The sequence below is a fragment of the Paenibacillus vietnamensis genome, from assembly GCF_020169515.1.
In the GTDB taxonomy this organism is placed as follows: domain Bacteria; phylum Bacillota; class Bacilli; order Paenibacillales; family Paenibacillaceae; genus Pristimantibacillus; species Pristimantibacillus vietnamensis.
This window is the reverse complement of record NZ_JAHMHW010000009.1, coordinates 57672-115342: the sequence shown is the minus strand read 5'-3', so window position 1 is coordinate 115342 and position 57671 is coordinate 57672. Positions and strand designations below refer to the sequence as shown.

General features: G+C 53.0%; 51 protein-coding genes (1 of these 51 only partly in view). 39 read left to right on the top strand and 12 right to left on the bottom strand.

The window, feature by feature from the left end:
• The first annotated feature begins 44 nt into the window (after window positions 1-44).
• The 6 genes from KP806_RS17765 (at window position 45) to KP806_RS17740 (ending at window position 8811) form a co-directional block, all read left to right on the top strand.
• Window positions 45-1211: a glycerate kinase family protein gene (locus tag KP806_RS17765; protein WP_224725064.1), complete on the top strand. Its 1167-nt coding sequence runs from the start codon at window positions 45-47 to the stop codon at window positions 1209-1211.
• 31 nt (window positions 1212-1242) lie between these two features.
• Window positions 1243-2781: a galactarate dehydratase gene (gene garD / locus KP806_RS17760; RefSeq protein ID WP_224725063.1), complete on the top strand. Its 1539-nt coding sequence runs from the start codon at window positions 1243-1245 to the stop codon at window positions 2779-2781.
• Between the two features lie 175 nt (window positions 2782-2956).
• Window positions 2957-3709 (top strand): YheC/YheD family protein, encoded by a 753-nt coding sequence (locus KP806_RS17755; RefSeq protein WP_224725062.1) that lies wholly within the window; start codon window positions 2957-2959, stop codon window positions 3707-3709.
• Window positions 3710-4424: 715 nt separating this feature from the next.
• Window positions 4425-5126, top strand: a complete 702-nt coding sequence (locus KP806_RS17750) for a copper homeostasis protein CutC (RefSeq protein WP_224725061.1) — start codon at window positions 4425-4427, stop codon at window positions 5124-5126.
• Between the two features lie 522 nt (window positions 5127-5648).
• Complete coding sequence (locus KP806_RS17745; RefSeq protein WP_224725060.1) at window positions 5649-6908, top strand: acyltransferase; 1260 nt, start codon at window positions 5649-5651, stop codon at window positions 6906-6908.
• 262 nt (window positions 6909-7170) lie between these two features.
• Window positions 7171-8811, top strand: a complete 1641-nt coding sequence (locus tag KP806_RS17740) for a carboxypeptidase regulatory-like domain-containing protein (protein ID WP_224725059.1) — start codon at window positions 7171-7173, stop codon at window positions 8809-8811.
• A gap of 102 nt (window positions 8812-8913) precedes the next feature.
• On the opposite strand, the gene KP806_RS17735 is transcribed toward KP806_RS17740, so the two are convergent.
• A complete protein-coding gene (locus KP806_RS17735) occupies window positions 8914-10722 on the bottom strand; it encodes a family 43 glycosylhydrolase (protein ID WP_224725058.1) in 1809 nt (602 codons plus the stop codon).
• Between the two features lie 221 nt (window positions 10723-10943).
• On the opposite strand from KP806_RS17735, the gene KP806_RS17730 reads away from it, so the two are divergent.
• Window positions 10944-11582, top strand: a complete 639-nt coding sequence (locus KP806_RS17730) for a hypothetical protein (protein WP_224725057.1) — start codon at window positions 10944-10946, stop codon at window positions 11580-11582.
• Window positions 11473-12138, top strand: coding sequence for a PspA/IM30 family protein (locus tag KP806_RS17725; protein ID WP_224725056.1), 666 nt, complete (start codon window positions 11473-11475; stop codon window positions 12136-12138). Before KP806_RS17730 ends, KP806_RS17725 begins: the two co-directional genes overlap by 110 nt.
• Window positions 12139-12594: 456 nt before the next feature.
• Here KP806_RS17725 and KP806_RS17720 read toward each other — a convergent pair whose 3' ends face one another.
• From KP806_RS17720 to KP806_RS17710, 3 genes are all read right to left on the bottom strand, one after another.
• Window positions 12595-12834: a translation initiation factor 2 gene (locus KP806_RS17720; RefSeq protein WP_224725055.1), complete on the bottom strand. Its 240-nt coding sequence runs from the start codon at window positions 12832-12834 to the stop codon at window positions 12595-12597.
• Between the two features lie 225 nt (window positions 12835-13059).
• Window positions 13060-13572 carry an ATP-binding protein gene (locus KP806_RS17715; RefSeq protein ID WP_224725054.1) on the bottom strand — a complete coding sequence of 171 codons (513 nt, stop codon included), beginning with the start codon at window positions 13570-13572 and terminating at the stop codon, window positions 13060-13062.
• 314 nt (window positions 13573-13886) lie between these two features.
• Entirely contained in the window at window positions 13887-15119 is a 1233-nt protein-coding gene (locus tag KP806_RS17710) for a hypothetical protein (RefSeq protein ID WP_224725053.1), read from the bottom strand.
• A 264-nt stretch (window positions 15120-15383) separates the two neighbouring features.
• Here KP806_RS17710 and KP806_RS17705 point away from each other — a divergent pair, with 264 nt between their 5' ends.
• Window positions 15384-15770 (top strand): MmcQ/YjbR family DNA-binding protein, encoded by a 387-nt coding sequence (locus tag KP806_RS17705; protein ID WP_224725052.1) that lies wholly within the window; start codon window positions 15384-15386, stop codon window positions 15768-15770.
• A 200-nt stretch (window positions 15771-15970) separates the two neighbouring features.
• Here the strand turns inward: KP806_RS17705 and KP806_RS17700 are convergent, their stop codons facing one another.
• Window positions 15971-16249, bottom strand: coding sequence for an alpha/beta-type small acid-soluble spore protein (locus KP806_RS17700; RefSeq protein WP_224725051.1), 279 nt, complete (start codon window positions 16247-16249; stop codon window positions 15971-15973).
• 179 nt (window positions 16250-16428) lie between these two features.
• On the opposite strand from KP806_RS17700, the gene chvE reads away from it, so the two are divergent.
• The 6 genes from chvE (at window position 16429) to KP806_RS17670 (ending at window position 24527) form a co-directional block, all read left to right on the top strand.
• Window positions 16429-17538 (top strand): multiple monosaccharide ABC transporter substrate-binding protein, encoded by a 1110-nt coding sequence (gene chvE / locus KP806_RS17695; RefSeq protein WP_318153679.1) that lies wholly within the window; start codon window positions 16429-16431, stop codon window positions 17536-17538.
• A 91-nt stretch (window positions 17539-17629) separates the two neighbouring features.
• Window positions 17630-19159 carry a multiple monosaccharide ABC transporter ATP-binding protein gene (mmsA, locus tag KP806_RS17690; protein ID WP_224725128.1) on the top strand — a complete coding sequence of 510 codons (1530 nt, stop codon included), beginning with the start codon at window positions 17630-17632 and terminating at the stop codon, window positions 19157-19159.
• Window positions 19160-19166: 7 nt separating this feature from the next.
• The gene (gene mmsB, locus KP806_RS17685; protein WP_318153677.1) at window positions 19167-20330 is read left to right on the top strand and encodes a multiple monosaccharide ABC transporter permease; all 1164 of its coding nucleotides are present in this window, start codon (window positions 19167-19169) and stop codon (window positions 20328-20330) included.
• 127 nt (window positions 20331-20457) lie between these two features.
• Window positions 20458-21471: a substrate-binding domain-containing protein gene (locus tag KP806_RS17680; RefSeq protein ID WP_224725050.1), complete on the top strand. Its 1014-nt coding sequence runs from the start codon at window positions 20458-20460 to the stop codon at window positions 21469-21471.
• Between the two features lie 37 nt (window positions 21472-21508).
• On the top strand, window positions 21509-23368 hold the full coding sequence (locus KP806_RS17675; protein ID WP_224725049.1) for a cache domain-containing sensor histidine kinase: 1860 nt from the start codon (window positions 21509-21511) through the stop codon (window positions 23366-23368).
• Complete coding sequence (locus tag KP806_RS17670; RefSeq protein WP_224725048.1) at window positions 23331-24527, top strand: response regulator; 1197 nt, start codon at window positions 23331-23333, stop codon at window positions 24525-24527. The genes KP806_RS17675 and KP806_RS17670 overlap by 38 nt, the downstream gene beginning before the upstream one ends.
• Before the next feature lie 75 nt (window positions 24528-24602).
• Here KP806_RS17670 and KP806_RS17665 read toward each other — a convergent pair whose 3' ends face one another.
• Window positions 24603-25688, bottom strand: a complete 1086-nt coding sequence (locus KP806_RS17665) for a CapA family protein (RefSeq protein WP_224725047.1) — start codon at window positions 25686-25688, stop codon at window positions 24603-24605.
• 162 nt (window positions 25689-25850) lie between these two features.
• On the opposite strand from KP806_RS17665, the gene KP806_RS17660 reads away from it, so the two are divergent.
• Entirely contained in the window at window positions 25851-26690 is an 840-nt protein-coding gene (locus KP806_RS17660) for an ankyrin repeat domain-containing protein (RefSeq protein ID WP_224725046.1), read from the top strand.
• A gap of 52 nt (window positions 26691-26742) precedes the next feature.
• On the opposite strand, the gene KP806_RS17655 is transcribed toward KP806_RS17660, so the two are convergent.
• The gene (locus KP806_RS17655; protein WP_224725045.1) at window positions 26743-27627 is read right to left on the bottom strand and encodes a pentapeptide repeat-containing protein; all 885 of its coding nucleotides are present in this window, start codon (window positions 27625-27627) and stop codon (window positions 26743-26745) included.
• Between the two features lie 377 nt (window positions 27628-28004).
• On the opposite strand from KP806_RS17655, the gene KP806_RS17650 reads away from it, so the two are divergent.
• The 6 genes from KP806_RS17650 to KP806_RS17625 all read left to right on the top strand — a co-directional run bounded on the left by KP806_RS17650 (window position 28005) and on the right by KP806_RS17625 (window position 31765).
• Window positions 28005-28742 (top strand): RNA polymerase sigma factor, encoded by a 738-nt coding sequence (locus tag KP806_RS17650; protein WP_224725044.1) that lies wholly within the window; start codon window positions 28005-28007, stop codon window positions 28740-28742.
• A 6-nt stretch (window positions 28743-28748) separates the two neighbouring features.
• A complete protein-coding gene (locus KP806_RS17645) occupies window positions 28749-29222 on the top strand; it encodes a VOC family protein (protein ID WP_224725043.1) in 474 nt (157 codons plus the stop codon).
• Window positions 29223-29384: 162 nt separating this feature from the next.
• The gene (locus tag KP806_RS17640) at window positions 29385-29819 is read left to right on the top strand and encodes a hypothetical protein (RefSeq protein WP_224725042.1); all 435 of its coding nucleotides are present in this window, start codon (window positions 29385-29387) and stop codon (window positions 29817-29819) included.
• A 291-nt stretch (window positions 29820-30110) separates the two neighbouring features.
• Window positions 30111-30428, top strand: coding sequence for an ArsR/SmtB family transcription factor (locus KP806_RS17635; protein ID WP_263575759.1), 318 nt, complete (start codon window positions 30111-30113; stop codon window positions 30426-30428).
• A 54-nt stretch (window positions 30429-30482) separates the two neighbouring features.
• Window positions 30483-31016, top strand: a complete 534-nt coding sequence (locus tag KP806_RS17630) for an SRPBCC domain-containing protein (RefSeq protein WP_224725040.1) — start codon at window positions 30483-30485, stop codon at window positions 31014-31016.
• Window positions 31017-31147: 131 nt separating this feature from the next.
• Complete coding sequence (locus KP806_RS17625; protein ID WP_224725039.1) at window positions 31148-31765, top strand: hypothetical protein; 618 nt, start codon at window positions 31148-31150, stop codon at window positions 31763-31765.
• 269 nt (window positions 31766-32034) lie between these two features.
• On the opposite strand, the gene KP806_RS17620 is transcribed toward KP806_RS17625, so the two are convergent.
• Window positions 32035-33561 (bottom strand): MDR family MFS transporter, encoded by a 1527-nt coding sequence (locus KP806_RS17620; protein WP_224725038.1) that lies wholly within the window; start codon window positions 33559-33561, stop codon window positions 32035-32037.
• Between the two features lie 308 nt (window positions 33562-33869).
• Here KP806_RS17620 and KP806_RS17615 point away from each other — a divergent pair, with 308 nt between their 5' ends.
• The gene (locus tag KP806_RS17615; RefSeq protein ID WP_224725037.1) at window positions 33870-34232 is read left to right on the top strand and encodes a DUF3221 domain-containing protein; all 363 of its coding nucleotides are present in this window, start codon (window positions 33870-33872) and stop codon (window positions 34230-34232) included.
• A 114-nt stretch (window positions 34233-34346) separates the two neighbouring features.
• On the opposite strand, the gene KP806_RS17610 is transcribed toward KP806_RS17615, so the two are convergent.
• Window positions 34347-35249, bottom strand: a complete 903-nt coding sequence (locus tag KP806_RS17610; protein ID WP_224725036.1) for a TetR/AcrR family transcriptional regulator — start codon at window positions 35247-35249, stop codon at window positions 34347-34349.
• 216 nt (window positions 35250-35465) lie between these two features.
• Between KP806_RS17610 and KP806_RS17605 the strand changes: the two genes are divergently transcribed.
• Together KP806_RS17605 and KP806_RS17600 are read left to right on the top strand one after the other, a co-directional pair.
• Window positions 35466-37019, top strand: coding sequence for an MDR family MFS transporter (locus KP806_RS17605; protein WP_263575766.1), 1554 nt, complete (start codon window positions 35466-35468; stop codon window positions 37017-37019).
• A 127-nt stretch (window positions 37020-37146) separates the two neighbouring features.
• Window positions 37147-37659 carry a GNAT family N-acetyltransferase gene (locus KP806_RS17600; protein ID WP_224725034.1) on the top strand — a complete coding sequence of 171 codons (513 nt, stop codon included), beginning with the start codon at window positions 37147-37149 and terminating at the stop codon, window positions 37657-37659.
• Window positions 37660-37726: 67 nt separating this feature from the next.
• On the opposite strand, the gene KP806_RS17595 is transcribed toward KP806_RS17600, so the two are convergent.
• Window positions 37727-37912, bottom strand: coding sequence for a hypothetical protein (locus KP806_RS17595; protein WP_224725033.1), 186 nt, complete (start codon window positions 37910-37912; stop codon window positions 37727-37729).
• Here KP806_RS17595 and KP806_RS17590 point away from each other — a divergent pair.
• From KP806_RS17590 to KP806_RS17545, 10 genes are all read left to right on the top strand, one after another.
• Window positions 37839-38546, top strand: coding sequence for an RNA polymerase sigma factor (locus KP806_RS17590; RefSeq protein ID WP_224725126.1), 708 nt, complete (start codon window positions 37839-37841; stop codon window positions 38544-38546). The two genes, KP806_RS17595 and KP806_RS17590, sit on opposite strands and share 74 nt — an antisense overlap.
• Window positions 38547-38627: 81 nt before the next feature.
• Window positions 38628-39023 (top strand): VOC family protein, encoded by a 396-nt coding sequence (locus KP806_RS17585; protein WP_224725032.1) that lies wholly within the window; start codon window positions 38628-38630, stop codon window positions 39021-39023.
• Window positions 39016-39813, top strand: a complete 798-nt coding sequence (locus KP806_RS17580) for a VOC family protein (RefSeq protein ID WP_224725031.1) — start codon at window positions 39016-39018, stop codon at window positions 39811-39813. Before KP806_RS17585 ends, KP806_RS17580 begins: the two co-directional genes overlap by 8 nt.
• Entirely contained in the window at window positions 39806-40615 is an 810-nt protein-coding gene (locus KP806_RS17575; RefSeq protein WP_224725030.1) for a VOC family protein, read from the top strand. The genes KP806_RS17580 and KP806_RS17575 overlap by 8 nt, the downstream gene beginning before the upstream one ends.
• Window positions 40616-40620: 5 nt before the next feature.
• Window positions 40621-41409, top strand: a complete 789-nt coding sequence (locus KP806_RS17570; RefSeq protein WP_224725029.1) for a VOC family protein — start codon at window positions 40621-40623, stop codon at window positions 41407-41409.
• Complete coding sequence (locus tag KP806_RS17565; protein WP_224725028.1) at window positions 41406-42878, top strand: effector binding domain-containing protein; 1473 nt, start codon at window positions 41406-41408, stop codon at window positions 42876-42878. The genes KP806_RS17570 and KP806_RS17565 overlap by 4 nt, the downstream gene beginning before the upstream one ends.
• 405 nt (window positions 42879-43283) lie before the next feature.
• Window positions 43284-44249 carry an acetylxylan esterase gene (locus KP806_RS17560; protein WP_224725027.1) on the top strand — a complete coding sequence of 322 codons (966 nt, stop codon included), beginning with the start codon at window positions 43284-43286 and terminating at the stop codon, window positions 44247-44249.
• A 240-nt stretch (window positions 44250-44489) separates the two neighbouring features.
• A complete protein-coding gene (locus tag KP806_RS17555; protein ID WP_224725026.1) occupies window positions 44490-48173 on the top strand; it encodes a response regulator in 3684 nt (1227 codons plus the stop codon).
• Window position 48174: 1 nt separating this feature from the next.
• The gene (locus KP806_RS17550) at window positions 48175-49005 is read left to right on the top strand and encodes a CheR family methyltransferase (protein ID WP_224725025.1); all 831 of its coding nucleotides are present in this window, start codon (window positions 48175-48177) and stop codon (window positions 49003-49005) included.
• Between the two features lie 24 nt (window positions 49006-49029).
• Window positions 49030-51120 carry a response regulator gene (locus KP806_RS17545; protein WP_224725024.1) on the top strand — a complete coding sequence of 697 codons (2091 nt, stop codon included), beginning with the start codon at window positions 49030-49032 and terminating at the stop codon, window positions 51118-51120.
• An 82-nt stretch (window positions 51121-51202) separates the two neighbouring features.
• Here the strand turns inward: KP806_RS17545 and KP806_RS17540 are convergent, their stop codons facing one another.
• Window positions 51203-52045, bottom strand: a complete 843-nt coding sequence (locus KP806_RS17540; RefSeq protein ID WP_224725023.1) for an aldo/keto reductase — start codon at window positions 52043-52045, stop codon at window positions 51203-51205.
• Window positions 52046-52047: 2 nt separating this feature from the next.
• Window positions 52048-53265 carry an MFS transporter gene (locus KP806_RS17535; RefSeq protein ID WP_224725022.1) on the bottom strand — a complete coding sequence of 406 codons (1218 nt, stop codon included), beginning with the start codon at window positions 53263-53265 and terminating at the stop codon, window positions 52048-52050.
• A gap of 156 nt (window positions 53266-53421) precedes the next feature.
• Between KP806_RS17535 and KP806_RS17530 the strand changes: the two genes are divergently transcribed.
• From KP806_RS17530 to KP806_RS17515, 4 genes are all read left to right on the top strand, one after another.
• Window positions 53422-53841, top strand: coding sequence for a winged helix-turn-helix transcriptional regulator (locus tag KP806_RS17530; protein WP_224725020.1), 420 nt, complete (start codon window positions 53422-53424; stop codon window positions 53839-53841).
• A gap of 393 nt (window positions 53842-54234) precedes the next feature.
• Window positions 54235-55122 carry a polysaccharide deacetylase family protein gene (locus tag KP806_RS17525; RefSeq protein WP_224725019.1) on the top strand — a complete coding sequence of 296 codons (888 nt, stop codon included), beginning with the start codon at window positions 54235-54237 and terminating at the stop codon, window positions 55120-55122.
• Window positions 55123-55362: 240 nt separating this feature from the next.
• Complete coding sequence (locus KP806_RS17520) at window positions 55363-57243, top strand: LTA synthase family protein (RefSeq protein WP_318153672.1); 1881 nt, start codon at window positions 55363-55365, stop codon at window positions 57241-57243.
• Between the two features lie 259 nt (window positions 57244-57502).
• Window positions 57503-57671, top strand: the beginning of a protein-coding gene (locus tag KP806_RS17515; protein ID WP_224725018.1) for a pullulanase. 7445 nt of this gene lie beyond the right edge of the window; the window shows 169 of its 7614 coding nt (coding positions 1-169); its start codon is at window positions 57503-57505; the stop codon falls past the right edge of the window.

The following is a 57671-nucleotide window of genomic DNA, read 5'->3' as shown; positions in this document are numbered from 1 at the left end:
TGTTTACGCTTGGGCAGAAAATCCGCTCCTGCGAGGTGATCGGTATGAAAATTATTGTAGCGCCCGATTCGTACAAAGGCTGCCTGAACAGCTATGAGGCGGCCGAATATATGACGCAGGGAATTCTTGAAGCGTGCCCGCAGGCCGAGGTGCTGCAAATAGCGGTTGCGGACGGCGGAGAAGGCACCGTTCAAGCGATCGTCCGCGGAGCCGGCGGCCGGCTTCATGAGGTGCAGGTCAGAGGTCCGCTGGGCGATCCGGTCACGGCCGAAATCGGGCTGCTGGACGACGGGCGAACCGCGGTGATCGAGGCGGCATCCGCTTCGGGACTGACTTTGATTCCGCAGGACCGGCTGAACCCGATCCTTACGACGACCTATGGAACCGGGCAGCTGATCAAGGAAGCGCTGCGGCTGGGCTGCCGCAAGCTGATCATCGGCCTTGGCGGCAGCGCAACGAACGATGGAGGAGTTGGGATGGCGCAGGCGCTCGGCGTCCGGTTTCCGGACAAGTACGGCGGAGAAATCGGATACGGCGGCGGCGAGCTGGAGCATATCGCCGCCATCGATCTTGAAGGGCTGGACCCGCGCATCGAGGGCTGTGAATGCGTGATTGCCAGCGACGTGACGAATCCGCTATGCGGCGACAATGGCGCCGCCGCCGTCTATGGCCCGCAAAAAGGGGCGACGCCCGAGATGGTCGCGGCGCTCGACCGCGGACTGCTTCATCTCAGCCGGATCATCAGCAGAGACATGGGCAAGGACATTGCGGAGCTTCCAGGCGCCGGGGCGGCCGGCGGCCTTGGCGGAGGCCTGATGGCCTTCTTATCCGCCAGAATGGAGCGGGGGATCGATCTTGTCCTGGAAGCGGCCGATTTCGAGAAGCGGGTGTCGGAGGCGGATCTGGTGCTGACCGGCGAAGGGCACACCGACCTTCAAACGAGGTACGGCAAAGCCGCGGCCGGCATCGCGAGAATCGCCAAGAGGCATAAGGTTCCGGTCATCTGCCTGTCAGGCGGCATTTCGCCGGACGCTTCCGCCATGCAAGCCTTGTACGGGGAAGGGATGGATGCCGTCATCGGCGCGGTCCAGCGGCCTATGCCGCTGGAGGAGGCGATGAAGCAGGCGCCTGCTCTCATCCGTCATGCGGCGGCTTCTATCATCCGGACGCTAATGCTTGGAGCGAGAATGAAAAATCAGAATGAGATGTGAGGGGACGACAAACGGGAAGGAGAGCCGGGTCATGTCTGAGCTTGCACTAAACGGACAGGAAGCGCCTTTATATATTAAGGTGAACGCCAGAGACAATGTGGCGATTATCGTTAATTCCGGCGGATTGCCCGCCGGAACTGGCTTTGCCTGCGGCCTGATGCTGCGGGAAGGCATCCCGCAGGGACATAAGGTCGCGTTAACCGATTTGCCGCAGGGCTTTCCGATCATCCGCTACGGGGAAGTCATCGGCTACGCGGAGGAGCCGATTGTTGCCGGCAGCTGGGTGAAGGAGCAGCTCGTCCGGCAGCCGGAGCCTCCTCTGCTGGATGAGCTGGAGGTGGCGAATCAAGTGCCGGCTCCGCTGCCGCCGCTGGAGGGATATACGTTTGAAGGATACCGCAATGAGGACGGCAGCGTCGGTACAAAAAATATACTCGGCATCACAACAAGCGTCCAATGTGTGGCAGGTGTGCTGGATTATGCGGTGAACCGGATTAAAAAGGAGCTGCTTCCGAAGTATGGGCATGTCGAGGATGTCGTCGCCTTGACTCACCATTACGGCTGCGGAGTCGCCATCGGTGCTCCCGATGCGGTCATTCCGATCCGGACGATTGCAAATATGGCGACCAATCCGAATTTTGGCGGCGAGGTGCTGGTGGTCGGTCTGGGCTGCGAGAAGCTTGTGCCGGAGAGGCTGATTCCTTCCGAAGGCGGCGGCGATATCGTGACGCTGCAGGATCATCACGGGTTCAGCAGCATGATTCAGACGATTATGGCGTTAGCGGAAGAAAAGCTGATCAAGCTGAATGCGCGGCGGCGTGTCGTATGCCCGGCATCCGAGCTGGTCGTAGGGCTGCAGTGCGGCGGCAGCGACGCCTTCTCGGGCGTCACGGCGAATCCGGCGGTAGGCTATGCGGCGGATCTGCTCGTCCGGGCGGGCGCAACGGTGATGTTCTCTGAGGTAACGGAAGTGCGGGATGCGGTGCATTTGTTAACGCCGCGCGCGGTGGACCGGGAGGTTGGCCAAGCTTTGATCCGGGAGATGAAGTGGTACGACCGGTACCTCGACAAAGGCGAGGCGGACCGCAGCGCAAATCCGTCGCCGGGAAACAAGCTCGGCGGCCTGGTCAATGTCGTCGAGAAGTCGCTCGGCTCGGTCGTCAAATCGGGCAGCAGTCCGATCGCGGGCGTATTGGCCCCGGGCGAGAAGGCGACCCGCAAAGGTCTGCTGTACGCGGCTACGCCTGCCAGCGATTTTGTGTGCGGCACGCTGCAATTTGCTTCGGGAGCGAATATGGAAGTGTTCACCACCGGCAGAGGCACGCCTTACGGACTTGCGGTAGTGCCGGTCATTAAAGTGGCGACCCGCAGCCTGCTCGCCGAGCAGTGGCATGATCTGATCGACGTGAACGCCGGAACGATCGCGACGGGAGAAGCTACGATTGAGGAGGTAGGCTGGGAGCTGTTCCGCCTGATCCTCGATGTCGCGAGCGGCCGCAGAAAAACCTGGGCGGATCAATGGGGCCTGCACAATTCGCTGAACCTGTTTAATCCGGCTCCTGTAACTTGACAGGATAGATGGATGATGACTTCCGCGTTTGGCGGGAGTCATTTTTTTTGCGGTAAGCAGCTATTGGTGTGTAACTCTACGTCTCTATTAATCTCTCAACCGCTGGACAGGAGCATGTACGGGCTTTGCCGGCCGATCATATGCTAGAAGAGTGAAGAGAGGAGAGTTGGCAGGAATGAGCTATCGAAGTACGAGCATCAAGAGCAAATGGACAAAAACGAAGTGGCTGCTGGGAAGCAAAGTACGGACATATATTCCCGAAACGCTGACTTACAGCCGGAGTAATCTTAGCCGTATGTTTTCCCGGTATTCGACGGTGTTTTTCAAACCGACGGGCGGAACGGGCGGCTTCAATATTATACGCATCAAAAAGCTGGCGGACGGTTATACTCTGCAGCACAATTCGGAGAAAAAACGATTCAAGACATTTGACGCACTCTATGGGCATTTGAATAAACGCGCCCGGCAGCGCTCTTATCTGCTGCAGAAGGGCATCCGTCTCGCAACCGTAAAAGGCCGGCCGTTCGATATCCGCGTCATGGTGCAGAAATCGAACGCCGGCAGCTGGAAGAGCACGGCCATGTGCACGAAAATCGGCAGACCGGGCAAGGTCGCGACGAACTACCATCAGGGCGGCGAGGTGGGTTATTTTTGGCAAACGCTCTCCGGAGCGGGATTCGGCAAGGCCGCAGTCAAGCGGAAGGAACAGGAGCTGAAGAAGCTTGGCGAGGACGTCGGACGCGTATTCGACCGGCATGCCAAAGGCTTTCGGGAGCTGGGACTTGACGTAGCGCTGGACGATAAAGGGAACGCCTGGATTCTCGAGGTGAACACCAGACCTACGGTTTATCCGCTGAAAAATATGAGCGACAAAAGCATGTACCGCCGCATTATGTCTTATGCCAGGCAGTATGGGAGAAAGAGATAGGGGTCAGAAGGAAGCAGGCTGTTCGTTGAGGGCAGCCTGCTTCTTTCGCTTTCTGCTGTATAAAGTGCAGCAGAAACCTTACATGAAGGCGCTTTGGAGCTACTAGCCTGCACTTTTGCATCAGAATCAGCCTGACGGTGCTCGAATCGGTCGAACTTGGAGGATTCTGCTGTAAAAAGTACAGCGGAGCGGCGGTTGGTTACGGAAGAAGGTTGTTCTGCTGTATAAAGTGCAGCAGAAACCTTACATGAAGGCGCTTTGGAGCTACTAGCCTGCACTTTTGCATCAGAATCAGCCTGACGGTGCTCGAAAGGGCCGAACTTGGGGGATTTTGCTGTAAAAGGTGCAGCGGAGCGGCGGTTGGTTACGGAAGAAGGTTGTTCAGATGTATAAAGTGCAGCAGAAACATTACATGAAGGCGCTTTGGAGCTACTAGCCTGCACTTTTGCATCAGAATCAGCCTGACGGTGCTCGAATCGGTCGAACTTGGAGGATTCTGCTGTAAAAGGTGCAGCGGAGCGGCGGCTGGTTACGGAAGAAGGTTGTTCAGATGTATAAAGTGCAGCAGAGCCTTCAGGCTCTATTAAATAGGTTCAATTAATGAGATCAAATATTGCGATCATTAATCATGGTTTTCTTATTTTCCTATTGATAGAAGTGCCAAGAGCTCTTATCATTAATGCCATCATTGATATCGGCAGAGAGGTGCGTCGTTATGATTTTAGAGGTTATCGCTACTTGCATGGAGGACGCATTAACGGCGGAGGCTGGCGGGGCTGACCGATTGGAGCTGATAACCGCTATAACGGAAGGCGGGTTAACGCCGGGAATCGGACTGGTCGGACAAGTTGTCAAAGCGGTGAAGATCCCCGTTCACGTCATGGTCCGTCCGCACAGCCGATCGTTCCATTATTCGTCCTATGACATCTCGACGATGGCAGAGGAGATAAAGGCAATAGAGGCAAGCGGTGCTGCGGGAATCGTACTGGGCGCGCTGACGCCGGATGGCCTGATCGACGAACGGGCGCTGGAAGCCTTGCTGCCGTTAACGAATGGCATGCAAGTCACGTTTCACCGTGCGTTCGATGAGCTGGAGGACCAAATCGCGGGTCTACGGACGCTGGAGAACTATCCGCAAATTACGCGGGTGCTCACCTCTGCCGGACCGGGCTCGGCCATGGAGGCGATATCGGCTATGCGCCGATTGGTCGAAGCGGCGCGTGGAGGACGCATCGCCATATTGGCCGGCAGCGGTTTGAAGCCGCAAGGCATTACTTCGTTCATCGAGCAAACGGGAGTAACCGAAGTGCATTTCGGTTCGGCTGTGCGCATCGGCCAAGACGCCTTGTCGCCCATTGATCCGGTGATCTTGCGTGGACTATCCCACACTTTGCGTTCGGGCAGCTGTTCTTCGTGAACATCTCCAGTACTGCCATCCGTTAGTCTTCGACATGTTCGATTAGGGGCAAATAACGATAACTGTGTTCGTTCCACCGCCTCGTCATTCTCCTGCGGAAGCCGATCTTGCCCCTTAGCTTACGGTGCGGCAAGATCGGCTGTCTTTTTTGCGATAAAGAACCTCACAATCTCTATATGGGCAACCTGACCGCTTTTTGAATTGTAAGGAACTCCATAATCGTTATTAGGTGTAAAACTGCGGATTAACCCTGATTTTCGAGCAATAACATGTTCACAGTTCGTAAGAAATCAAAATCGCTCTATTGGGAGCAAATTACGTGTTCTGGGCTCGTTAGCTCGGGACTAGCTCGGGACTAGCTCAGGACTAGCTCAGGACTCACTCACCTAGGACTCACTCAGGGCTCACATTCCTAACGAACCTGCGACAGAAACACTTTCCATTTCCCCATTTCATCTTCCCCTAATGTTTGTCCGGTACAATCAGGACTAACTTTTGCTTTTTAAGAAAAGAGGGAGAGCGATGAACAATCTGCAAGAAGGAATCGAAGAGTGGGTGCCTGAAACGGAGGTACGCCGGAAAAAAGAACGGATCCATGAAGTGACGCTGCTTCGAGCGTTTGCCTTTTTGGCGGTGACGCTTCAGCACTGCATAGCGGAGTATATTTATCGGCCGGACATCATGCCCGCAGACTCGATCATGCTGGCGATGCTGTTTCATTTCACCCGGTTCGGCACGCCGGCGTTCGTGTTTCTGTCCGGTCTCATCCTGTTTTACAATTACAGCGGCAAGCTGGACTACCGGTCTTTTATTCGAAAAAGGTTCGGCGATATTTTTGTTCCTTTTCTCTGCTGGACGGTCATTTACTGGATCGCGGTGGAAGGGGTTATCGGATCCAGGCTGCTGCAGCCGTCGGCTTGGCCGACGATCTTCCTGCAGCTGGTAAGGCCGACCAACGGATATCATTTGTGGTTTATCCTTATGATTTTTCAGTTTTACTTATTGTTCCCGCTGTTTTCCAAGGCGATGCCATCGGCATGGGGGCGTCTGTATCCCCATGAAGGGGGATCATACAAGCGCGTTGCGTGGGCGACGTTGGCGCTCGGACTGGCGTATGGCGCACTTATGTGGCTGTCCTACTACAAAATGCCCGGCTGGGCCGCCACTGCGGGCGCTTTTTGGTCGGGGCTGATTACGCACCGTTCTTATTATTTTGTCATGTACATCTTCTACTTCCTGATCGGCGGCGTATGCGCCTTCGCCCTGGCCCGGTTTCGAACGTTTGCGGCCAATGCGATGGGTTGGGCGGCTTTCGTGTTCATCGGGGCGTATATTTGGCTCGGTTACGATGTACTGCGCTTCTCGACTGAGCGGATGAATTTACAGGTTTCCAACTATTTGAAGCCTACCACTTTTTTGATCATCGTCTCCCAGCTGCTGCTGCTGTACGGGCTCGCACTGCTGCTGCAGAAGCGGAAAGGTGCGCTCTGCCGCATTTTGTTGTTTATCGGGCGGCATTCGTTCGGAGGATTTTTGGCTCACGCATTCGTGCTTATGCTGGTGAGCGCGGTAACGCGGCCCATGCAGCTCAGCGGATCTCATCTGCCTGCGGCGCTGCTTACGTTTATTCTGGTTGTAGGAGGCGCGATCGGCTTGGCCAGTCTTCTGTCAAAGCTGCCGAACGGGCGATGGCTGGTCGGGCCGATAAGCCGCCGCAAACCGAAGGAGACGGGTGCCGGCCGCTCTGTAGTGGAAAGGTCCGTCCGCGAACAAACGGGTTAGAGCGCTGCAGCCTTTCGGTAAATGGAAGCACCTCGGAGAAATTCGGGGTGCTTTATTCATGTAGCGACTTACAAAAATTTTCCTGACATGGTATTCTTTATTAAGAACATTTGGTTCTTAATATAACTACCGAAAGTGAGGATGACGGATGAGTCAAACGAGTGATTCAAGAAGAGGAAAGGCTTTATTTATCTTGCTATTAATTCTTGTCTTCATGACAGCAAGCACAAACATCAGTTATGCCAATGAAGCTGGCGATCAAGTGGTTCGTTCTTTACAAGGAACAATTACCGATGAGGCCGGGCAGCCCGTTGAAGGTGCGACGGTTCGAATCGGAGCCTACTCTTCAAGTACCGGTTTTTATGACATTACATCAGCTATTACAGATGAAGAAGGAAGTTACTCCATTTCCTATACCAAGACGTTGGGCGACGCCGTCTCGGCTATCTTGACGGTTAAAGGATATGTAGTCGTTTTCGCAGTGGAGTCCGAAACTCTCGATTTTCAACTGCCGGAGCAGAAAGCGACCCTATCGGGAAAAATAACTTATGTAGACGAGTTCGCAACGCCTGTCAGCAATTATCCGATCAGATTAACGGTTTACCTTGGACGAGGCGGACGGATTAACATTGCTGAAGCATGGTCGGATTCCGAAGGCAGCTACACGTTGTCCGTCATTCCCGGACAATTCTATTCTGCGCGCGGCGAGAATACGTACATTATGACTTACAACAATAATTGGGAGAGCACGGTTCAACTTCATTCGGGCGATCACAAAATCATCGACCAGCAAGTATTCGATATGCATCCCGGTACATATTTGAATGGACGCCTTGAAGTCGAGATTACCGACGAGTCGGATGTCCCGATTGAAGACGCGATCGCCGAAGTAGCGGGCACGGATATTCCGCTCTATCAAGCGGGAAATTACTTCTTTTCGGATGTGTTGAAGGGCGGGGCATACACGCTAAAAGTTTCGGCTCCAGGTTATATGCCGGCCGAGGAGAATATAGAAATTAACGGGGGAGTTTACCGGCTGTCACTGAAGCTCATCAAAAATAACCCTCCAGTCGTCACCGCCGTGAAAGAGCGAGCTCCTGATTATAACGGCTGGTACAACAAAGACGTGTGGGTCTCATTCAAAGCTGTTGACGAAGACGCGGAGCTTGTCGTGTCTCCTCCGTTTTTAGTGTCCACAGAAGGGGCCGATCAAGCGATAAAAGGTTTTGCTATCGATTCCTCCGGATTAGTAGGGACGGACACGACCTACGTCAATCTGGATAAAACAGCGCCTGTTACGGAAGCGGCAGTGTCAGGACAGGCAAGCAGCGGCGATTGGTATCGTTCCGATGTTCACGTTTCCTTATCGGCAAAAGACAAATTATCCGGTATCGAACAAACAACGTACAGTCTTGATTACGGAAAAACATGGGCGGTTTACAACGGAGCCGTTACGCTCTCCAAAGAAGGAGAGAATATCGTTCTATATCGAAGCACGGATCAGGCCGGAAACATGGAGAAGCAGAACACGCTTGTCGTGAATATCGACAAAACGGCTCCGACACTGCAGCTGTCGCTTAATCGATACTCTTTATCCCCTGCCAACAATAAAATGATACCCATTCAAGCCTTCGTCGATGCTCAAGATGGCGGTTCAGGAATAGCAGCGATCCAATTAGTTTCCATTACATCAAATGAAGCTGGTCAGTCCACGGGAACTGGACATAAAATCGATATTCAAAATGCCGAATTTGGCACCTACGATACGGCATTCGAGCTTCGTGCCGAGAATTCCGGAAAAGGCCCGGATCGGGAATATAACATCGTTTATTCCGCGACCGATAAGGCGGGCAATACGGCACTAGCGTCTGCAACTGTTACGGTTCCTAAGAAAGGCAAATAGGATAAAAAGATAAGTAAACGTTAGAGCAGCGGGTACCGCAAGCGCGTACCGGATTTAAAAAAAAGGGGGAGGCGCTTCGCCTTCCCCTTTCCCTATCTGCCTCTACAGCTTAACCTGCTGCATCAGCCCATCTTCGCCGAAGGCGAGCGGATCTATGCAGGTTTCGCGATGATAGCCTTTTCCTTCCGTAAACCGGGTCAGCGGGGTGACAAACCGGTGATACGCGATCCAATACTTATCGGTGCCGGGCTCCTGAAGAATCGAATGGTGAGCGGTGCCGAGCATATCCTTTTCTTTATTTTTGAACAGAACCGGATAGCGGTAAGTGACCGGCCCGTAAAGCTGCTCCGCCGTGCCGTAGTTCACGTGATAGTCCTCGCTGCCGGTGTCGTCGCAGGACCAGGTGAAGTGATACAGCCCGCCGCGCTTCAGAACGGTGACCGCCTCCCGGAAATCGTGCAGGCCGTCAATATTTTTCATCGTTTCCTCAATGACGCTTACCATATCTTCGCCAAGCTGTACGATGGCAGCGTGTCCGTTGCCGAACAGCAGGCAAGCCGTACCGTCCTCCTCAAAATAGACCGACGGGTCGATCGCCTGCCCCATAGCAATGCCAAGACGCTTCGTCTGTTCCATCGTAATGAGCGGCTGTGGCTGCGCTTTAAACGGGCCTGCCGGATTGTCCGCAACCGCAACGCCAATGGCGCTCTGTCCGGTTTCCATTTTGCCGCAGAAATAATAGTAGTATTTTCCTTCTTTGCTGGCGATAGCCGGCGCCCAAGCGCTTCCGACCGCCCAAGGCACATCCTCCGTCGCCAGATCCAGAATCACGCCTTCGTCTTTCCAAATGCGCATATCATCGGACGAAAAGACATGAAACTGCGTGCCCGACCAGCCGGTGAAGCCGTCTGTAGTCGGATATAGGTAATAGCGGCCGCCGAACTTCGCAAGGTCCGGGTCGGCGAATTGCCCGGGCAGAACCTGATGGCCGTCGCCGAACGCCGCCAGAAGGCGGCTGCTTTCCGCAGCGGTAATAGGGAGGACACCCCCGTGGCGCTTCTTGTTTTTCCCCAAATCAAACGATCCTTCCGGCACAATCCGGAATACACCGCTTTCAAGATCGGAGGTCAGCAGGGGAAGATAACCTTTTCCTTCCGCAAAGCGGTCCACGATCAAGCACCACTCTTCGCGGTCGTTCAGCTTGAAAATTTGAGGGCCCTCCACGCCGAGCAATGCCTCCAAAGCCGGAGCGCTCAGATTGTCAAACGAGTTTTTGTCCAGCGATGCGCCTTTTTCGACCCGGATGTTTTTGGTCGTTTCATCCTTGGAGTAACGGTAGTAGATGCCGTTATGAGCAATGATCGTCGTGTCGATGATATGGTTTTCCCGCTCGATATACTTCTCAGTAGCTGTGAAGCTGCGGAAATCCTTGGTGCGCGCGCTGTAGATTTTTTGCTTGCGCTCATGCTCGTGCGGCTCCTGCGTCGCGGACGCCCAGAACACCAGGAAGTCGCCAGAAGCCTCGTCATAAATGGCCTCCGGAGCCCAGACGCAGCCGGCGCCCGGAACGCCAACCGTGACTGCCCACGGGGAAGACCAGTTCACCAGGTCGGCGGACTCCCATACGATAATGTCGCGGCTTCCTTCAGTCTGCGCGGAGCCCCAGCCCTTTCCGCTCGCGATACGGAGATCCGTGGCGATCAGATAAAACTTGTCCTCTTTTGGCGAGCGAACCAGAAACGGATCCCTGACGCCCTTTTCCCCCAGCTCGGAACGAAGAATCGGCAACCCTGCATTTAAATCTTTCCAATGGAGACCGTCCTCGCTGTAGGAGAAATAGACCTGCTCCCCGTTGGGCTGTTCCCCGATAAAATGCACCAAAAGATAAGCTGAATAATCTTGCTCTGACAAAATAATGCCCTCCCTGCTGCGATTAAGACGCATATCTTATTTTTCCCATTGTATCATGCCGGGAACGGCTGAGCTCCTTAAATTTTGCGGAGTGCCGATCCTTTCTTTCAGCCAGCTTTCAGCCCATTTTTATCCTCCTATAAGTTGGAGCTAATCTATGTTTCAGGCAAGAGATTTATAGTTAGCTTGTACGAAAAAACAAGACGGGAGGAGGTGGCAGCTTGAATACGAACCGGACCCTCAAATGGGCGGTAATCGGAGCTGCCGGATTCGCGGCGGTGCTGCTGCTGCTCAAGGCAATCGCATTATTCGGACATACGAACTATGTCTACATTCATCAAGGACCGGGCCGCGGCGGACACGGCGGATATGTCGTCATGAGGGAGATCAGCTATCAGCATCAGGCGTTTGCGCCGTTGTTCGCAGCGGTATTCACGGCTTTGAAGCTGGCGGCGCTTGCTGCGGCGTTATGGCTGTGGACAAAATCGTCCGGCATCCTTAGGGTTGTAACCGCCTTTACGGCGGGGCTTGCGCTTATGAGCCTGTTATCGCCGCTGTGGGGAGCGCTGCTTGTGATCGCCCTTCTGCTCATCCGGTCCCGGAGCCAGAACGATGCCTCGCTGGAAGCGTTAAGTGCAGGCGAAGGAGCGATACGTTATGGCGCTATGCCTACCGACAAAGGAAGCTTTCTGGATGAGTGGGAACGCAAAACAAGAGGTTATTTTTTAGACAAACAAGGAGGAGAAAAGGATGGGAGTATTCAGAAGAGTAAAAGAAATGGCAGCCGCGGACGTGCATGGATTGCTGGACAGGTGCGAGGATCCGGTAAATATGGCCAAGCATTACCTGCGCCAGATTGAGGAGCATATCGACAAAGCAAGCGAGGCGCTCGCCGGCCAGCTGGCCGCGGAGCAGGAATACATTCTGCTAATTGAACATACGTCGCAAATGATTTCCAAACGGCTGCGCCAAGCCGAATTGGCGGTGGACCGGGAAGAGGAGCGGATTGCCGAAATTGCGCTTTCGGAAAAGCTGCAGCATGAGAGGCTGCTGCACTCCTACAGGCAGCGACTGGATGTGATCCGCAATCAGATCGGTACGCTGAAGCAGGAGATCGTTCGTTTGAAGGAGCTGCATCGCGAGCTGCAGGGCCGGCTGTACTTCCTCGCCTCGAGGGCCAAAGCCGCAAAGGCGATCGAAGGTGCAGCCGCTTTCCCGGCCATCCGGACGGAGAAGGTCATTCGCGGCTTCGAGCGTCTGGAAGAGAATGTGCGCCGGCTGGAGGCCGGGGCTGCGGCAAAGCAATGGGCAGCGTCCCCGCAGCATAACGAGCTCGACCGGATCGACCGGAACGAGGAAATTCAGGCCGAGCTGAAGCGGCTTAAAGCCGCCAGAAGAGAAATGCAAACGGGATAATCGTGTGAAGCGAAAGGGCTGCCCCTAAGCAGTTCTCTCACTTGATGGATAGCACGCTCGACGAAAATAGGAAGTCAAAGAAGAAATGGCCGTGTTCATGGGACGATCTATCCCTGCATGGCCATTTTTTGCTTTCGGTGTCTTGCTTCGGCAAGCGCTTATCTGCCGCGTCGCGTCTGACTTGTCTAGAGGTAACGGACGAAAAAGCCTCTTGGAATGACTAATCAGCAAGTGTCGGCGGCTAATGGACATGAGAGTCAGATAGGACAGATGGACGGTTTGCTTTCTATACGATCACGGCTTTAAAGCGCCGAGATGACCGTTAAGCGGAAGAAATCGCACATAAAGGGGGCTAAGCGTCTTCTTTGTCCTTTACAAAAGAGGGCCAATGGATAGACCGTCCGGTTGAAGCCTCCGACAAGAATCCGTTCAAGGCGGCAAAATGGATTAGTCCATTCAGCCGACAATATTTCTAATTCTAATTAACTCTTTTATATAATAATCAAGCTGTACTTGAGTTGGACCTGCAAATGACGCATTACGATTATCGTTTTGAATTTGATGATCCTGCCTTAAAGCATCTAATGCCAATCCGGCAGCCAGCGCGCCTATCCCATCACCTATTGCAGCTATCGATGCTCCTATAAAAGCCAGCTTTGCAATTTCAATATCACGCAGCTCTTTATTGTTTTCCAAATGCTATTCCCTCCAGTTTCATCTGTATTAATTTATGTTTGTATGCCTGGCTAGGTGAAAGTGCTGAATCTTCCTTTTCCTTCACTGCGATTTCATCTCTGGACTCGCCTTTCTAACTGTTTAAAAGGCAACGGAAATATTCCGTTGCCTTAAATTGCTCTACTCGATGATTTCAACAATTAGACTGGGGTAAATTTTCCGGAATTCTGCTATACGACTCAATAATTAAGTTTTATCAAAGCTGGCTGCGAAAATATCTCGATCCGGTCTAAAGGTAACACTGGTACCTGTCTCCTTTGTTACCCCGATTACTAATAGTTCGGATTGCGGGATTCCATGCTTGAAATCTTGACGAAACACTTTTCCTTCACGACGAATTTCCACGGACAATCTCTCTGAGAGTGCATTCACCACAGGCATATTGATCCCTTTAAGTCCACCTGGGGCTGCTACAGAGGCACTTGTATTGTTGTAGTATCCGATTTCCGTAAGAACGGTTTGTACCGGTACCTTGGTTGAAGAATTAGGTAAGGCCCGAATCGGAATGCCTCGTCCATTATCGGCTATAGTCACACTTCCATCTTGCTGATGAACTATACTTATTTCAGAACAGTAGCCGGCCTCATGCTCTAGTACAGAGTTTTCGAGCACGGCCCATATAAGATGGTTTGGATCGTATCCCTCGTGTTGTTCGCCTAGATATGTTCCTGCATTATTTCTTGCTTCAGTCAGCTCCATATAATTACTTGTAATTTTTATTATCCTTGCTTATATAATCAGATGGATGACAGCCATGATAAACAAACAAACAAATAAGATATAACTAAAAGGGAGCTCCACCAAGACAGGGGGACCACGACTTGAACAAAGCCTTAGACCCGACCGCTGTTGTCATTCAATCCAATGCTCTCCGTTTTGTCTTATCTTCGATTTCCAATAAACTTTTCGATTTCGTCAATGGCGTTTTAACAAATACAACTGGACAGCGATCAGTCATCTATTACCTCGAGGGGGAATTGTCAGGTATGAGATTATCCGAAATAGCACCGCATTCATGGAGTTTTTGATACTCCCAACGCTTTATGCCTCCACATGATTCGTTCAGCGACCTCCAGATTGTGTTGTTCGCATTCAACAATGACGACAACGTCCATTGGCGCTTCTTTTATGAACCATTTATTTTTCCTGTGAAGTACAGTAATTACCAGACCTAAAATCGCTCCGAGAATGATCCCAATTAATCCCCAGATGATTGGTCCCCAGGTCCAAATAAACCCGTATATACTTCCAAGCAACATAAAAATGGTCGCTAAAATAAAAGCTAGTTCATAGCGACTGGCACTCTCTTTATGCACGCGTTCAATGTCCGAAGACTTAGACGAATGTTTATCAAGTGTCGCGATGAATATATGATCCTTTGGAATTCCTTCCTGCTCTAAATCGCTGAGTGCCAATTCTAAATACGCACTATGTTGGAACGTTGAAATCAGATGCATGTTTCCATCACCTTTGTTTTTTCGTGGCATTTTAAATGTCGGTGGTTGATAATTTTTCGCCAAAAATCTAGACTGCTCTGTCTTAAATAATTCATTTGTAAAGTGGATATCTATATAGGTGGAACTTACGGCAAACCCCCAAAGAGAAGGTAAATTCAAAAACCACTGGGGGCTGATACTATTTCTAACCATATCGAGATTACCTGCCGCCATCCAATGGAAGGCAGGTAACAGGTTGGATTTGTAAATTGAGAAAACGGTGCAGATCAACACAAAAAAACCCGTTGGAAGCCTGTTTGCATATATAGAGCCTAGTCCTGGCATAAAAAGGGACCAAATTACACCATTCCATGGTTTTCGGTAATCAAGGTAATTAATTTCAATAGCGCCAATATGAAAGGGTTTAATGGGTGCATCATATCGATCTGCTAACTGGGAGTATTTATTTAAATCTAATGCAAGGCGGTAACAGTCCCACATCGTGAAGATGTAAACCGCCATATAGAGAAGAAACCATTTTGTATCGATTACGGATTTAGCGATTTCGAAATCGCCTATCATTGAATAGTAAATGGCCTCATTTAAGTGTGACTTTACATTAATGAAAAACTCCCAGAACATCAACACAATGCCGGTACCATATTTACATAATTGCATATGTCCAGCTCCGGGGAAGGCAGCTGACCACCATACAAGTGACCAAGGGTTCTGTTCATGAATGTAGTTAGCAATATAAGGCGCAAGATGTAATTTCGGACGACGAAGTCCGTTCGAGTAGACGCTTCCCATCAAAAAACCCCTATTTCAGTTCTGATTACGAAATAAACTGCCCCATACCTTTCAGAAGTATTCGGTCTCATTCTTTCTGTCTACTGGGCGGTGACGCTTAGATCAGAACAGAACAGAACAAACCAAACCAAACCAAACCAAACCAAACCAAACGAAAAATCACCATCTGGTTGGCCTCGGACATCTTGCTTGTATCATGAATTAGCCTTAAATTGAATCTTGTATAAAATGAATTCAGGAATAAAAAGGACAGGAGTAGATCGGATGAAAATAGGAGATTTCGTAGAATACTGCTTGTCTTATCCAGGCTCGTATGAAGATCTACCTTTCGGAGAAGGCTGGACGGCCATTCGCCATAAAGAAAACAAGAAGTTATTTGCCTTGATATTCAACCGAGATGAACATCTTTGCGTTAACCTTAAATGTGATCCTGAACGATCCGATTTTCTTCGACAGGCATTTAAGGAAGTCAAGCCGGGGTATCATATGAATAAAGAGCACTGGAATACAGTGATTCTGGATGAAGGGCTTCCGGAAGATGATCTTCATGACATGGTAAGGCATAGTTTTGAACTCACAAGGCCTAAACGTAAAACCAAAGTAAATGAGGATAAACCACAGTTTAATACAGACAGCAGCAGCCGGCCATGAAGTCCGGCTGCTTTTTCGTTCCGCTAACTGGCGGATTACAAATAACAAATGTGCTGAACCACCAAAGGCAAACGATAATTACCCATATCCTTCAAGTCAATGAAGGGTTATTTGTTGAATTAAAAAGTGTAAACCAGCAATTCGAGTAAGGACCGACATAAAATCCTTGACAAGTATTTGCTGGTTTGTTCCATCCAATTCTACTCGCGATTAGCGATCTTATCCTGAGCCAAGCGTATCATTTCGCGCACCATCGAGCCGCCGATTTTGCCGCCGATATGGCCTGCCGATTCCGTCGTCAAATTGCCGTTATCGCCCGGCTGCAGCGGAATGCCAAGCTCCTTGGCCACCTCGTATTTGACATCGTCCGGTCTAGCCGGGTCTACCGCATACCCTTCGCGCTTCATCACTTCCGCCTTGAACTGCTGCATGCCCTGTTCTGCCCCGGGAACCGCATAACGCCTTCTTCTTCTAGCCATTGGTTTGCTCCTTCGTTTTTTCTTTAAGTTCCCCAATCGATCTTCAGATTACTCCTCCTTTTACTTAAGTTAATTTTTTATAAAAAGAGGTAAACGAATTGCAAAGCTTCGTCCGGCCCGTCCCTGTATGATACAGCTATCAACACATTCAACCGATCACAAGAGAGGGGTTAACGGATATGAAGAAGATGTTGGCAGTGATTTTAATGACAGCGCTCATCACGGTTCTGGCGGCTTGCGGCGCTAACGGCGGCGGCACGGAATCGAACGGCGCCTCCGGTAACGGAGGAGGGGACAACGCGAAAGGAAGCGTCGGGATTTCGATGCCGACGAAGTCGTCCGAGCGCTGGGTCGGCGACGGAGCCAATATGAAAAGCGAATTCGAGAAGCTCGGTTATTCGGTAGACCTTCAGTATGCGGAGGACGTTATCGAAAACCAGGTTTCCCAAATTGAAAATATGATCACAAAAGGCGTTAAAGTGCTGGTTATCGCGTCGATTGACGGCGAATCGCTGACGGACGTGCTGCAGAAGGCGGCCGACGAGAACATCAAGGTTATCGCTTACGACCGTCTGATCAAAAATTCCGAGCACGTAAGCTACTATGCAACCTTCGATAACTTCAAGGTAGGCGTGCTGCAGGCAACTTACCTGGAAGAGAAGCTTGGCCTGAAGGAAGGCAAAGGGCCGTTCAACATCGAGCTGTTCGCCGGTTCGCCGGACGACAACAATGCCTACTTCTTCTTCGACGGCGCCATGTCCGTTCTGCAGCCGTACATCGACAGCGGCAAGCTTGTCGTGAAGAGCGGCCAGACCAGCATGGAGCAAGTGGCGACGCTGCGCTGGGACGGAGCGACGGCGCAATCCCGTATGGATAACCTGCTGAGCGCCAACTATGCAACCGATACGGTACACGCCGTGCTTTCTCCTTATGACGGCATCAGCATCGGCATCATTTCTTCCTTGAAGGGCGTAGGCTACGGCTCCGGCGACAAGCCGATGCCGATCATCAGCGGACAAGACGCTGAGCTCGCATCCATCAAGTCGATCATCGCAGGCGAACAAACCTCTACGGTATTCAAAGATACGCGGGAATTGGCTAAAGTGGCGGTAAGCATGGCGGAAGCCGTCATCGAAGGCAAAGAAGCAACGGTTAATGACACGGAAACTTACGACAACGGCGTGAAAGTGGTTCCGTCCTTCCTGCTCGAGCCGGTATCGGTCGACAAGGACAATTACAAGGAAGTATTGGTGGATTCCGGCTACTACACGGAAGACGAATTGAAATAATCCCCGTAACAACAGTCTCAAACGTAACGAGGCGGCCTTCGGGCCGTCCATGAATTTTTTAGAATCTCATTTTGAAGGCATGGTGATAGCTTTGACTGATGTGATATTGGAGATGCGCGGGATCACCAAAACCTTTCCGGGCGTGAAAGCGCTGGAAAATGTCAATTTGAAAGTAAAGCAAGGCGAAATACATGCGTTAATGGGTGAAAACGGGGCGGGCAAATCGACGCTCATGAAGGTGCTGTCCGGCGTTTATCCGCACGGATCATATGAGGGCGACATTTTATTCAAAGGGAATACCTGCGAATTTAAAAATATTCGAAACAGCGAGCAGCTGGGCATTGTCATTATCCATCAGGAGCTGGCTCTTATCCCGCAGCTGTCGGTCGCGGAAAACATTTTTCTCGGCAACGAGCGGATGAAACGCGGCATCATTGATTGGAACCGGACGATCGTACGCACCCGGGAGCTGCTGAACACGGTCGGCTTGTCGGAATCGCCGAACACGGTCGCAGGCTCGATGGGGGTGGGCAAGCAGCAGCTTGTCGAGATCGCCAAAGCGTTGTCCAAGGAGGTCAAGCTTCTCATTCTGGACGAACCGACAGCGGCGCTGAACGAAGAAGACAGCGAAAATTTGCTGAATCTCATGCTGGCGTTCAAGGAGCAGGGAATCACCTCGATCATTATTTCCCACAAGTTGAACGAAATCATGAAGGTGGCCGATTCGATTACGATTTTGCGAGACGGCAAGACGATCGAGACGCTGAATGTGAAGGAAGACAGCATTACGGAAGACCGCATCATCAAAGGGATGGTAGGACGCGATCTGACGAACCGCTATCCGGAGCGCGAGCCGAAGATCGGGGACGTGCTGTTCGAAGCGAGGCGCTGGAACGTCTATCATCCGGCGGATACGGACCGGAAGGTCATCGACGATGTCAGCTTCAACGTCAAGCGGGGCGAGATCGTCGGTATTGCCGGCCTGATGGGCGCGGGCCGCACGGAGCTTGCGATGAGCATTTTCGGTCAGGCATACGGCAGCAAGATCAGCGGCCAGCTGTTTAAGGAAGGCCGCGAGGTCAAGCTGAACGAGATCAGCAAAGCGATCGACGAAGGCATCGCTTACGTGACGGAGGACCGGAAGGAGTACGGTCTGATCTTGATGGACGACATCAAACGGAATACGACGCTGGCTAACCTGCGCGGCATCTCCAAATGGTTCGTTGTGGACGATTACCAGGAAATCGCCGAGGCGGAAAGCTTCCGCAAGAAGCTGAAAATCAAGACGCCGAGCATTCACCAGAAGACGGGCAACTTAAGCGGCGGCAACCAGCAGAAAGTGGTGCTCAGCAAGTGGATTTTTACGGGGCCGGATTTGCTGATCCTGGACGAGCCTACGCGGGGCATCGATGTCGGCGCCAAATACGAAATTTATACGATTATTAACCAATTGGCCGAGCAGGGGAAAGGGATTCTGATGATTTCCTCCGAGCTGCCCGAGCTGCTTGGCATGTGCGACCGGATCTATGTGATGAGCGAAGGCCGCTTCACCGGAGAGGTTCCGAGAGCCGAGGCCAGCCAGGAAACGATTATGAAATATATGACGACAACCAGGGGGTAGAATCAGCGTGGAGACCGCTCTGAAATTATTGCGCAGCAATATGCGGCAGTACGGCATGTTCATCGCATTAGTCTTAATCATGCTTCTGTTTCAATTTCTCTCCGGCGGCATTCTGTTAAAGCCGCTTAACATTACGAATTTAATTTTGCAAAACAGCTATATTCTCATTCTCGCGATCGGCATGCTTCTCGTCATTATTACCGGCCATATCGATCTGTCGGTAGGGTCGATTGCGGCCTTCGTCGGCGCGGTATCGGCGATCATGATGGTCAAATACGGCATGTCGTTCCCGGCAGCTATGGCGCTGTCGCTCCTGATCGGCGCGGCCGTCGGCGCTTGGCAGGGCTTCTGGGTCGCCTACGTGCGGATCCCGTCCTTCATTGTCACGCTAGCGGGGATGCTGCTGTTCCGGGGTCTGACGATGCTTGTGCTGGACGGCAAATCGGTCGCTCCGTTCCCGGAAGGGTTCCGCGCGATCAGCACGGGTTTCCTTGCGGACGTTCCCGGCAATTGGGACCTTCATTTGCTTACGGTAATTATCGGCATCGTACTATCCGTTTTCTATTTGTTCATGGAATGGCGCGGACGCTTGATCCAGAAGCGGTATGAGCTCGAGCTGCTTCCGGCCCCGTTCTTCCTCTTGAAGCTGGCGGGCGTCGTTGCGATCATCAATCTGTTCACTGTCGTGCTGGCTTCCTACAAAGGTCTGCCGAACATTCTGATCATGCTCTTCATCCTGGTAGCAGCCTACACCTTCGTGATGCGCAAAACGGTTATGGGACGCCACATTTACGCCCTTGGCGGCAATGAGAAGGCTGCAAAGCTGTCGGGCGTCAAAACGAAAAAAATGACGTTCTGGGTGTTTGTGAACATGGGTGTGCTCGCTGCGCTGGCCGGGCTCGTATTCGCTGCCCGCTTGAATGCGGCGACGCCGAAAGCCGGCGTGAACTTCGAGCTGGACGCGATTGCGGCCGTATTCATCGGCGGGGCGTCCGCGACCGGCGGCGTCGGCACCGTTCTCGGCGCCATTATCGGCGGTCTCGTTATGGGCGTCATGAATAACGGGATGTCGCTGATCGGCCTCGGCATCGATTATCAGCAAGGCATCAAGGGCCTGGTCCTTCTGCTGGCCGTCGCTTTCGACCTCTACAACAAGAATAAGTCCGCTTAAGGCGGGGTATCCTCAATTTCAAAGGTTTGGCAAAAAGCGCGGAGGCGTTCACGGCTTGTGGACCCGCCGCGCTCGTTGCCGTATGATATTGAAAGCGATTTAGGCTCTAAAAATAGGGGGATCGGCTTTGAAAAAGCTCTTATTCGTGTATCTCATTCTGATCGGGACGCTGATCGCCTACTTGTATATGGCTTTTATACGGGAGGACGACAGCGGGCTGCTGAACGAAACGGCCGGCCTGCACGGGCAGACGGACGAGAAATATGTGATGGTCAATTTTCTGACCGGCATCGATTATTGGAAGAGCGGCTTGAAAGGGTTCGAGGATGCCGCGGAGGCGCTTGGCGTCTCGGTCGAGTACCGGGGATCGACGCAGTATGACGTGCAGGAAGAGGTGATGGTGCTGGAGCAGGCCATCGCCCGCAGCCCCGCAGGCATTGCGGTGAGCGCGATTAATTCCGAAGCGCTGAATGCGGCGATCGACAAGGCGGTGGAAGCGGGCATCCCGGTCGTGATGTTCGATTCCGACGCGCCGGACAGCAAGGCGTATTCCTTTATCGGCACGAACAATTACAACGCCGGCGTGACGGCCGCGCGGAAGATGGCCGAGCTGACCGGCGGAAGAGGCAAGGTCGGCATTATTACGCATCCGAACCAGCTGAACCACCAGGAGCGGACCCGCGGCTTCAAGGAAACGCTGAGCAAGGAGTTCCCGGGGCTTCAGCTGGTCGGCATCATGGACGGTAAAGGAGATCAGCTCGTTTCCGAGAAAATGACCCGGCAGCTGCTTGAGGACAATCCGGAGCTGCGCGGCATCTTCGTTACGGAGGCAAACGGCGGTGTCGGAGCCGGCAATGCGATTTTACGGGAAGGCAAGCTGGACCAGGTGCATATTATCAGCTTTGACACGGACAAGAGGACGCTCGACATGGTCAAGAGCGGCACGATTTCCGCCACGATGGCCCAAGGGACGTGGAGCATGGGGTATTGGTCGCTGATGCAGCTTTTCCATCTCCGCCATGAGCTTGCGGCGCCGATTCCGGATTGGCAGCAGACGGACGTGCCGCCTTTGCCGGTCAATGTCGATACGGGCATTACGGTCGTCACGTCAGCCAACGTCGATCATTTTTATGCAAAATAAGAGATCCGGATAAGGGCAAGCGGAAGGTGAGCGCAAGATGGCATTCAAACTGCTCCAAAAATGGTTTCAGCTGAACAACTGGTCGATTCGGTACAAGTTTATTTTTCATTTTTTGCTGATCAGCATCCTACCGGCTTTATGCATCGGATTGTTAATGGCGCTAACGGTTAACCGGGTTGTCGAGAAGCAGGTGAACGGGAACACGATGCAGCTGATCGATCATGTCAATCAATCCCTGGATGCTCATGCCGGCAATATCCAGAACATTTCGTACTTCATATCGATGAATTCCGGTATCCAGTCTTTTCTGAAGGAAGGTTATCCTGCGATATCCGGAAATGACGAGCAGTACGAGTTGTCCAAGTTTTTGCAAAGCTTCACGACGCTGTATTCGGAAATCGCCGGCATTATGGTGGTGGGGGCGGGCGGCGACTACTTCAGCAACGAAATGTACGCGAAAAGCAGCCGCAGCTTGACGGAAGAGAGCTGGTACGCCAAGGCGGTCGAAGCCAAGGGCATCTTCACGATGATCGGGCACCCGTACAACCGGAATGTAACGACGCATGCCAATTACAAGGACAGTGAGGTCGTATCGGTCGTCCGCGCGATTCAGGATCCGGATACGCAGCGAACGGAAGGGGTCGTGCTGATCGACCTGAAGCTGCGTGTGATTGCGGAAACCGTTCGTGATGTCAGGCTTGGCAAAACCGGCTATTTGATGGTCATCAACAATGACGGAGAGATGATCTATGCCCCGCAGAGCTCCAAAATCGGAAGCGTAGATATGGAGCTCCTTGGCCGCGAGCCGTCGGGCATGCTCACTCATTCGGTGAACGGGCAGGAGCTTCAGCTCATCTACCAGAAGTCCGATTTTACCAACTGGACGACAGTAGGCGTGTTCGACAGGCGGGACAGCGCGCAGGAAATTAGGGACATTAATTTATATCTGGTTTTGTTTGTGTTTATTGTGTGCATGCTCGGGATTGCGGCTTCATACTATTTATCCCATTCGATTTCCCGTCCGATTCTGCAATTGTCGTCCTTCATGCGCAAGGTGGAGGAAGGCAATATGAGCATCCGGATTCCTGAGGAGCGGGAGGACGAGGTCGGCATGCTAGGGCGCAGCTTCAACAAAATGCTGACGCAGATCGCCCGGCTGCTGTCGCAGGTGTGGGAGGAGCAGCGCTTGAAACGGGAGGCGGAGCTGCGCAGCCTGCAGGCCCACATTCAGCCGCATTTTCTGTACAACACGCTGGATACGATTCAGTGGCTCGCACGCAAGGACGGCGCGAAGGAAGCGGCGGAGGTGGTGGAGGCGCTGTCGAAGCTGTTCCGCATCGGGCTCAGCAAAGGGCAGGAGGTCATTCCGCTGGCCGAGGAATTCGAGCATATCCGAAGCTATTTGAAAATCCAGAAAACCCGCTATAAGGAAAAGCTGAATTACAGCATCGAGGTGGACGACAGCTGCGCCGATCTGTTCGTGCAGAAGCTTATTCTTCAGCCGGTGGTGGAGAATGCGATCTATCACGGCATTAAGGAACGCAGAGGGCCCGGCATGATCGCGATCCGGGCGCAAGTAAGCGAGGGCATGCTGGAGCTCGTCATCGAGGACGACGGCGCGGGCATGACCGAAGCGAGGCTTGCCGCTTTGCGGGAGACGCTTGAAGCGGTAACGGCGGGAGCTGCGGAGGACCAGCAGCCGAAGGGGGCGCCCGCAAGCTACGGCCTGCGCAATGTGCAGGAGCGCATCCGGCTCAGCTTCGGCAAGCCGTACGGAATTGAGATCGACAGCAAGGAGAAAAGCGGTACGGTTGTGAAGATCTGCCATCCCGTTATTTGGCGGAAGGGGGAAAACGCGCATGATGCGCAAATGGAGGACTTTAATCGCGGACGATGAGGCGATCATCCGGGAAGGCATCCGAAGCTCGATCCCTTGGGAGGAGCTGAAGCTTGAGGTTGTCGGAGAGGCCGAGGACGGCGAGGAGGCTTTGGAGCTGGCGCTTGAGAAGCAGGCGCAAATTATGCTGGTCGACTTGAGCATGCCGATCATGAACGGCATGACCTTGATCGGCCATATTCGCAAGCAGCTTCCGCAGTGCAAAATCATCATCATTACCGGCCACGACGAATTCAATTATGCGTACGAAGCGATTAAGCTGGAGGTGGACGATTATATTCTGAAGCCGGTCAACCCGGACGCTTTGACCGAGGTGCTGAGAAAGCTGGTTCATAAGCTGGAGGAAACGGTCGCAGGCGAGGAGCTGCTGCAGATGGCGTCCAGGCAGCTCGAAAAAAATTTTTCCCTGCTCCGCGAAAGGTTTTGTCTGGAATGGATGAAGGGCGAGCTCGGTCCGGAGGAAATTGCCGGGCAGCTTGCCTTCCTTCGGATGCCGGCGGAAGCTCCCGATTTTGTAGGCGTCATCCGGTGGCCGGAGCAATCGAAGGGCAAAGCGTTTTATTCCGAGAAGGACCGGCAGCTGCTGCTGTTTGCGATCGAGAATATTATGGAGGAAAACCTTCAGGGGTTTACCTGCATCCATTTTCGGGATGAGGTCGGTCTTATTGTGCTCTTGATATGGGGCAAGCCGGATTCAGCCGTTTTCAGGCAGATCGAGCAGGATGTCGCCGATTATTTGAAAATCGCTCTCGTAGCCAGCTATTTGCCGAACCGGGACGGCGGCGTGCCGCAGCTTTATGCGGAGGCGAAGGCTTCGGTGAACAGCGAGACCCGCCTTACCCCGCTTGTGCGCCGGACGAAGGAAATGGTGGCGGAGCGTTATGCGGACCCGGATTTCTCGCTGGAAGGCGCCGCCCATGAATTGAACGTGTCCTCCGTCTATTTGAGCAGGCTGTTCAAACAAGAGGTGGGAGCTTCGTTTATCAATGTTTTAACGCAAACCAGAATAGAGCAGGCGATTCGCCTGCTTAGCGAAACCGACTTGTCGATCAACGAAATCGCGGAGAAAACGGGCTACGAATCGCAGCACTATTTCAGCACCTCGTTCAAAAAAGCCGCGGGCTTGTCCCCGAATCAATACCGCAAAAATATGCACTAAAATAGCGGCAGCTCCGGTCGGATAATAAAGCCATGGCTGCCGCGACTGATCAGACTAACGTTTTCAGTCCGAATGTTATAAAACCCCTTTATACATGCGAGTCGTTTTGCGATAGGCGCGTTTCATCCGTGTTATTTGCCCGGCGAAGTAGCTTTCAGGCTTTTTAATCGCTTGTTTCAACGGCAAGACCCGGCAGATTCCCCGGTTGCTGTCCTTCGAAATATATACCCAGGTCGGTATATGCTCGATCCCTGCGAGCAGGGCGCCGCCGCCGGATGTTTTCCGGATTCGGAGACGAACAATCATGCCGGTTAAAGCGGCATCCTTGTTATGCAGCCGCGTGGAAATAAAGTTGCCCAGCGAGTAGATCGCGAACCGTTTTCTCGTCCGTCCGGTTACATCCTTCACGGTGCGGGACACCGAATGCTGAAGAACGTGCGGATGCGCGCCAAGAATGACATCGGCTCCCTGACGAAACAGGAAACGGACCAGCTTCCTTTGGTGCGAAGCCGGGCTTCCATGATATTCAAAACCGAAATGCATGCAGACGATTATGAAATCCGACAGCCCCCGCAGCCGTGCCAGATCCTGCCTTATTTGCCTGCGTGCAATCAGCTTGACGCCGGCAGGCTGCCCCTTTGGAACCGCAATGCCGTTTGTGTCCCTTGTATACGAAAGAATGCCGATACGAACGCCCCTGACATTTCGAATACAGAGCCTGCGGGACTCATTCTCATCCCGGTACGTCCCGGCATGGGCAATTCCGTTCTTATCCAGTACATGGAGAGTCCGTTTGAGTCCGCCAACGCCATAATCCATGCAATGGTTATTTGCTGTAGAGAGCACATTGAAACCGATTCTCTTCAATGCCGGGGCGAAGCTGTCCGGGCATTTGAAAACCGGATTGCCATTTCTGGGATTCCGGCGCGTCTTTATAAATCCCTCCTTCGGTCCGCCCGCAAAGGTGGTCTCGAGATTGCCTATCGTCAGATGCGCATCCTGCAGAACCTTGGAAACCGGTTCAAACGCCTGCTCGAAAGCATAAGAGCCGTGTGCTTTGTCCAATGAACCATCGCGTTTGTCGCCGGTACGCATGTATCGGATCAGCAGCGGCTTCATTAAGAGATCTCCGACCGCGGCAATGATAATATCGTCAGACATGCACATTCGCCCTTTCTATAGCCAAATTCTTCTAAGTCAATATATGCGAGTCCAGCTGCATTCGTCATGTGACGCGTATCATGATCCATTTATGCCTATTGAGCGGTCCGGGCGTGGTATGATGAAGACACGGAAATAGACTTTCAAAGGAGGGTATAACGTATGAGCGGGAACCTGTATTTCGATGAGCTGAATCCGTTGTTCAGGCAGGCCGTGTCCGCTATTGACGAAGGCGACGCGAAAGGGCTGGAGCGGCTGCTGGCCGATCACCCCGGGCTGATGCGGGAGCGGGCCGAATGCGGCGAGGGTTATTTTCGGAGGCCCTATCTGCTCTGGTTCGCGGCGGAAAATCCGATCCGGACCGGGCGGATGTCCGCTAACGTCATCAAGGTGGTGCGCGTGATGATTCGCGCGGCAGAACGCGACCGCGTGGAGAGCCTGCAAGCTCAGCTGGATTACATGCTCATGCTGGTAAGCTCGGGCATGGTTGCGCGGGAGTGCGGGGCGCAGCTCGGGCTGATCGACGAATTGGCCGGCGCCGGCGCCGATCCGTCGGGGGCGCTTATACCGGCCTTGGCGCACCGCGAGCTGGCTGCGGCTGAAAAATTGCTCGAGTACGGCGCGCCTCTGACGCTGACCGCCGCCGTATGCACGAGGCGGTTGGAGGAGATGAAGCGGCTAGGGCCAGGCGCCGGCGCGGACGACAAACGAACCGCTTTGGCCGCCGCCGCCCTGTACGGCGATGCCGAAGCTCTGGCCTATGTCATCGGTCTCGGCGTCGACTTGAACGCTTTCAGCCCGAAAGGGTTTCATCCGCATGCTACGGCGCTTCATCAAGCGGTAAATTCGGGGTCCCTCGAAGCCGTCAAGCTGCTCGTGGAGTCCGGAGCCGATCTGCATGTGAAAGATACCGGCTTCCAAAGCACGCCGCTCGGCTGGGCGGAGCATCTGGAGCGATCAGAAATCGCGGAGTATTTGCGGGAAAAACTTTGGGCCGTGTAACAGTCAGTGCTGCTTCATTCGGCTTAGCAGGTAACTCCGGCAAACATACGATCTACCGCCGCTTGCCGGATGCCGGCCAATGGGCCGGACGCGCGAGCGCCGTCGGCAGCTTGGTGCCGGCATCGCCCTTCGCCGCGTTTAGCTGAAACTGGGTGAGGAAGAGGCTTTCGGACAGGTCGGCTCCTCTTATGTCCGCGTCTCGGAAGTCGGCGCCGATGAGGTCGGCCGCTCTCAAGTCTGAGCCGCTCAGATCGGCGGCAATCAAATAGGCTCCTCTCAGATTGGCGGCTCTGAGGTCGGCTCCCTTCAGCTTGGCTCCGATGAGGTCGGCGCCGCGGCCGATTGCTTTATGGCGTTTGATCGGCCTTTTGAACCGGCGGAGCGCTTCCTCGCGCACAAGCTCGCTTGTCCGCAGGAGCAAACTATTGATGCGGGCGCGGTGCCCGGACACATCCAGCTCAAGAAGCTCCTCGGGACCTAGATGGACGAGGCGCTCCGTCTCTTCGAGCGCCAGGCGCAGCTCGCTGTGAATCGGCCGGGCCGGCTGAAGCGAAAGCGCCACGGTCACATACCAGAGCAGCTCATGCAGCTGGCGCATGACCGGGAACACCTCGAACATTTGCTTCGCGGATTCGGGGGCTTGTCTCCAGTCGCGGCCGCCGAACGTATGCCGGGAAACCTGCTGCCCCGCGCCGAAGCAGTCGTAAACGGTGCAGCCGCGAAAGCCCAGCTGCCTCAAATTGCCGTGAACGCCGCAGCGGAAGTCCGCTTGCAGGCTGGGGCAGGGCGTTCCGGCAGCCTTGTCGGCTGCGAAGTCCGCCGAAGCGGCGAAGGGCAGCGCGACGCAGCATAAGCCGAAGCAGCTTTCGCAGTCGGCTTGCAGCACGAGCGGGTTTCTTTCTAAAGAAGCTGCTAGGGGATCATGATTTTCCAGCATAATCAGGCTTCCTTTCATGGCTTCAAAATACGATTCTTATCCTATTATTTTAAGGGATGTCCGGCGGATTGGCTATTGGACCGTATCAATTGCCGACGGACATGCTGCGCTAACGAACTTCACAGTCTCTATATGGGTAATTTGGGCCGTTTTTCAAGCTTAACGAATTCTCCAATCGTTATTGGAGTGTAAAACTTAAGAAAAGCCCTGAATTCCGAGCAGTAACCTCTTCTCGGTTCGTAACAATTCTGAAACCGTTCTTTTCGAGCCAATAACGTTTCCAGTGTTCGTTATCTTATGATGGTTCAGCTGAAGGGCAGGTTCTGTGTTGTTTCATAAAAAAAGGAAAATAGCCGCCTGCAGTCGAATGAAGAGGAATGGACTGGAAACCGCTATTATTTCAATACAGCAGGCACCTGGCCGGGAATCATTGGGATGCCGAGGATTTGACCCAGGAGGCCTGGCTGAAGCTGAACGAGGCGCTGCGCAAGCAGCCGGAACGGCCTGTTACAAAGGCATTTCTTTACCGTATCGTCAAAAATACGTGGATCGACGCACAGAGAAAAAGGCGCCTCCGGACCGTTCCTCTTGCCCCAAGCCATGAAGCTAGCGAGCCGGATCCCATGCTTGCCAGCAGGGAGCTGCTGGAGCAGCTGGCGGAACGGCTGCCGCCGAAAATGGCCGTGATCTTGCTGCTCATGGACGTATTCGATTTTACGGCCAAGGAAACGTCGGAATATGTCGGGATGAAGGAAGCCGCAACGCAGGTAACGCTGGGACGGGCCCGCCGGAAATTAAAGGAACTGGCAAAAGACGCTCACTCAGTTAAACGTTTACCTGTGCCGTTTCAGCATTCTGTCCGGTTTGACGAGCTCGTTGAAGCCTTCCGCAGGCGGGACCCGGATGCCATTTACAGGGCATTTATCGGCCTTAAAAAACGAGGGCACGAAACTTGCCGAGCTCAAGACGGCCGCCGGAAGGCTGCATTTTACATTCCGGGATCCGGACGGGAACGTCTTTCATACGGTATCCAAAACATTTTAAGCGCTCTGTTTGGTTTGGCCGCTGTTCCCCGTTTATATGGATGTGCAGGACCATATCAGGAGAAGGGATGATTGGAAATGTCTGAAGAAGCTCGCGGGCAATCGGGCAATGCTTTGAAATGCATTTGCTCCGTGTATGTGCCGGTCAAGCAGCCGCTGAAGTCGGCCGAATGGTGGCAGAGAAATTTTGGCCTCGAATTTGCGATGCCGTTTAATCCGTCTGAGTCGCAAGTTATATTAAAGCTTTCCGACGGGCAATGGCTGCATCTGGTGGAAACCGAAGGGGAAATCGATAACCAGTTTCCCGATAAATCGGGTTATCAGATGTTCCGGTTGACGTTCGAGGTAAGGCAAATTGAAGAATTGTACGAACGGCTGCAAGGGAGCGGCGTGAAAACGGGGGAGCTGCGGGATCGGGACAGCTGCGGCATTAACTTCGTTTTTTACGATCCTGACGGCAATAAATTTGACGTAAACGAAGTCGTCCGTGTGCATCGCACGCCGGAAGAGGCGGAGAAGTTAAGAAAACGGCTGTTCGATTTTGCTGGATGATCTGTTTGAATTCAGAGCCTGCCTTATGGGATTTCTTCCTTGGGGCAGGCTTTTTTTCTGTAAAAAAAAGGGCATTTGCTCTCTGGATTTTGTACAAGCATCCACACCAAATCTATTAAATCCCATAAAATATAGCAATTCAGAAGAAAGGAGTTGGTAGCCGTGTCTAGCAAAAGAGATTGCAAAAGCCCCGGACACAAGAGCCGCGGTAAAAGCAGAGGTTCGGATTGCAAAAGCAAAGGCAAAGATTGCAAAAGCACTGGGCGCAAGGATTGCGACTGCAAAAGTGACGGCAGCAAAGGCGACAAGGATGATGACTGGAAGAAAAAAGAGCATGGCAAAAGCATTCTGGAAAAGATTGGTGTAGGTACGCCTAATGTTCGCATTCAATATGACAGCGCGTCGCAAACGGGCGTATATTTAGGCATTGTCGGCGGAAACGCTGTATTAAGCGTCGACGGCGTCGTCACCTACATCGACTTGGCCTCGGTCACAGCCGTATCGGTCGGGAAAAGAGATAGGAAAAAGGTTTGCCGCAAGCGCAAAAAGGTTTGCAAACGCAAATGCCGCGTCAAAAAAAGGTACAAGTATCGTTAAGCGACCCGCGCGTCGGAGCAGGACGAGGGACAACCTCTCCGCTTCGTACATACGTCAGGAAGGCCGGCCTCCCTTATCGGGAGCCGGCTTTTTCTTTTTTTGGGGAAGGATCCGGCGGGGCTTGAAAAATAATTTCAAATATTCCTTTACAGGAATATTCCCTATATGGTATATTTACATCATCAAAAGGAAATACAAAGGAGAGATGAAACAACCGGATAAAACGAACGTCCGAGGGACGAATGCAAGAGATGATCTTACGAATGGATGATTGTGATGGATGCTAACGTTATGAGTGCTTTAGCCGAGCCTAACCGCTTGCAGATCGTTGAACTTTTGCGCGAGAGTCCCCTCACGGTTGGAGAAATCGCCGAAAGGCTTCGGCTTCGTCAGCCTCAAGCGTCCAAGCATTTGCGCGTTTTGAGCGAGGCCGGCATCGTTGAGGTGCAGGCGGTCGCCAACCGGCGCATTTATAAGCTGCGGCCGGATCCGTTTCAGGAAATGGACGCTTGGCTGGAATCCTACCGGCGTATGTGGGAGGAACGATACGATCGGCTGGACGATTATTTGCGGGAGCTGCAAGGCGAGGAAAAGGATAAGAAGAACTAGGGAGCGGCCGTAAACGGCTGACCGATTCTATCGAAAATTGGGAGGAATAATAAGATGACAAATCCAAATGCAACTAACAAGCTGGTATCCAGAGTTGAGGGCAACACGCTGGTCTTGGAGCGGGTGTTTCAAGCGCCGCGAGAGCTCGTTTACAAAGCATTCTCGGAGGCGGAGCATTTGAAGCGCTGGTGGGGGCCGAAGGGCTGGACAATTCCTGTTTGTACGGTCGATTTCCGTCCGGGCGGCATCTGGCATTATTGCATGAAGTGCGAGGATAAAAACCAGGGCGACTTTTACGGCATGGAGTCGTGGGGCAAGGGAGTTTACCGCGAGATCACGGTACCGGAACAGATTGTTTATACGGATTATTTCTCGGATGCGGAAGGCAACATTGCGGAAAATATGCCAGCAACGCTGGTTACGCTTGATTTCATCGATCAGGGCGGCACAACGAAGCTCGTGAACAGCGCGCTTTATGATACGGCGGAGGCGCTGCAAACGGTGCTGGATATGGGCATGCTGCAAGGCATTACGGAAACAATGGAAAACCTGGAAACCTATCTGGAAGATATTCAAAAGAGCAGCTAATGCGGCCTATGTCCGCGGATGCGGGTTAGGGAAGCCCGGCTGCGGCGGGTTTTCCACGGAAACGAGAATCGCGGAGCACTTCCTTATGGGAAGGCTCCTTATTTTTTTGAAATTGGATAGGAGGATGGGCGGTGCAATTGTACCGGATGAAAGCAGAGTTTGAGGGCAAAAACCGGATGAAGGAATTTTTGGAGGACAATTACGTATGCTTCGGCTGGCACGGTATTGGCGATCTGGAGAAGCTGGACATGGCGGGGCTTGCTGCGAAGCTGGCAGAGGCATTCGGGCCTGCGGGGCTGCCGGAACGGGAATGGAGCCGCCGCTTTGAGGAGCTCAGCCTGTTTGCCTATGGCATGCGGGACGGCGATTATGTGATCGTGGACGACGGCATGCGCATCCATTTGGGGGACGTAGGCGACTACTATTACCTCGATTTGTTCGACAATGCCGAGGACGGCAGCTGCCACCGGCGCGGAGTGACCTGGCTGAGAAGCCTGCTACGCGATGATCTGCATCCGGAGCTGCTTGCATTTCTCGAACAGGACGGAGAGATCGGAAGCTTCGGGCGTTCCGTTACCGAACAGGAGCTGGAGCGTTTGTTAGCGAAGCCTGCGTTGTCCCGGCAGGGTCTTATTGACGAGGAGACACTCCGCGAAGCCCTGGACATTTTGAAGGCGGCCATGCGCAGCGAGGACCCGGAACGCAGGGAGCGGGCGGCGATCGCTATTTTGCAGGCTGCTCGTTTATGAAGCCGGGCTGGGCTTAAGTATGAGAAGTTTGTTTTCTGATGCATATTGTACAGCGGAAACCTGACATGAGATGCGTTATGGCGAGTGTTGTTGTCTGAACTAGAAGTCAGTCTTTCTGATGCATGAAGTGCAGTCTAACTGGCGAGTGATTGAGAAGTTTCAGCGGAAACAGCTTAATGGCAAAAAGCGCAATCGAATGCCGAAGAGACATCGGATTGCGCTTTTTTTGGTCCGTGCTATAGCACGGACCGTGGCCGGTTAACCGCTCATTAATGTCCGTAAGCTTCCATTTCCGCTTTCGGATCATGCTTTTGGCGTCCCATGACGCAGGCTGCCAATATGGCCAGAACGGCCGGGATCAAGCCCCACAGGAATACTTCGGTGATGGAGGAGGACACCCCGCCGAGCAGACGGTCAAGCACGTTCTCCGGAATGGCCGCGCGGGTGGCCGGCTCCATTAGCACGTACGGATCGTTCAGGTTAATGTTCTGCGGCATGGTATCCGCTCCTCCGGCTTGGAACGAAGCGGTCAGCTTGCGCGTCATGGACTGGTTTTGCAAAATGCCGAATACGGTAATACCCAGCATCATTCCGAAGGAGCGCAGGAAGTTCAAGGTTGCCGTCGCGGCGCCGCGCTGCGTTGCCGGAATGTCATGAATGGCGGCGTTCGTCAGCACCGAGAAGGAAGCTCCGATACCCAGGCCGACGATAATCATATAGAAGGTAATCGCCAGCCGTGGAGATTCCGCCGAAATCGTCGTCAGCATGCCGAGTCCGATCACAAGCAGCGCCAGCGTTGATACGAGAATCGTACGGTAGGACAAGCGCGCCATCACGATCCCGCCCAGAGTAGCCGTGACGACCGTGCCGAGCATCATCGGCAGCAGCATAAGGCCGGAGTTCGTTGCCGTACCGCCGAGCACGCCCTGGATGAAAATAGGGAGATAAACCGACGCTCCGATGAACGCCGCGCCGCTGAGCAGCGCGATCAAGGTACTGCTGGCGAACAGGCGCACTTTGAACATCGCGAACGAGATAATCGGTTCCTCGGCTTTTTTCTCCGCGAACAGGAACAGGATGCCGAGAACGGCGAAGCCGGCCAGCAAGCCGATGATCGGCAGGGAATCCCAGGCGTAAATTTTGCCTCCGAGCTCCAGGGAGAAGATCAGACAGACGGTTGCTCCGACGAGCGTCACCGCGCCAAGCCAATCGATTTTCTGCTTCGTCCGGCTGAGCGATTCTTTGTAAAACTTGGCGACAAGGAACAATGAAGCGATTCCGATCGGCAGATTAATATAGAAAATCCATTCCCAGCTCCAGTAATCGGTGATGAATGCGCCCAGCAGCGGGCCAAAAATGCTCGACATGCCGAATACCGCGCCGAACAGCCCCATCAGCTTGCCCCGGTTCTCAGGTGATACGGCATCCATCAGCACCGTGAACGTAATCGGCACCAGCGCCCCGGCCCCTACGCCTTGAATGGCACGGTAGATGCTGAGCTCCGTAATCGAGCCTGCGGTCCCGCACAATGCGGAGCCGATCATAAATACGATAATCCCGAACAGGAAAAACCGTTTGCGTCCGTACATATCCGACAGCTTGCCGAAAATCGGCATGCCCGCCATCTCGGCGACCATGTAGGCCGAGGTGACCCATACGAACTGGTCGAGGCCCCCCAGCTCCCCGACAATCGTCCCCATTGCCGTAGCAACAATCGTGTTGTCCATGGACGCCATCAGGATGGATAGCAGAAGTCCCGCTACGATCCAGCCGGATTTGTTAGCATCTTTAATCATTTTTCAATCTTCCTCTCGATTTGGATTTAAGCTTTACCGCCAAAGGACGTCACAGAACCGAGCTGCACAAAGATGCAGCTAACGGTTCGTGCATAGCGTCAGCCGTTTACGCTTGTTTGAGTTTATAGTAACAGGGGATGACTGACAGCAGTATGTCAGGGTTAGGCGGCGATGATTGAAAATTTGAATGCCCGGGTGGCGGATCCGGTCGGCGAAACCCCTTGTCCCCGGATGGTTCCGGGGCTCCGTTAAAGGGTATATTGCTTATATAAGCAATTTCTTAAGAGGATGTAAGGAGGGATTAATCGATGAAAAAATGGTTTGTGTTCGTCGTCATGGCCGTTATCCTGGCCGGCTGTTCGGGGAATGGCGGGAAGGATGAGGCGGCAAACGGCGGCTGGGATTATAAGGAAGGTTACGTTATCGCGAAGGATGCTCCGCGGATTTTGGTCGTGAGAAGCGGGGACCTGACGGAGCTGGAAGGCAAGACGCCCGAGGAATTTTTAAATGTCGCTCAGCCGGAGGCGATGTGGGTTTCCGCGGAGAAGGAAGAAGATTTAGCTGCGATCGAAGTGGGGGACAAGGTCAGCATCGAGCTGGAGGGCGCGGTGGCCGAATCGTATCCCGCACAAGCGACGGCTAAGAAAATTAGCAAGATCGATAAGCCGTAAACGGTCATGGGGCGGGGTTCTTATCATGCTTTCAGAGCCGGGCCCTTCTTCCGGGAGCTGCCCGTCATGACCAATGGCATGATTAGAGGCTTGAAGAACTGCCGCCGGCAGCCTTCAAGCCTCTAATTCATTCAGAATGAGTTTAAGCTGTTCCATCTCCGGACACTCGGGCGGTAATGCCTTGCCTGCTGCCGACTGAAGCACCATAACCAGGCCTTCGGCTACGATCCGTCGCGGCTTCGGCTGTCCGGCCTCCTCCTTCAGCGCCTCTGCCGCCTGTTTGGCCTTTATCCGATCCTCTTCCGGCAGCGGCCATTCTTCTAACCGGCCGAGCACGGCATCCGCCCCGGCAGCCAGCCTGCTTGCCGCCGATACTCCTTCCGGCACATCCATTTCAGGAATGATGGACCGCATCAACGCATTCGTCAGCACTGGAGGCTCCTTGGCGCTAAGAATACCTTGAATGGAATTATCCAGCCGCGACACGATGAATTCGGCGACTTCCCTGACGGGAGGCTGAACTCCGTTGAGCAAAATAAACCCCATATACTCCCGGATGAGCGCGGTCGTGAGCGCCGACAGGTCGAAGGCGTGAGGCTCGATGCCGGGACCGTACAGGGAGATGATCTGGTTGCGGAACCACATGAAAAACTTTGTCCGCATTTTCATCGACAGCTGCCTGATCTCGTCGCTGACGTCCACCCGGCCGCGCCAGAACAAGGAAAGCAGTCCGTAGTGCGAAGCGAGCTCGTTGAACTGAACCATAATTTGCTGGACCAGCGCTTCCTTTGGGTCAAATGCATATCGGGCAGCTGCGTCGGACACACTTTTGAACAACCGGTCATGATACTGCGCGAATCCCGCGAGTACCAGATCCTCCTTCGACTTAAAATAGAAATAAATGCCGCCTTTTGCGATGCCGGCTGCATCCGCGATGTCTTGAATGGTGGTCTGATGGTAGCCTTTCTCTGCGAACAGGTCCATCGCATGCTGCAGGATCAGTGTTTTTTTGTCCATCGTACAGCCGTCCTTTCTTTAACATTTGACCGTCCGGTCAAGTGAGATTATAATTGGTTTTGCTTTAATTTTCGGAGTGTTATGAAACTCTGTTATTGATTTTAACACAAAATTTGACCGGTTAGTCAGGTTAGGGACGGAGGGCTGGGCGTGGAAAGCACAGAAATCGCGCAAAGCAAAGGTATCAACAAGAAATTAGTGCTGTTCGGACTCATTATGGGCATGTTCTTCAGCGCTTTGGAGCAGACGATCGTAGGAACGGCGATGCCTACGATTATTTCCGAGCTCCAGGGCTTTGAGATTTTTGCTTGGGTAACGACAGCGTATATGATCACTTCTACGGTGGTCGTGCCGATCGTCGGCAAGCTGTCCGATTTATACGGCAGAAGGCTGCTGTATTTGATCGGAGCCATCATTTTTGCGGCCGGCTCGGCCTTATGCTCGCTCGCCAATTCGATGGAGATGCTTGTCGTATTCCGGGCGATCCAAGGGATCGGCGGGGGGATGCTGATGCCCCTGTCCCAGACGATTATCGGGGATGTTTTTACGGCGGAGCAAAGGGCGAAATGGCAGGGCGTATTCGGGGCGATCTTCGGGCTTAGCTCTGTGATCGGGCCGTTTATCGGCGGCGTAATCGTCGATGCGGTCAGCTGGCATTGGATTTTCCTTATGAACGTGCCGTTCGGGATCCTATGCGCCATTCTCATTTTTATCGGCCTGAAGCAGGAGACCGTACTGCACCAAGGGCGCGTAGAGATCGACTATTTCGGTATTCTTACTCTAGTGCCGGCTTTGATTTTGCTGCTGTTCGGATTAACCTTCGGCGGCGATCAGTTTGAGTGGGCGTCCGGAACGAGCTATATGATTTTTGGCGGCGCGCTTTTGTTCACGATACTGTTTCTGGTGGCGGAGAGCCAAGCGAAAGAGCCCGTGCTTGATTTGTCATTGTTCCGCAATCGGGTTTTTACGGTAACGAACGGTCTCGGCTTCCTTCTCGGTCTCGGCATGTTCGGCGCCATCATGTTCGTTCCGCTGTTCATGCAGGGCATTCTCGGGGTTTCCCCGACGGAGGCCGGCTCTACAATGACGCCTATGATGATCGCTCTGATCGCGGCAAGCGTAATCGGCGGACAGCTGCTGCTCCGCATGCCTTATCGCACGGTGCTTGCGGTCGGCATGATCATTACGACGGTCGGCTTCTATTTGATCAGCACGATGGGGCTTGAATCCTCTCAATGGATCGCTTATGTCTACATGGTAGTGCTCGGGATCGGGATGGGTTTAGTTATGCCTACACTTATGATCGCGGTTCAGAACGAATTTCCGAAAGAAAGATTAGGAACGGTCACTTCGGCTTCGACGTTTTTCCGTTCCATCGGAGGAACGATCGGGGTAACCGTCTTGAGCGTCGTTATGAACAATGCGCTTCGTTCGAACGTGGCGTCTTTAGGCGCAGAAGAGCAGGCGAAAGGAAATGGCGCGGTAGTGGAAGCCGTTCAAGGCATCCAGGCCGGCGGCGTCGATCTGTACAGTGTCATGGTTTATCCGGATCGGGTGCCATTGCCTGATGAACTGCGTAACGACGTGCTGCATTTCATCCAGACGGCATGGTCGCAAGCATTCACGACGGTTTCCCTGACGGGCCTGATCTTCGTAGCCGCGGGCATTATCGTAGCTCTTCTGGTCGGCAACAAGCGCATCCAGAGGGATGCGAAGCCTAACAGCGAAGGTGAAGGTGAAAAAAAGGCAAAGCTCCAATTCGAGCATTAGAATAGCAGGCAAATCAAGAACCTGTTCTCCTTGTTATGAGGAGGCGGGTTCTTTTTTGTTTTGCTTGACCTGGTTGAAGATTTGCATGATAAAATCAGGGTGTTACGGAACCTTACGGAGGTGTGTGATGGAGCGATATGTTGAAATTCTTCGAATGTCCGGCGATGACGTGCTGCCGATGCACGAAGTTTTCGCGGGGTACGGCATCAACAAGCCTGTGGGGTATATTCAGAAATGCTGGGAGGAAAACGTTTCGGGCGTTCGGACGACGTTTGCCGCTTTTTACAGGGGCAGCTTTGCCGGAAGTCTTCATTTGCTTGCCGAATCGGATTATTCCTACTTTCGGGAGCGCGGTATACCGGAAATTAATGATTTTAACGTGATTCCCCCGCTGAGGAAGTTGGGGATCGGCAATGCACTGTTGGAAGCCGCGGAGCAGCTGGCCTTCGAAACCTGCGGGACCGTCGGAATCGGTGTCGGCCTCTATGACAGCTACGGGAACGCGCAGCGGTTATACGCCAAAAGAGGGTACATCCCGGATGGAAGAGGCCTCATGTATAAGCTTCAACCGGTTGTTCGGGGCTCGGAGGTCCGGGCGGACGACGATTTGAATTTGTTTTTTACGAAGAAGAAGCCTTAAGCTTTCTTTCTGATTTAAAATACGAACATTTGTTTGCATCCTTCCGGGGGATTATGCTAGAATAAACTCAATACATAAATTGGAAGGGGGCGGCGGCGATCGCCAGGCGCATTGAGAAGACGGAGGTTGAGCCGGAAGTCACATGGGCGAATGTAACGGCTGCCGGCACGGTTGGCAGCATCGAGGCTGCCGAGCGGCTTGCCGCGCTGAGGCCCGGGCTTGAGCGGTACTGCCGCTCGCTGACCGGCTGCAACTGGGAAGCCGAGGACTTGGCGCAGGACACGTTCATCAAGGTGTTGAAACGATGCCGGGCGGAGCCGGGCTTCGCTCCGGGCAGCACGTACGTGTTCCGCGCCGCGCGCAATCTGTGGATCGACGGCTGCCGCAGGAGAAGGCTTCGGACCTTTGTGCCGCTTGACGAACAAACGGCGGACTCTGCCGTGGAAAGCGCCGGCGATTGTATAACACGCGAGCTGCTGGAGCAGTTGATGCACAGGCTGCTTCCAAAGCCGTTTGTCATCCTGCTGCAATGTGACGTATTCGGGATGACGGCCAAGGAGACGGCCTCCTGCATGGATATGTCGGAAGGGACCGTGCAGGTGACGTTATCCCGCGCACGCAAGAGGCTGCGCATGCTCGCTCTTCGAGAGCCGGAATCGGATGCGGCCGTCAGGAAATCCGCCGTTCGGAGCAGCGCTGCCGCTTCGGTTCGGCTGCTCGAGGCGGTGACGGAGGCGTTCCGTCTCCAGAATCCGCGGCTTATCCATGACGCATATATACGGCTTTATGAAAGCGGTTCGCATCTGGCTGCGCTTCGGCTGCAAGCGGGAAGGTACTGCTTTACTTTCCGGGATCCCGAGGGGAATTTGCTCATGGTTAGCGAATAAATTATTTTTTATGATGTGTATGGTTTTGACGGTGACGTTCGTTAATTGAGTGTGTGCTTTTATAAAAAGGAGGATAGCTGCATGCTCTTATCAATTGAACATATGCAAATACCGGTGAGGCGGATGGACAGGGCCATCTCCTGGTATACCGGACATTTGGGATTTCGATTGGACAGCCGCGACGGTAACCGGATCGCTTTCCTTAGCCTGCCGGAAGGGCCGATGCTGATGCTTTGGGAAACTCCTGACGAAACTTATGCCCATTTTACGGTTAACGGAACCGAGTTCCCGGTATTGCTTTACCGCACCGACAAGATCCGCGAGCTTCATGACCGTCTGCTTTCGCTCGGCGTAACGATCCAGACGTACAACGATGAAGGGTTCGGCTGGGTGCTCAAATTTTACGATCCGGAAGGCAACCTGTGGGGCGTGCTTCAAATGAACGGGAAGCAGGACCCGGAGCAGTCGCATGTTTGAACGCATCGACAGAGTGATCGTGCCGGTGCCTGACGCTGGAAGAGCGGCGGCTTGGTACGAAGCTGAATTTGAGTTTCGCATTGCCCGGCGGCGCGGAAAGGAAATCGACCTGCAGGTGCACCGCGGCGAAGCGAAGCTGACCTTGACGCAAGCATCGGGTGATATGCCGTTTCTCCCTCTGAGGCATCTGCACCCGGAAGGCCATGTGCCTTGCTTCAATTTCTACACCCACTGGGAGGATCTGCACCGGGATTGGCTGCAGGCCCGCGGCATCCCATCCACTGACATCATGGCAACTCCCTATATGAACGTCTGCGAAATGGCGGACCCGGACGGCAACGTGATCGGCATCTGCCATGAAAAATCCTCATCTCTTTACTACACTCCGCATGAAGGGCCGCTTCCTCCCATGTTTCATCGTGTATTGGCCGTCTTTCTGCCGGTCCGCGATTTGGAAGCTTCAATTCGTTGGTATACGGAGGTTCTTGGCTTCGTTCTCCATAACCACTGGGGAGAAGGGGCCGACCTCAAGATCGGAGAAGGCGAATGCATCGTCACGATGATCCGGATGGAAGAACAGGCTCATCGGCTGGCGGTTCAGGCTCTAAGGGACAGACCTTATTATTCGCTTCAATCTTCTCGTATTCATGAAGCTTACCGGCAATTGTCCGTCCGGGGAGTAACGGCTGATTCCTGCCGCGAGCAAGGCGGCGTGATGAGTTTTCACGTGCGGTCGCCGGAAGGCTTGCTCATTCGAATTTCAGAAAAGGAGACGGTGCGGGTTGTCTAATAGAAAGGAAATCATTCAAACGAGAGAGGCTGCGCTGGAGAACCGGATTGCCAGCGTGTTCGTTCATGTGACCGATTTGCGCAGGTCCGCCGAGTGGTACAGCAGGCTGATGGGACTTCCGGTGCTGGAGGAGAGGCTGAACGGAGGGCCGGTTTATTGGTTCGACCTGCCGGGTACGCATCTTATTCTCGATTCCAATATGAATAACCGGCAAAATCCGGACTGGGACGATCGGATGCTGCCGCGATTCATGCTGCCGGCCCGGAATATCGACGACGCGTATCGGGAGGTGTCCGGGAAAGCCGAGCCGTTCTTTGAGCCGGAGCGCCATGGCATTATGGCGTACTTCAATTTCCCCGATTCCGAAGGAAATGCGCTGATGGCGTGCTGGAGCGCGAAGAGCGGCGAAGACCGTGAGCTGGAATCGCAAAGCCCGATCCTGCCGAGAATCGGCGGCGTATTCGTGGACGTCAAAGACATGCGTTCGGCCGCCGCCTGGTATACAGATCTGCTTGGACTTTCATTAGACGAGGAGAACGCCGGGAAATCAATTTATTCTATACCGGTGACCGGTGGAGCCGGACTGCTGCTTGATCAGAACCGCTTCCTGAACCAAGAGGAGTTTAAGGAGCTGTTTTATTTGGAGACGGAAAATTTTGAAGCGGCGCTGGACTATGTCCGAAGCGGCGGGTTCCGGCTGGCGGACGAACCGAAGCATTTCCACGATTTATCCGAATTCGCGCTGCTCGATCCGGACGGAAACCGTATCGTCGTCGCACAGATGAAGAGAAAAGGAGACTGATCGGTATGGCCAAGCAAATCGGAACCTCTCTAACAGTGTTCATGGTTTCGGATTTGGCGGCTTCCCGCCGCTATTACAAGGACGTGCTGGGCTTCGACGTAACGGACTGGTGGGCGGTGCGGGACGGCTTGAACGGGCTCGCGCTAAAGCTTCACCAGGCTCCGGGCTCTTCCCCGGTAAATCCGAATTCGCCGGAGCCGGGCTCGGACATCGGCATAGATGTATATGCATATGTAGAGAATTGGACGGCATTGGATGAATTATTCCGTGAATTTAAGGCGAAGGGCGCGATCATTGCACGAGAACCTGTCGTCTACGCCGAGGGAGGCCCATGGAAGGAGTTTATCGTCGAGGATCCGGACGGTTATCATCTCGCCTTCGGCGGAATTGACGGCAGCAGAGCCCATTGCAGCATCTTCCCGCATATTAACTCGGTATTTTTATGGGTGAGGAATTTGGAGCGGGCAGTGGATACGTATGCAAAGCTGATGGGACTTGAAGTGAGAGAGCAGGACCGCTACGGTCATCTTCATCTGTTCCGTCTCGACAACGGATCCCATCTGATGCTCGATTCCAACGGGATGGAGAACCGGCCGGTGCAAGAGAACGGACCCGTCCTGATTAAGCTTGGCACCTCAGATATCGATCGAGCTTTCATAGAAGCACAGGAGCTCGGCTTCAAGCTGGTATATGGCATTGACCGATACCCGCATTTTTCTTATTTCAATATAAGGGATGAAGACGGCAACACGTTAATGGTCTGTCAGGATCATCCGGGAGATGCGGGGAAATGAAAGTTGAAATCGTGGTAAGGCCCGAAATGAAAGCGGCCGTGCTGCGTGTTCCGAGAGATGGAAGCCGCGTTCGGCAGGCATGGAAGGAAGTTGAAGAGCTGCTGAGCGGACACCCTGCCGTAGATGACGGCGAAAACGGCTTCGTCTTTATACCGGAATGGCAGTGGGCGACGGAAGTGACGACGCTGTGGGTCGGCATGAAGGTGAATACGTTCGAATCGCTTCCGGAAGGATTGGAGACGATCGAAATTCCGGCGAAGAGATTCGCCAAGGTTACGGTGAGAGGCGACCGCTCACGCATGGATGAAACATACGGTAATCTGTTCGATTGGTTCAGTAACGGGCCGTACGAGAGAGACGTGAGTGAGGGGTCATACGGGTATGAAATGAACCGGCTCCGGCCTGTCAATCCGTTCGATATCCCGGCGGATGAAATTGATTACTTTGATTTTGATATTTACGCTCCGATCAAGGAAGATGCGGCGGATAGCCTGCATCCTGCCTATCCGGGCATTATCGGCGCGGAAGTGCGCAAAGGGCGGAGCCGCAAAATGGTCGGAATCGAGGAGTATATCGACAGGAAGCTGACCACACCGGAGGAAGCCATTCCGCGTATGTGGCGGACCTTTATGCCGAGAATCGGCGAAATTTCCGGCCGCAGGAAGCAAAACGAGACTATTGGGTTCTATTGGTATGAGCCGCCGTTCGGGCCGGGGCAGGACTTTGTTTATTTTGCCGGTGTCGAGGTGGAGGAAGATTACGCGGCGCCTTTGCCGGAGGGAATGAGCGAAAGAACGATACCGGATCATGACTGTTTAGCCGTCACTTACCGGGGAAATATGAATGGCTACGTGCGGGTGTGGGATTATTTTCACGGAGTTTGGTTCCCTCAACAAACGGATTTCGACGCTGTACCCGATTACGAATTCGAGCGTTATGACGGGCGATTCCAGGGAACCGGCCATGCCGGCTCGGAATTCGAGCTTCATTTTCCCCTGCGGAAGCGGCAGCAGGACACAAGGCTGACGGACAAAATCGTGATCGACGAGAAAGGCGGCCATGTGCTGCAGGATTTGCGCGGCGAGCGCCTGCGGATGGTTAGCCTGCAAGGAGCGACTTTGCACGGAATCGATATGAGGGATGCGCGGCTTAGGCACGTCAACTTCGTCAATTCCGAATGGGAGCATATTTATTTCTCGAACGTCCGGCTCAATATGCTGCAAATGGGCGGAACAGTATTTGAGAACATTAAACGTCCGGACTTTGAAGAAAGCCGTTTCGACGTCGAACCGGGCACGGACGGCTGGGTTAACGTCGAGCCGGTCATTTTCAGGGACAGCGATTTACGCACGGCCCGGTTCGAAAATTGCGACCTCCGGGACGTGGACCTCAAGGGCTGCCGGATCGATGGCATGAAGATAGACGGAATACCCGTTTCCGAGCTTCTCGCTCGATTCCGCAATAACTAATTGCCGATCCCGCGATGGAAGCCGGGCTTCTTCTTAAGAGGGGCCCGGCCTTGTATTTCCCCAGCAATCTCATCTGTAAATGGATTTGATGCTGTTATTTATCCCGATCTTAAATTTTAAGCTGAAATAACTGGATTTGATGTATGTAAATCGATGAATTTAAGGCGAATCGGCTGAATGACTCACTTTTAATTACACGAAATCCAGTTATTTTAACCGCCTAAGAAGATGCGAAGCGAATACATACAAAAAGTCCAGTTATTCCTGCCGGCGGAAGGTAAATTCCATTAATTTTAAACGCCGTGAAACAAAGTTTGTTCTGCCGAAGCAAATCTTTGTATGCTATGATTCTCTTAAACAAGCTGGTATTATTTGTGTCTGCAGCCTGGAGGGAGAAACGGTAAAATGGGTTATGTCGATAACGTAACGAAAGAGCTTTACGGCTATCTTCCCGAATTAACCAAAAAGGACGATTTTGAGGAGTTTTGGATCCGTACGATTCGGCAAGCGAAGGAAGTGCCGCTGAATCCGGAACGAGTCGAGGTCGAATATCCAAGCAAGCACGTGAAGGTATACGCCATTTCGTATAATGGGATGGATGACACGAGAATTCACGGCTGGTATATTGTTCCGGCCTTTCTTAAGAAAGAGAAGTACCCATGTCTGATCCATTACCATGGCTTTAACGGAAGCCGGGGCGAGCCCTCCGGTTTCATGCATTGGGTTATGATGGGAATGGCGGTCCTGTCGGTAGATTGCCGCGATCAGGGAGGGCGTACGGGAAATCACGCAGCTTATACGCACGGCTTCATGAGAAGCGTCGCCAGCAAGGGTGTGCATGACAAACACGAATATTATTACCGCTACGCTTACATGGACAGTCTGAAGGCCATTGATTTTGCATGCGCCCAGGATGAGACGGATTCGGATAAAATGATTATCGAAGGCGGAAGCCAAGGCGGAGCGCTCGGGATGGCGGTGGCCGCGCTCGACAACCGGCCGGCGCTAGCGATGGTCGACGTGCCGAGCAACAGCAATCTGGTTGCCCGCGTTGAAGGGAACCATGGCGCTTATGCCAGCGTGGCCGAGTATTTAAAGAGGCATCCGGAGCAAACGGATCTGGTCATGGATAATTTGAGTTATTTTGACACGATGAATATGGCGGACAAGATTTCGTGTCCCGTGCTTGCATCCGTCGCTTTGAAGGATGAGGTATGCCCGGCGCAAATGTATTTTGCAACGTATAACCGGATCCCCGGCGAGAAACAAATTTACATTTATCCGTTTAACGGGCATGAAGGCGGAGGCTCCAGACATACGGAGGTTAAGCTTTCTTATTTGAACAGCAGCTTTTCGGAATGGTTTCAATAAAAATGTAATTTCCCTGTTTCAAACGGTCAAGAACGGGGTAATAAACCATAATTCAACCGTTAACGGCGGCATGGCGAATACGAAAAGCTCTAAGACAAGTTTTCTTCGAAAGCTTGTCTTCTGTTTGTGTCGGCGGATAAGCGGCAGCGAACGGTAAATGAAGGTGCCGCGGGATCGGATTGGTTTATGGGTTTAGCCGTATCGGCAATCATTATGTTAGAACAGGGCGGGGAGCAAACGATGAAGATAAAGACAAAGTTTATGATCGGCTACACCATCTTAATGACGGTCATGCTTATTCTAGCCGCAGCCGGCGTAACGAATTTGGCGGCGCAATCCGCTCAGCTGGAGAAGCTTCAGCGGGACAGATACGCAAAAATGCTGAAATCCTATGAAGTCAGAGGCAAAATCAATGAACTGGCGGAAGATATTTCGAGCGTATTGATCGAGCCAACGCAGGCCAATCTGGACAAGCATATGCCGATGATGACGGAAGCGGGCAAGACGGCTGCCGCGACGTTCGAAGAATTGAAAGCAGAATCCGAATCGGAAATCGAAGATCAGGTTTTGAACCGGTTGACGACCGCCGGCGATAAATATGTGGAATACGCTTCAAAGGCGATTGAGCTGATTAAGCAAGGCAAACCCGAAGAGGCGGTCGCTCTCCGGCAGGAAGTGGGAATGGGCTATCAGAAGGAGCTGCTGGACACCGCCAACCAAATGGCCGATTTTCACCGGAAAGCGATGGACCGCTCGATGGAGCAGTCGCTCGCCGATAATCGCGCAACGGTGATGATCATGAACATCGTTACGGCGATTGGCTTGTTAATCGGCATCGGGGCCATGCTGTGGAATATGCGAAGCCTGGGAGAAGGCCTGCAAAGTCTCTCGATTATGATCAAAGGATTTGCGCAGGGGACGATCGACGCCTCTGCCCGCATTAAGAATATACGGAAAGACGAGTTCGGGGATGTAGCGAAGGCGTTCAACGGCTTGGCGGAGGGTCTGGAGGAGAAGGCCGAACGCGAGCTTGTCTATAACACCCGTATCGAGGAAGATTCCTGGGTGAAGACGAACCTGACCCGGACGATACAAGAAATCCAGAATGTCAGCAGCCTGGATGGGCTAAGCAGAACTTTTATCCGCGGCATAACGCCGATCGTCGGGGCCCAGTTCGGAGCGCTTTATGTACGGGAAGGCCTTGGGGAGCAAAATCTGTTGAAGCTGCAAGGAGCGTTCGCCTTCGGGGAGGAAGCGGAGTTTGACAGGGTGTTTGCTTTCGGTCAGGGCTTGGTCGGTGAATGCGCGCAGGACGGCGAAGTTATCTCCGTTAACGATATCCCGGAAAACGACATCAAGGTACAAGCCGGCTTTGGCGAGATTGTTCCGCAATATTTGCTTCTCATTCCGGTCAAGTATCAAGCACAGCTGCTCGCCGTAATCGAGCTGGCGGCCATACGCCCGTACACGCCCCTCGAACGCAGATTGCTGGATTCAACGGCCGAGAGCCTGGGAATCGTCATTAACAATCTGTTCGGCCGGATGAAGGTGGAGGAGCTTCTGAGGGAATCCCAAGCCTTGAGCGAGGAGCTGCAGGCGCAATCCGAAGAGCTGCTTTCGCAGCAAAACGAGCTGAAGCAATCTAACGATAAACTTGAGGAGCATACGAGACAGCTGAAGAAGTCCGAGGAGCTTCTGCAAAGCCAGCAGGAGGAGCTGGAGCAAAGTAATGAGGAGCTGCTTCAGAAAACTCATATGCTGGAGCTGCAGATGAAGCAGACCGAGCAGAAAAACGAGCAAATCGAGAAGACGAAGGCCGCACTCGAGAAGCAGACCGTGCAGCTGGCGCTCTCCTCCAAATACAAATCGGAATTTTTGACGAACATGTCCCATGAGCTCCGGACGCCGCTTAACAGCCTACTCATTCTCTCGCAGATGCTGAAGGACAACAAGGAAGGCAACTTGACGGAAAAGCAGGTTGAATTCGCCGGAACCATTCATGCGTCTGGCAGCGATCTGCTTAAGCTCATCGATGAAATTCTCGATTTGTCCAAAATAAGCGCGGGCAAAATGAATGTGGTCACCGAGAACGTTCCGCTTGAAGATGTAGAGCAGTTTTGCCGCCGCAGCTTTTTGCCGGTCAGCTTGCAGAAGAACGTCCGATTCGAGACGAAGCTGGAGCCGGGCTTGCCGGAAGAAATTTATACCGACAGTCACCGCCTGAAGCAAATACTCAAAAATTTTCTGTCCAACGCCTTCAAATTCACCAAGCACGGCACGGTGACGCTGACGATCCGAAATGCGACTTTGGAGGAATCGGGTCCGATGGCGGAGTGGCCGGATTCGATGAACAAATATGTGGCATTCGAAGTGAAGGATACCGGTATCGGCATTCCGGCCGACAAGCAGCAGCTCATTTTCGAGGCGTTCCAGCAGGTGGACGGTACGACAAGCCGCGTATACGGCGGAACGGGCCTTGGGCTTGCGATCAGCCGCGAGCTGGCGGACCTGCTGGGCGGGGCGATCCGATTGACCAGCACCGAGGGCAGCGGAAGCACCTTCACCTTATATATGCCGGAGTTTCATGTATCAAGCGAGCAAGCTTCGCGCGAGCTGCATGACAATATTTTAAACGGTGCCTTCAAAGAGGTTGCCGTCTCCGAGCAGCAGCCTGACGTTCCGGAGGAGCAGCATGCCGCGATCTTGCCTCATCCTGTCATCGAGGATGACGCCCATAGCATCCAAGCCGGCGACAGGGTCGTGCTGATTATCGAGGACGACGTCAGCTTTGCCAAGGTGCTGCTCGATATCGCCAGGTCGCGCGGGTTCAAAGGCATCGTGGCGCTGCAAGGCGACAAAGGGCTTTCCTATGCGCGGACGTATCGTCCCGATGCGATTTTGCTGGATATCCAGCTGCCGGTCATCGACGGCTGGTCCATTTTGAACCAGCTGAAACATCATTCGGAGACGCGGCACATTCCGGTTCATGTCATATCCGTTCTGGACGATATCCAGGACGGCTTGTCCATGGGGGCCATTGCTTATTTGAAAAAGCCGATTGATAAAGACGGGCTGGACAAGGTTTTTACGCAGATCGAATCGTTCCTGGAGCGCAACTTAAAGCATCTGCTGATCGTTGAGGATGATGCGGCGCAGCGGAAGAGCATGATTGAGCTCATCGGGCATGACGATATTCTGATTACGGCGGTGTCAACCGGCAGAGAAACGATGGCGCTGCTTCGGGAGCAGCATTTTGACTGCATGGTGCTGGACTTGGGGCTTCCGGATATTTCCGGCTTCGAGCTGCTGGACGAGATCCGCAAAGAGGAGAGCATTCGGGATTTGCCGATCATTATTTATACGGCCCGCGACCTGGACGCGAAGGAAGAGCAGCGGCTTAAGAAGAACGTAGGCACGATCATCATCAAGGACGTAAAATCGCCGGAGCGGCTGCTGGATGAGACCACGCTGTTCCTGCACCGCGTCGAAGCCAATTTGCCGGATGACAAAAGAGATATGCTCCGTAAGCTGCACAGTGTCGAGTCGATCTTCGAAGGCAAGAACATCCTGATCGTGGACGACGACATCCGCAACGTGTTTGCTCTTTCAAGCGTTCTTGAGAGCTATAAAATGAATATCGCCTTCGCCGAAAACGGGAAAGAAGCGCTTGAGCAGCTTAGGAAAAATCCGAATACGGATTTAATATTAATGGATATCATGATGCCGGAAATGGACGGCTATGAAACGATGCGGGAAATTCGGCTCATGTCCGAATACAAGAAACTGCCGATCATAGCCGTGACTGCTAAAGCGATGAAGGACGACCGGGACAAATGCATCGAAGCGGGGGCATCCGACTATATCGCGAAGCCGGTGAACACCGAGCAGCTGCTGTCTTTAATGAGAGTGTGGTTATATAAATAACATGGATAACAAACATGAAGAACGGGAACGGATCGAGGTTGAGCTGCTGCTCGAGGCGGTATTTCGGATGTACGGCTACGATTTCCGCAACTATGCCTATTCGTCGGTACGCCGGCGGATCTGGCACCGGGTTCATTCAGAGAGGCTGTCGACCGTTTCGGGGTTAACGGAGCGGATCCTGCATGACCGGGGCTGTATGGACCGGCTGCTGGCCGACATGACGATCCATGTGACCGAGATGTTCAGAGATCCCGAGGTGTTTAAGTCATTCCGCGAAAAAGTCGTCCCCATTCTCCGGACATATCCTTTTATCCGGATCTGGCATGCCGGCTGCTCGACCGGGGAAGAGGTATACTCGATGGCTATCCTGCTGCAGGAGGAAGGGCTGTACGAGAAAACAAGAATCTACGCGACGGATACGAATGCGGAAGTATTGAAAATCGCGAAGGAAGGCGTATATCCGATCGACAAAATGAAGCAGTACACCCGCAATTACCTGGATTCGGGCGGGCGAGCCTCCTTCTCGCAGTATTATACGGCGAAATACGATTCGGTTATTTTTCAGTCCGAGCTGAAGCGGAACATCGTATTTGCCCAGCACAATCTGGTTACGGACAGCTCGTTTAACGAGTTTAACGTAATCTTTTGCCGGAACGTCATGATTTACTTCAACAAGCAGCTGCAGTATCACGTTCACGGCCTGCTGTACGACAGCTTGAGCATGTTCGGGCTGCTGGCGCTCGGAACAAAAGAATCGATTAATTTTACCAGGCATGCCGACGACTACGAGGAGCTGGACAATTTGAACCGTCTGTACCGCAAGGTGAAATAATGAAAAGGCAGGTGAATACAAAGGATGGAAACACCGGTCAACATTTTGCTGGTTGACGACAATCCGGACAATTTATTGGCTCTGGAAGCGGTATTGGACAACAAAAGCTATCAATTGGTCAAGTGCTTGTCCGGTGAGGAAGCGCTGCGAAGCCTGTTAAAGAACGAGTATGCCGTGATCGTCCTGGATGTTCAGATGCCGGGCATGGACGGCTTTGAAACCGCCAGGCTGATCAAATCCCGCGAGAAAACCAAGGAGATTCCGATCATCTTTGTATCCGCGACCCGAAATGAATCCCAGCATTTTTATACGGGTTATTCCGTAGGTGCGATCGATTATATGATTAAACCCTTTAATCCGCAAATTCTCCGGACAAAGATCGAAGGTTTTGTCAGCATGTATGTCAGCAATAAAAAACTGCAGCTGCAAACGGAGCTGCTTCATCAGAAGACCAGGGAACTGGAGAAGATGAACAAGGAGCTTTTGCGGACGGCCTATAAGCTGAGCAAGACGGAAGCACAAGCCAGAATCGTAAGGGAAACCTCCATCGATACGATGATTACCTTTGACCGGAACGGGATGATTCTGATGGCCAATCCCGCGCTTGAGCGAATGTTCGGTTACCGGGAGGAGGAGGTGGCGGGAAAGCCGATGTCCTTGCTCATTCCCGCTTTTACGGAAATCGATTATATGAGGGACGCCAGCGAACCGGAAACCGGAATGCTCGGCAGGCTGATCGAAGTCAGTCCGAGGCGCAAGGACGGCCGCTTATTTGAAGCGGAAATCCAGATCGGAACCGCAAAGGTGGATGACGAGCAAATCTATGCCTGCACCATCAGCGACATTACACAGCGTAAGCAGTATGAGAAGGAAATTGTCGCGGCCATGGAGGCGGCAGAGATCGCATCCCGCGCCAAATCGGAATTTTTGGCCATGGTCAGTCACGAAATCCGAACGCCGATGAACGGAGTGCTTGGGATGACAGCTTTGCTGTTGGAGACGGAGCTGACGGACGAGCAGACGGAATACGCGGATATTATTCAAAAGAGCGGTGACGCGTTATTATCGGTCATTAACGATATCTTGGACTATTCCAAAATCGAATCCGGCAAAATGGAGCTGGAGGAAGTTCCATTTCAAATGAAAACCTGCATCGAGGAAACGTTTGACCTGTTCACGATGAAATCGAAGCAGCAGAATTTGCGGATGAGCTACCGCGTCGATCCGTCTGTGCCGGAATTTTTGGAAGGGGACCTGACGAAGCTGCGGCAAGTGCTCATCAATTTAGTCGGCAATGCTGTGAAATTTACGAACGAGGGCGGCATCGATGTAGAAGTGGTGCTGGCGGCCGATTACGGCTCCTCCATTATGCTGGGCATATCCGTCAAGGATACGGGAATCGGCATTTCGAAGGAAAGCCTTCCGCTGTTGTTCCAGCCGTTCTCGCAATTGGATTCTTCGATGACGCGCAAGCATGGGGGGACCGGTCTCGGCCTTGCCATTTGCAAAAATCTGATCGAGCTGATGGGCGGCTCTATCCGCGTAGAAACGGATCAGGGACGCGGAACAACCTTCATGTTCACCATTCGCTTGAAACCCTACCCGCTGGTAGAGGAACAAGAGGCTGCCGCCCGCGAAGAGGTAATCGATGAAGGTTATGCCTTCGACATTGCCTTACCGGAGCTTCAGGAGGAAGCGGAGCTTCAGCAGGAGAAGCCGCTTCGTATTCTGGTCGCAGAAGATAATGAGATCAATCAACAGCTGTCGCTGCGTATGCTGGTGAAGCTCGGCTACCAGGCCGACATCGCTCAGGACGGCAGTCAGGCGCTGCAAATGGCCAAGGACAACCGATACGATCTGATCTTAATGGATATCCAGATGCCGGTGATGGACGGGCTCGAAGCGACGCGCCGTATTTTGGGGGAGCTTAGCGCAGGCGAAAAGCCGATTATTATCGCGATGACTGCGAATGTCCTGTCAGGTGAGCGAGAACGCTGCATCGAAGCCGGTATGACGGATTTTATAAGCAAGCCGATCCGGATGCACATTTTGAAAGAAATGATCGAGCGATACTGCTTGCGCATATGCGGGTTTCCGAAGCTCAACGTCCGTTAGGCTGTATGTTACAAAATAAGGCCGGTCCCGAGTCATCGTACATGACCCGAGGCCGGCCTTTTGCAGCTTGAATGCTTGTTGATTAAAAATCGAAATGGTCCGGGTCCGGACCGATCCGCAGATTACGATTCAGGCCGTCAATCCGCGCCATGTCTTCGGGAGTCAATTCAAAGCCGAATACGTCTGCGTTTTCGCGAATGCGGTGCTCTTTCGTCGATTTGGGAATCGTAACGATGCCGTGCTGCAAATCCCAGCGCAAAATAACCTGAGCGACCGTTCTGCCATGCTTAGCTGCAATTTCCTGAAGAAGAGGCTCATCCAGCAGCTGACCCTGCATAAGCGGCGACCACGCCTCGATCTGAATGCCCTGTTTCTTGCAGTAGTCCCGCAGCTCCTGCTGCGACAAGCGGGGATGCAGCTCAACCTGATTTACGGCAGGCTTCACCCGCGCATCCTCCATCAGGTCCTGCAGATGGTGGATCTGGAAGTTGCTCACCCCAATAGCCTTTACCTTGCCTTCCGCGTACAGCTTTTCGAGCGCTCTCCAGGCTTCTTTATATTTGCCCTGCACGGGCCAATGGACGAGATACAGGTCCAAATAATCAAGCCCTAGCTTGCCTAGGCTCGTCTCGAAAGCCGCCAGCGCTGCCTCATAGCCGAGATCCGCATTCCATACCTTCGATGTGATGAAAAGCTGCTCTCTCGCAAGGCCGGTTTCAAGCATAGCTTCCTTGATGCCCTGTCCGACGCCTTGCTCATTGGCATACACCGCTGCCGTATCAATGCTGCGATAGCCATGCTTGATCGCGGTTTTGACGGCGCGGACCAGCTCCTCGCCTTCCTCGACTTTGAACACGCCAAGGCCGAGCCAGGGCATTTGAATTCCGTTTGACAGATTTGCTGCGGATTGAAGTGAAGTTATCATAATCAGGATACCTCCCGAATCGCCGGTCTCACGGCGAATTCCTTATTTTTGTTGTCCAGCATACGGCTCCAGCCGGTTAATACGACCGCACCCGCTACCATAATCGCGCCGATCCACGGCGTATGAATCAGTCCGATCCGGTCGGCGATCTCACCGCCCAAGTAAGCGCCAATCGCGATGCCCGCATTAAAGGCGGAAATGTTAAAAGCGGAAGCCACGTCGACCGATTGCGGCGTAAAGCGTTCTGCCAGCGTGACGACATACACCTGTAAGCCCGGTACGTTCATAAAGGCGAATAAGCCCATAAGAATGACGGTGATCATTCCTGCCCATTTCGAAGAGGCCGTAAAGGTCAGAAGAAGCAAAACGGCGGCTTGAGCAGCGAACATATAGAACAAGGCGGCAATCGGCTTCCGGTTCGCCGCTTTTCCCCCAAGCACATTGCCGACTGCAATTGCGATGCCGTAAACGAGCAGGATCGCGGCGATCGACTCCTCCGAAAATCCGGTTATATCGTGCAGTAAAGGGGATAAATAGGTAAAGACAACAAACGTTCCTCCGTAACCGAGGGCTGTGATGGCAAAAGCAAGCAGCAGTCGTCCGTTCGTAATGACCTTCACCTGATCGCGAACGGATGTGGCTGCAGCTTTGCGCAAGCCCGCCGGAATCAATAGACCGTTAGCGATAAATGCGATAATACCAACGGCAACGATGACGATAAACGCGGCACGCCAGCCCAGCTGTTGGCCGATAAACGTTCCGATGGGTACCCCGGTTACCGTAGCTACGGTCAATCCGGAGAACATGACGGCAATTGCGCTCGCCCTGCGGTCCTCCGAAACAAGATCGGCCGCGATCGTCGATCCGATCGACATGAATATCCCGTGTGCAAGTGACGAGATGACGCGCGCCGCGAGCAGCATGCCGATTCCGCCCGCGGCGGCTGCCATGCCATTGCCCAGCATAAAGACGATCATAATCCAGAGCAGCAGCGTTTTGCGCGGTATACGAGACGTTAACGTCGTTAAAATCGGGGCGCCAAGCATAACGCCCAGGGCGTACAGGGTGACGGTCAGGCCTGCAGCCGTAACCGATATATGCAAATCATCCGCGATTAACGGGAGCAGCCCGACGCTGATGAATTCAGTCGTTCCGATTGCAAAGGCGCTAACGGCTAATGCGAGCAGCGCCATCGTGCTTCTTTTTTTGTCTCTATGCATTTCATTTTCCTCCTCCAGTATGGTGACTCCCGCCGGCAAATGTTATTATAGGCTTCTGATTCCGAAACGAATAGTACGTACTTTTAAGTAATGTAGGCACAAAAAAGTACCCATCAGAGGCTGTTTGCCTTGCAGGGGAGGAAAGGAAAAATCCCGATGAAGAAATACAATATTGCGGTTGAAGCGACGTTAGAGGTGATAGGCGGCAAGTGGAAATGCGTCATTCTCTGCCATTTGATGCACGGATCAAAAAGAACAAGCGAGCTGAAGCGGCTCATGCCCGGCATCACGCAAAAAATGCTCACGCAGCAGCTGCGTGAGATGGAGCAGCACGGCGTCGTCGAAAGAATCGTCTATAACCAGGTGCCGCCCAAAGTCGAATACCGGCTGAGCGAATTTGGAGACACCTTGCGGGTCATTTTGAATTCCCTGTGCTTATGGGGGGATCAGTATATTATCAAAGAATACGGCAGCAAACGCGCTGTATTGGAGGATAATGTTTTGAATGATTTGGAGGATCCGGCGGAGGATGAGATAGAAGAAACGGAACCGGTCATGGAGCCGGGCAAGTTTTAAGAACAGAAACAGTAGCAGGATGAGTAGCAGAACCAGGAGATAAACAGATTGCAAGGCATCTATCACAAAAGCAAGTCATTTCAGCATGCACTTTGTACATCAAAATTAGGTCACAAATGCGGAATCGCAGCCTTTGCTGTAATTAGTACAGCGGAATTCAAGAATATACGGTGATAAGCTTGGATATTTGGAGAATTATAAGAAATCAGCTGTACAAAATGCAGCGGAAGCTGCCGATACTACCCGCATGTCAGCTTTCTGCTGTATTTAGTACAGCAGGCGGGCAGGCAAGCAGCCCCTCACCGGATTTAACTCTTTAGGATGAAGAATAATTCCCTGCCTGATATCCCAATAATAAGCGCAGAAAGGATTCGTTCAGGAGGGAATACTTATATGACGTGGTTCGCAAAACGCTTCCTACCGCTGCTGCTCGTTGCGTTTCTCGCAGCATCCTGCGGCAGCAGACCGATGGAGCCGGAGCGGCGGCAAAATGCCCGGCAGGCTCCGAATTCGGAAATCAGTATCTATTCGCATGATGAAGCCGGCACGCCGGGAACCGTAACCGAAGGCTCCACGCCGCCTCTGGCGGGCGGCCCCGAGAAATTCGAACGTATGACTCATCTGGCCGACAACCGTGCCCTTGCCCGTAAGTATCCCGGCATCATCGTGCTTAACGCCACGGGGCTGTCGAACAAAATCGCGCTAACGTTTGACGACGGCCCGGACGAGCGGTTTACTCCGCAGGTGCTTGACGTACTGAAGAAGAATGGAGTGAAAGCGACCTTTTTTCTCATTGGCGCGCGCGTAGCCGGACATCCCGATGTTACACAGCGTATTCACAACGAAGGACATATTATCGGCAACCACACCTATTGGCATCCGAAGCTTTATAAGGAGAGCCTGGAGAGGATGAGGTGGGAAGCCAGCGAGACGGACAAGGTGATCCGCGACCTCGTCGGTTATTCGCCCAAGCTGCTGCGTTCTCCATACGGCGGCCTGAACGAGCAGAACGTCGAAGCGCTTGGGGAGATGAATTACAGCATCGTCGGCTGGTCGGTCGATTCTCTGGACTGGAAGCAGATTCCCGCCGAAGAAGTGAAAAAGAACGTGCTGACTACCGTTAAGCCCGGCTCCATCATTCTGATGCACAGCGGAGGCGACTGGAGACAGGACCTGTCGGGAATGGTTGCCGCGCTCGAAGACATTATTCCGGCGCTGAAAGCCCGCGGGCTTGAATTTGTGACCGTACCGCAGCTGCTTAATATTCCGCATAGCAAATAAGTTAGTACCATTAAAAAATTTTAAAAAAACGGGAAGAGCGGGCCTCAAAGCGGCGTGCCTTCCCGTTTTTCGCATTAAAATAGCCAGTTGCTTACAATTACCTCTAGTCGAAAAGGCCAATATGCTTTAATATGTATCTTAACATAAACTTCATATCACTATTTTCAGCTTTGAAAACGGCGAAGGCCGTTTTTATTTTTGTTTATGTTTAGTGCCGAGACTAGAGGAGTGAAAAAAGTTTTGGAGCTCACGACTAATTTCTACAAAAGATCGCCGTTTCTTCTTGTATTTATTTTGCTCATGTTAAAAATGGTCCTTTTCCGCCAATTTGTATTCCAGGGCGTACAGATCGACAGGCTGGTCGCGGATGCGGCCGCCGCTTTGGCGCTGCTATGCGTATTGGAGCTGATTACTTCCGCGAAGTGGAAGGGCATCGTCTTCGGAATATACAATACGCTGCTGTCGTTTCTGTTGTTCGCTTCCACCATATATTTCAGTTATTACGGGACCGTTCCTACCTATACCGCTTTGCACGGGCTTGATCAGGTTCCGCAAATCGGAGAGAGCGTAGGCTCGATTCTGCAGCCGACTTATTATTTGTTTTTCCTTGATCTGATCGTGCTGGCCGTCATTCATATCGCAACCCGGATCAGACGCGGCCGGAGCTCCGGCAGCAAGCGGGCGGCGAAGCCAATGTTCGTTGCAATAGCAGCCGTTGTCTGCGTAGCGGTATCCGGGGGCTACATCTGGAACGGAAGCTCGATCCCGAACGAAGTCGTGCAGGCTGAAAGCCTGGGCTTCCTGGATTATCAAGTAGCGGCTGCGATCAAAGCCAGCGAGCAGGGGAAGGCGATCAGGGACGGCAGCATCGAGCAGACCGCCCAGTTCACCGAGGATCTGCAGGCTTCATACTCCTATCAGGAGGGCGAGGCGGTTCCGGCGGGAACGCCGAATTATTTCGGAGCGGCCAAAGGCAAGAACGTTATCGTTCTGCAGCTGGAGGCGTTCCAGAATCTGGGCATCAATTTGTCCGTAGGCGGCCAGGAAATTACGCCGGTGCTTAACGATTTGATCGGCGAGAGCTTCTACTTCCCGCATTTCTTCCAGCAAATCGGGCAAGGCAATACGTCGGATGCCGAGTTTATGTCGAATACCTCGATTTATCCGACCGGTGTCATCGCGATGTCTACCGGCTACAGCGACCGCGAGCTGCCGAGCATGCCGCGCTTGCTGGCGCAGGACGGCTATGTGTCCAATACGTTCCATGTTAACGATGTGACGTTCTGGGACCGCAATCGCATGTATCCGGCGCTCGGGTTTACGAAATATTATGACAAACCTTCGTTCGTTAACGATAAATTTAACGGCTTCGGGGCTTCGGATATCGAAATGTACCGGGTCGGCCTGGAGAAGCTGACCGAATTGCACGAGAAGAACCAGCCGTTTTACGCTCAATTCGTAACGACTTCAAGCCACCATCCGTTCAAGGTGCCGGCCGATCAGCAGCGGATCAAGATGCCGGACAATCTGGCCGGTACGCAGCTCGGCAATTATTTAACTGCGCTGAACTACACGGATTATGCCATCGGCCAATTCATTGAAGGGCTGAAGGCGAAAGGAATCTGGGACGATACGGTGCTCGTGCTCTACGGCGACCACTTCGGCATGCAGTCCAAGGACAACGATCCGGCATGGGTCAGCGAGCAGCTTGGCATCAAGTACAACGACCGGATCAGCCGCTTTAACATTCCGTTCATCGTGCATGTGCCGGGTGTCGAAGGCAAAACGTTCGAGCATGTCGGCGGCCAGGTCGACATGATGCCTACGATCGCGAATCTGCTCGGCGTTTCGCTGAAGGAAAGAAACCACACCGTTTTTGGACAAGACCTGCTTAACGTAACCCGCAATGTCGTCGGGATGAGATATTATCTCCCTACAGGATCGTTCTTCAACAATGACATCCTGTTCGTGCCCGGAAAAGGGTTCGAGGACGGCACCGCGATCGATCTGAAAACGTTCGAGCCGGTAGCCGATTTCAGCAAGTACCGCGAGGATTACGATTATATTCTGGAGCTGATGAAGCTGTCCGACAGCTATGTGAGCCAGCTTCCGAAGCTATAACCCATCAAACCCGAAGGCCGGTCCTAACCGGCTTTCGGGTTTTTTTACGTCCGAAGAACGGCATCACCGTGCCCACTTACAAAAAGAAATTGACAGCCCCTTCCAACGGGGATTAAAATAGAATTATGCAAACGTTTTCATTCTCTTTTCTCAAATTGCGGCAATACAATGGCGCTGGAAAGGCGGTGTGAAAAAAAAGTTTGTCTTTATTTTGTCTTTTGTGCAAACGATTGCATTAAATCTTGGGAGGTTTAGAAGCATGAATTTTGCGTGGAGAAGGAATGGGAAGAGGCTTCTGTCGCTCATGCTGGCTATTGTGCTGGCTTTGACGGCTGCGGGCATTATGCCGGCCGTACCGGCTGCCAATGCCGCATCACCGGAGAAGGTCGTGCTTGTCGGTACTCTCCAGTCGGCTCTCGGGCATAGCG

Excerpts from the sequence above, each read along its gene's own strand:
- KP806_RS17600 (WP_224725034.1), top strand. The coding sequence starts at position 37,147 with ATGGAGCGATATGTTGAAATTCTTCGAATGTCCGGCGATGACGTGCTG.
- KP806_RS17610 (WP_224725036.1), bottom strand. The coding sequence starts at position 35,249 with ATGGACAAAAAAACACTGATCCTGCAGCATGCGATGGACCTGTTCGCA.
- KP806_RS17700 (WP_224725051.1), bottom strand. The coding sequence starts at position 16,249 with ATGGCTAGAAGAAGAAGGCGTTATGCGGTTCCCGGGGCAGAACAGGGC.
- KP806_RS17650 (WP_224725044.1), top strand. The coding sequence starts at position 28,005 with ATGGACTGGAAACCGCTATTATTTCAATACAGCAGGCACCTGGCCGGG.
- KP806_RS17555 (WP_224725026.1), top strand. The coding sequence starts at position 44,490 with ATGAAGATAAAGACAAAGTTTATGATCGGCTACACCATCTTAATGACG.
- garD (WP_224725063.1), top strand. The coding sequence starts at position 1,243 with ATGTCTGAGCTTGCACTAAACGGACAGGAAGCGCCTTTATATATTAAG.
- KP806_RS17580 (WP_224725031.1), top strand. The coding sequence starts at position 39,016 with ATGTTTGAACGCATCGACAGAGTGATCGTGCCGGTGCCTGACGCTGGA.
- KP806_RS17715 (WP_224725054.1), bottom strand. The coding sequence starts at position 13,572 with ATGGAGCTGACTGAAGCAAGAAATAATGCAGGAACATATCTAGGCGAA.
- KP806_RS17605 (WP_263575766.1), top strand. The coding sequence starts at position 35,466 with ATGGGCATGTTCTTCAGCGCTTTGGAGCAGACGATCGTAGGAACGGCG.
- KP806_RS17620 (WP_224725038.1), bottom strand. The coding sequence starts at position 33,561 with ATGATTAAAGATGCTAACAAATCCGGCTGGATCGTAGCGGGACTTCTG.
- KP806_RS17535 (WP_224725022.1), bottom strand. The coding sequence starts at position 53,265 with ATGCATAGAGACAAAAAAAGAAGCACGATGGCGCTGCTCGCATTAGCC.
- KP806_RS17540 (WP_224725023.1), bottom strand. The coding sequence starts at position 52,045 with ATGATAACTTCACTTCAATCCGCAGCAAATCTGTCAAACGGAATTCAA.
- chvE (WP_318153679.1), top strand. The coding sequence starts at position 16,429 with ATGAAGAAGATGTTGGCAGTGATTTTAATGACAGCGCTCATCACGGTT.
- KP806_RS17675 (WP_224725049.1), top strand. The coding sequence starts at position 21,509 with ATGGCATTCAAACTGCTCCAAAAATGGTTTCAGCTGAACAACTGGTCG.
- KP806_RS17550 (WP_224725025.1), top strand. The coding sequence starts at position 48,175 with ATGGATAACAAACATGAAGAACGGGAACGGATCGAGGTTGAGCTGCTG.
- KP806_RS17765 (WP_224725064.1), top strand. The coding sequence starts at position 45 with ATGAAAATTATTGTAGCGCCCGATTCGTACAAAGGCTGCCTGAACAGC.
- KP806_RS17570 (WP_224725029.1), top strand. The coding sequence starts at position 40,621 with ATGGCCAAGCAAATCGGAACCTCTCTAACAGTGTTCATGGTTTCGGAT.
- KP806_RS17630 (WP_224725040.1), top strand. The coding sequence starts at position 30,483 with ATGACAAATCCAAATGCAACTAACAAGCTGGTATCCAGAGTTGAGGGC.
- KP806_RS17635 (WP_263575759.1), top strand. The coding sequence starts at position 30,111 with ATGAGTGCTTTAGCCGAGCCTAACCGCTTGCAGATCGTTGAACTTTTG.
- KP806_RS17725 (WP_224725056.1), top strand. The coding sequence starts at position 11,473 with ATGGGAGTATTCAGAAGAGTAAAAGAAATGGCAGCCGCGGACGTGCAT.
- KP806_RS17710 (WP_224725053.1), bottom strand. The coding sequence starts at position 15,119 with ATGGGAAGCGTCTACTCGAACGGACTTCGTCGTCCGAAATTACATCTT.
- KP806_RS17705 (WP_224725052.1), top strand. The coding sequence starts at position 15,384 with ATGAAAATAGGAGATTTCGTAGAATACTGCTTGTCTTATCCAGGCTCG.
- KP806_RS17660 (WP_224725046.1), top strand. The coding sequence starts at position 25,851 with ATGAGCGGGAACCTGTATTTCGATGAGCTGAATCCGTTGTTCAGGCAG.
- KP806_RS17670 (WP_224725048.1), top strand. The coding sequence starts at position 23,331 with ATGATGCGCAAATGGAGGACTTTAATCGCGGACGATGAGGCGATCATC.
- KP806_RS17655 (WP_224725045.1), bottom strand. The coding sequence starts at position 27,627 with ATGCTGGAAAATCATGATCCCCTAGCAGCTTCTTTAGAAAGAAACCCG.
- KP806_RS17530 (WP_224725020.1), top strand. The coding sequence starts at position 53,422 with ATGAAGAAATACAATATTGCGGTTGAAGCGACGTTAGAGGTGATAGGC.
- KP806_RS17545 (WP_224725024.1), top strand. The coding sequence starts at position 49,030 with ATGGAAACACCGGTCAACATTTTGCTGGTTGACGACAATCCGGACAAT.
- KP806_RS17665 (WP_224725047.1), bottom strand. The coding sequence starts at position 25,688 with ATGTCTGACGATATTATCATTGCCGCGGTCGGAGATCTCTTAATGAAG.
- KP806_RS17525 (WP_224725019.1), top strand. The coding sequence starts at position 54,235 with ATGACGTGGTTCGCAAAACGCTTCCTACCGCTGCTGCTCGTTGCGTTT.
- KP806_RS17565 (WP_224725028.1), top strand. The coding sequence starts at position 41,406 with ATGAAAGTTGAAATCGTGGTAAGGCCCGAAATGAAAGCGGCCGTGCTG.
- KP806_RS17645 (WP_224725043.1), top strand. The coding sequence starts at position 28,749 with ATGTCTGAAGAAGCTCGCGGGCAATCGGGCAATGCTTTGAAATGCATT.
- KP806_RS17615 (WP_224725037.1), top strand. The coding sequence starts at position 33,870 with ATGAAAAAATGGTTTGTGTTCGTCGTCATGGCCGTTATCCTGGCCGGC.
- KP806_RS17585 (WP_224725032.1), top strand. The coding sequence starts at position 38,628 with ATGCTCTTATCAATTGAACATATGCAAATACCGGTGAGGCGGATGGAC.
- KP806_RS17560 (WP_224725027.1), top strand. The coding sequence starts at position 43,284 with ATGGGTTATGTCGATAACGTAACGAAAGAGCTTTACGGCTATCTTCCC.
- KP806_RS17755 (WP_224725062.1), top strand. The coding sequence starts at position 2,957 with ATGAGCTATCGAAGTACGAGCATCAAGAGCAAATGGACAAAAACGAAG.
- KP806_RS17745 (WP_224725060.1), top strand. The coding sequence starts at position 5,649 with ATGAACAATCTGCAAGAAGGAATCGAAGAGTGGGTGCCTGAAACGGAG.
- KP806_RS17750 (WP_224725061.1), top strand. The coding sequence starts at position 4,425 with ATGATTTTAGAGGTTATCGCTACTTGCATGGAGGACGCATTAACGGCG.